Source organism: Bradyrhizobium sp. Ai1a-2, assembly GCF_000426245.1.
Lineage (GTDB): Bacteria > Pseudomonadota > Alphaproteobacteria > Rhizobiales > Xanthobacteraceae > Bradyrhizobium.
This window is the reverse complement of the sequence record NZ_AUEZ01000061.1, coordinates 1-53,030: the sequence shown is the minus strand read 5'-3', so window position 1 is coordinate 53,030 and position 53,030 is coordinate 1. Positions and strand designations below refer to the sequence as shown.

At 64.3% G+C, this 53,030-nt stretch carries 50 protein-coding genes and 1 tRNA gene; 32 read left to right on the top strand and 19 right to left on the bottom strand.

What is annotated here, in order from left to right:
* The 7 genes from K288_RS0130840 to K288_RS0130810 all read right to left on the bottom strand — a co-directional run.
* A partial coding sequence (locus K288_RS0130840) for a transposase family protein (RefSeq protein WP_027580939.1) occupies positions 1-222 on the bottom strand: 222 nt, incomplete at its 3' end.
* A gap of 178 nt (positions 223-400) precedes the next feature.
* Complete coding sequence (locus K288_RS54965; protein WP_244443321.1) at positions 401-997, bottom strand: transglycosylase SLT domain-containing protein; 597 nt, start codon at positions 995-997, stop codon at positions 401-403.
* 256 nt (positions 998-1,253) lie between these two features.
* Positions 1,254-1,715: a hypothetical protein gene (locus K288_RS47060; RefSeq protein ID WP_051334835.1), complete on the bottom strand. Its 462-nt coding sequence runs from the start codon at positions 1,713-1,715 to the stop codon at positions 1,254-1,256.
* 18 nt (positions 1,716-1,733) lie between these two features.
* Positions 1,734-2,318: a YbjN domain-containing protein gene (locus tag K288_RS47055; RefSeq protein WP_084799821.1), complete on the bottom strand. Its 585-nt coding sequence runs from the start codon at positions 2,316-2,318 to the stop codon at positions 1,734-1,736.
* Between the two features lie 72 nt (positions 2,319-2,390).
* The gene (locus K288_RS47050; RefSeq protein WP_244443318.1) at positions 2,391-3,413 is read right to left on the bottom strand and encodes a peptidylprolyl isomerase; all 1,023 of its coding nucleotides are present in this window, start codon (positions 3,411-3,413) and stop codon (positions 2,391-2,393) included.
* Positions 3,414-3,662: 249 nt separating this feature from the next.
* On the bottom strand, positions 3,663-4,973 hold the full coding sequence (locus tag K288_RS47045) for an amidohydrolase family protein (RefSeq protein WP_244443320.1): 1,311 nt from the start codon (positions 4,971-4,973) through the stop codon (positions 3,663-3,665).
* 199 nt (positions 4,974-5,172) lie between these two features.
* Positions 5,173-5,736 carry an HdeD family acid-resistance protein gene (locus K288_RS0130810; protein ID WP_027583017.1) on the bottom strand — a complete coding sequence of 188 codons (564 nt, stop codon included), beginning with the start codon at positions 5,734-5,736 and terminating at the stop codon, positions 5,173-5,175.
* A gap of 200 nt (positions 5,737-5,936) precedes the next feature.
* Here K288_RS0130810 and K288_RS0130805 point away from each other — a divergent pair, with 200 nt between their 5' ends.
* Positions 5,937-6,173, top strand: a complete 237-nt coding sequence (locus tag K288_RS0130805; protein WP_027583016.1) for a hypothetical protein — start codon at positions 5,937-5,939, stop codon at positions 6,171-6,173.
* 8 nt (positions 6,174-6,181) lie between these two features.
* Here K288_RS0130805 and K288_RS0130800 read toward each other — a convergent pair whose 3' ends face one another.
* The gene (locus K288_RS0130800; protein WP_244443317.1) at positions 6,182-7,828 is read right to left on the bottom strand and encodes an MFS transporter; all 1,647 of its coding nucleotides are present in this window, start codon (positions 7,826-7,828) and stop codon (positions 6,182-6,184) included.
* Positions 7,829-7,896: 68 nt separating this feature from the next.
* Positions 7,897-8,886 (bottom strand): glutaminase A, encoded by a 990-nt coding sequence (gene glsA / locus K288_RS0130795; RefSeq protein WP_027583014.1) that lies wholly within the window; start codon positions 8,884-8,886, stop codon positions 7,897-7,899.
* Between the two features lie 365 nt (positions 8,887-9,251).
* Here glsA and K288_RS0130790 point away from each other — a divergent pair, with 365 nt between their 5' ends.
* Positions 9,252-9,461 (top strand): hypothetical protein, encoded by a 210-nt coding sequence (locus K288_RS0130790; protein ID WP_027583013.1) that lies wholly within the window; start codon positions 9,252-9,254, stop codon positions 9,459-9,461.
* A gap of 326 nt (positions 9,462-9,787) precedes the next feature.
* On the opposite strand, the gene K288_RS54960 is transcribed toward K288_RS0130790, so the two are convergent.
* From K288_RS54960 to K288_RS0130770, 3 genes are all read right to left on the bottom strand, one after another.
* Positions 9,788-10,201, bottom strand: a complete 414-nt coding sequence (locus K288_RS54960; protein ID WP_244443316.1) for a hypothetical protein — start codon at positions 10,199-10,201, stop codon at positions 9,788-9,790.
* Between the two features lie 97 nt (positions 10,202-10,298).
* Positions 10,299-11,591 (bottom strand): threonine/serine exporter family protein, encoded by a 1,293-nt coding sequence (locus K288_RS0130775; RefSeq protein WP_027583011.1) that lies wholly within the window; start codon positions 11,589-11,591, stop codon positions 10,299-10,301.
* A gap of 14 nt (positions 11,592-11,605) precedes the next feature.
* Entirely contained in the window at positions 11,606-11,815 is a 210-nt protein-coding gene (locus K288_RS0130770) for a hypothetical protein (RefSeq protein WP_027583010.1), read from the bottom strand.
* Positions 11,816-11,861: 46 nt separating this feature from the next.
* Between K288_RS0130770 and K288_RS0130765 the strand changes: the two genes are divergently transcribed.
* The 4 genes from K288_RS0130765 to K288_RS47035 all read left to right on the top strand — a co-directional run bounded on the left by K288_RS0130765 (position 11,862) and on the right by K288_RS47035 (position 17,804).
* Complete coding sequence (locus K288_RS0130765) at positions 11,862-12,998, top strand: cupin domain-containing protein (RefSeq protein WP_027583009.1); 1,137 nt, start codon at positions 11,862-11,864, stop codon at positions 12,996-12,998.
* 296 nt (positions 12,999-13,294) lie between these two features.
* Complete coding sequence (locus tag K288_RS0130760) at positions 13,295-14,383, top strand: efflux RND transporter periplasmic adaptor subunit (protein WP_051334836.1); 1,089 nt, start codon at positions 13,295-13,297, stop codon at positions 14,381-14,383.
* Positions 14,384-14,385: 2 nt separating this feature from the next.
* The gene (locus tag K288_RS0130755; protein ID WP_027583007.1) at positions 14,386-17,463 is read left to right on the top strand and encodes a CusA/CzcA family heavy metal efflux RND transporter; all 3,078 of its coding nucleotides are present in this window, start codon (positions 14,386-14,388) and stop codon (positions 17,461-17,463) included.
* Positions 17,460-17,804, top strand: a complete 345-nt coding sequence (locus K288_RS47035) for a DUF3240 family protein (RefSeq protein ID WP_051334830.1) — start codon at positions 17,460-17,462, stop codon at positions 17,802-17,804. The genes K288_RS0130755 and K288_RS47035 overlap by 4 nt, the downstream gene beginning before the upstream one ends.
* Here the strand turns inward: K288_RS47035 and K288_RS0130745 are convergent.
* Together K288_RS0130745 and K288_RS0130740 are read right to left on the bottom strand one after the other, a co-directional pair.
* Positions 17,795-18,232, bottom strand: a complete 438-nt coding sequence (locus K288_RS0130745) for a thioesterase family protein (RefSeq protein ID WP_027583006.1) — start codon at positions 18,230-18,232, stop codon at positions 17,795-17,797. The genes K288_RS47035 and K288_RS0130745 overlap by 10 nt on opposite strands.
* A gap of 105 nt (positions 18,233-18,337) precedes the next feature.
* Entirely contained in the window at positions 18,338-19,174 is an 837-nt protein-coding gene (locus K288_RS0130740; RefSeq protein ID WP_027583005.1) for an alpha/beta hydrolase, read from the bottom strand.
* Here K288_RS0130740 and K288_RS54260 point away from each other — a divergent pair.
* Positions 19,158-19,418, top strand: coding sequence for a hypothetical protein (locus tag K288_RS54260; RefSeq protein ID WP_201449747.1), 261 nt, complete (start codon positions 19,158-19,160; stop codon positions 19,416-19,418). The two genes, K288_RS0130740 and K288_RS54260, sit on opposite strands and share 17 nt — an antisense overlap.
* Entirely contained in the window at positions 19,418-19,912 is a 495-nt protein-coding gene (locus K288_RS49800) for a MarR family winged helix-turn-helix transcriptional regulator (protein ID WP_051334829.1), read from the top strand. Before K288_RS54260 ends, K288_RS49800 begins: the two co-directional genes overlap by 1 nt.
* A gap of 156 nt (positions 19,913-20,068) precedes the next feature.
* Here the strand turns inward: K288_RS49800 and K288_RS0130725 are convergent, their stop codons facing one another.
* A complete protein-coding gene (locus K288_RS0130725; protein WP_027583003.1) occupies positions 20,069-21,652 on the bottom strand; it encodes a class I adenylate-forming enzyme family protein in 1,584 nt (527 codons plus the stop codon).
* A gap of 281 nt (positions 21,653-21,933) precedes the next feature.
* On the opposite strand from K288_RS0130725, the gene K288_RS0130720 reads away from it, so the two are divergent.
* The 6 genes from K288_RS0130720 (at position 21,934) to K288_RS0130695 (ending at position 33,931) form a co-directional block, all read left to right on the top strand.
* Positions 21,934-23,430 (top strand): AMP nucleosidase, encoded by a 1,497-nt coding sequence (locus K288_RS0130720; protein ID WP_043161168.1) that lies wholly within the window; start codon positions 21,934-21,936, stop codon positions 23,428-23,430.
* A gap of 302 nt (positions 23,431-23,732) precedes the next feature.
* The gene (locus tag K288_RS0130715; RefSeq protein WP_027583001.1) at positions 23,733-24,923 is read left to right on the top strand and encodes a cytochrome P450; all 1,191 of its coding nucleotides are present in this window, start codon (positions 23,733-23,735) and stop codon (positions 24,921-24,923) included.
* A gap of 294 nt (positions 24,924-25,217) precedes the next feature.
* Positions 25,218-29,159: an AAA and adenylate/guanylate cyclase domain-containing protein gene (locus tag K288_RS0130710; RefSeq protein WP_027583000.1), complete on the top strand. Its 3,942-nt coding sequence runs from the start codon at positions 25,218-25,220 to the stop codon at positions 29,157-29,159.
* Between the two features lie 229 nt (positions 29,160-29,388).
* Positions 29,389-31,188: a thiamine pyrophosphate-binding protein gene (locus tag K288_RS0130705; protein ID WP_084799819.1), complete on the top strand. Its 1,800-nt coding sequence runs from the start codon at positions 29,389-29,391 to the stop codon at positions 31,186-31,188.
* A 28-nt stretch (positions 31,189-31,216) separates the two neighbouring features.
* Positions 31,217-32,890, top strand: a complete 1,674-nt coding sequence (locus K288_RS0130700) for an FAD-dependent oxidoreductase (RefSeq protein ID WP_027582998.1) — start codon at positions 31,217-31,219, stop codon at positions 32,888-32,890.
* A gap of 15 nt (positions 32,891-32,905) precedes the next feature.
* Positions 32,906-33,931 (top strand): hypothetical protein, encoded by a 1,026-nt coding sequence (locus K288_RS0130695; RefSeq protein WP_027582997.1) that lies wholly within the window; start codon positions 32,906-32,908, stop codon positions 33,929-33,931.
* Positions 33,932-34,206: 275 nt separating this feature from the next.
* Here K288_RS0130695 and K288_RS0130690 read toward each other — a convergent pair.
* A tRNA-Pro gene (locus K288_RS0130690) sits at positions 34,207-34,283 on the bottom strand.
* A gap of 69 nt (positions 34,284-34,352) precedes the next feature.
* On the opposite strand from K288_RS0130690, the gene K288_RS0130685 reads away from it, so the two are divergent.
* Genes K288_RS0130685 through K288_RS0130670 form a run of 4 tightly spaced genes read left to right on the top strand, consistent with a single transcriptional unit; the run spans position 34,353 to position 37,869 of the window.
* The gene (locus tag K288_RS0130685; RefSeq protein WP_027582996.1) at positions 34,353-35,372 is read left to right on the top strand and encodes an L-threonylcarbamoyladenylate synthase; all 1,020 of its coding nucleotides are present in this window, start codon (positions 34,353-34,355) and stop codon (positions 35,370-35,372) included.
* Positions 35,373-35,398: 26 nt separating this feature from the next.
* On the top strand, positions 35,399-36,826 hold the full coding sequence (locus K288_RS0130680; RefSeq protein ID WP_027582995.1) for an FAD-binding oxidoreductase: 1,428 nt from the start codon (positions 35,399-35,401) through the stop codon (positions 36,824-36,826).
* Positions 36,823-37,275: a GNAT family acetyltransferase gene (locus K288_RS0130675; RefSeq protein WP_027582994.1), complete on the top strand. Its 453-nt coding sequence runs from the start codon at positions 36,823-36,825 to the stop codon at positions 37,273-37,275. The genes K288_RS0130680 and K288_RS0130675 overlap by 4 nt, the downstream gene beginning before the upstream one ends.
* A gap of 12 nt (positions 37,276-37,287) precedes the next feature.
* Positions 37,288-37,869: an NUDIX domain-containing protein gene (locus tag K288_RS0130670; RefSeq protein ID WP_027582993.1), complete on the top strand. Its 582-nt coding sequence runs from the start codon at positions 37,288-37,290 to the stop codon at positions 37,867-37,869.
* A gap of 43 nt (positions 37,870-37,912) precedes the next feature.
* On the opposite strand, the gene K288_RS0130665 is transcribed toward K288_RS0130670, so the two are convergent.
* Entirely contained in the window at positions 37,913-38,677 is a 765-nt protein-coding gene (locus tag K288_RS0130665) for an SOS response-associated peptidase (protein ID WP_027582992.1), read from the bottom strand.
* Positions 38,678-38,853: 176 nt separating this feature from the next.
* On the opposite strand from K288_RS0130665, the gene K288_RS0130660 reads away from it, so the two are divergent.
* From K288_RS0130660 to K288_RS0130645, 4 genes are all read left to right on the top strand, one after another.
* Positions 38,854-39,339 carry a hypothetical protein gene (locus K288_RS0130660; protein ID WP_027582991.1) on the top strand — a complete coding sequence of 162 codons (486 nt, stop codon included), beginning with the start codon at positions 38,854-38,856 and terminating at the stop codon, positions 39,337-39,339.
* Positions 39,340-39,440: 101 nt separating this feature from the next.
* Entirely contained in the window at positions 39,441-39,860 is a 420-nt protein-coding gene (locus K288_RS0130655) for an NUDIX hydrolase (RefSeq protein WP_027582990.1), read from the top strand.
* A 62-nt stretch (positions 39,861-39,922) separates the two neighbouring features.
* Positions 39,923-40,300 carry a TIGR02301 family protein gene (locus K288_RS0130650; protein WP_027582989.1) on the top strand — a complete coding sequence of 126 codons (378 nt, stop codon included), beginning with the start codon at positions 39,923-39,925 and terminating at the stop codon, positions 40,298-40,300.
* Between the two features lie 128 nt (positions 40,301-40,428).
* The gene (locus K288_RS0130645) at positions 40,429-40,692 is read left to right on the top strand and encodes a hypothetical protein (protein ID WP_027582988.1); all 264 of its coding nucleotides are present in this window, start codon (positions 40,429-40,431) and stop codon (positions 40,690-40,692) included.
* A 126-nt stretch (positions 40,693-40,818) separates the two neighbouring features.
* On the opposite strand, the gene K288_RS0130640 is transcribed toward K288_RS0130645, so the two are convergent.
* Positions 40,819-42,153 carry a dihydroorotase gene (locus tag K288_RS0130640; RefSeq protein ID WP_027582987.1) on the bottom strand — a complete coding sequence of 445 codons (1,335 nt, stop codon included), beginning with the start codon at positions 42,151-42,153 and terminating at the stop codon, positions 40,819-40,821.
* A 130-nt stretch (positions 42,154-42,283) separates the two neighbouring features.
* Here K288_RS0130640 and K288_RS0130635 point away from each other — a divergent pair, with 130 nt between their 5' ends.
* The 10 genes from K288_RS0130635 (at position 42,284) to K288_RS0130590 (ending at position 52,510) form a co-directional block, all read left to right on the top strand.
* Entirely contained in the window at positions 42,284-43,165 is an 882-nt protein-coding gene (locus K288_RS0130635) for a folate-binding protein YgfZ (protein WP_027582986.1), read from the top strand.
* On the top strand, positions 43,162-43,788 hold the full coding sequence (locus tag K288_RS0130630) for a DNA-3-methyladenine glycosylase I (RefSeq protein ID WP_027582985.1): 627 nt from the start codon (positions 43,162-43,164) through the stop codon (positions 43,786-43,788). Before K288_RS0130635 ends, K288_RS0130630 begins: the two co-directional genes overlap by 4 nt.
* Positions 43,785-44,402 carry an HD family hydrolase gene (locus tag K288_RS0130625; RefSeq protein ID WP_027582984.1) on the top strand — a complete coding sequence of 206 codons (618 nt, stop codon included), beginning with the start codon at positions 43,785-43,787 and terminating at the stop codon, positions 44,400-44,402. The genes K288_RS0130630 and K288_RS0130625 overlap by 4 nt, the downstream gene beginning before the upstream one ends.
* Before the next feature lie 206 nt (positions 44,403-44,608).
* Positions 44,609-44,773, top strand: coding sequence for a hypothetical protein (locus K288_RS54255; RefSeq protein WP_201449746.1), 165 nt, complete (start codon positions 44,609-44,611; stop codon positions 44,771-44,773).
* 141 nt (positions 44,774-44,914) lie between these two features.
* On the top strand, positions 44,915-45,421 hold the full coding sequence (locus K288_RS0130615) for a protein-tyrosine phosphatase family protein (RefSeq protein ID WP_027582983.1): 507 nt from the start codon (positions 44,915-44,917) through the stop codon (positions 45,419-45,421).
* 118 nt (positions 45,422-45,539) lie between these two features.
* Positions 45,540-48,230, top strand: coding sequence for a DUF2339 domain-containing protein (locus K288_RS0130610; RefSeq protein ID WP_027582982.1), 2,691 nt, complete (start codon positions 45,540-45,542; stop codon positions 48,228-48,230).
* A 37-nt stretch (positions 48,231-48,267) separates the two neighbouring features.
* Positions 48,268-48,840: a TetR/AcrR family transcriptional regulator gene (locus tag K288_RS0130605; RefSeq protein WP_027582981.1), complete on the top strand. Its 573-nt coding sequence runs from the start codon at positions 48,268-48,270 to the stop codon at positions 48,838-48,840.
* 50 nt (positions 48,841-48,890) lie between these two features.
* The gene (locus K288_RS0130600) at positions 48,891-49,865 is read left to right on the top strand and encodes a zinc-dependent alcohol dehydrogenase family protein (protein WP_027582980.1); all 975 of its coding nucleotides are present in this window, start codon (positions 48,891-48,893) and stop codon (positions 49,863-49,865) included.
* A 332-nt stretch (positions 49,866-50,197) separates the two neighbouring features.
* On the top strand, positions 50,198-50,638 hold the full coding sequence (locus K288_RS0130595) for a FecR family protein (RefSeq protein WP_084799825.1): 441 nt from the start codon (positions 50,198-50,200) through the stop codon (positions 50,636-50,638).
* A 3-nt stretch (positions 50,639-50,641) separates the two neighbouring features.
* Positions 50,642-52,510 (top strand): adenylate/guanylate cyclase domain-containing protein, encoded by a 1,869-nt coding sequence (locus K288_RS0130590; RefSeq protein ID WP_027582978.1) that lies wholly within the window; start codon positions 50,642-50,644, stop codon positions 52,508-52,510.
* 253 nt (positions 52,511-52,763) lie between these two features.
* Here K288_RS0130590 and K288_RS0130585 read toward each other — a convergent pair whose 3' ends face one another.
* Entirely contained in the window at positions 52,764-53,021 is a 258-nt protein-coding gene (locus tag K288_RS0130585; RefSeq protein WP_027582977.1) for a MarR family winged helix-turn-helix transcriptional regulator, read from the bottom strand.
* Between the last annotated feature and the right edge of the window lie 9 nt (positions 53,022-53,030).

Here is a 53,030-nt window from a genome sequence, read left to right as displayed (position 1 = left end):
CACCCGGCTGAACGTGTCGTGGCTCGGGATGCCGTGCTCCAGGCGCAGCAGGAGCCGCAACAGCTCTTCCTTCGACCGGCCAAACTCTTCCATCTCCGCGCAACTGCTCGCTCCGCACAGCACCGCCGCCAACGCGATGAACAACACCTCCAACAGCTCGTGCTTCGCATTGGTTGCGCGCGGGTCCGGCAATCGCCCAAACGCCTTCCTGAACTTCTGCATCCGACCCCCTCCATGATCCGGGAGCCGTCTTCAGAATCCTTCTTGCATTCCAATGCAATAGCCGCCGCAAATCCATATGCGATTCCCCTGCCCGCAAGCGGGAGAGGGAGCACAGTCTCCATCGCGCATGCAATTCGACCCGATCTCATCGCGGGCTGGCAGCGAAACGACCGCCGGCTTATTTTCCGCCGCGCACCTGGATCACCAGCGCGCTCAGGCGGGCGTTCAGCTTGGCGTAATCGACATTCGCACCGCCCAGGCCGGCCATGCATCTGCGCTTGCATCCGCCGCCACCGCCACCGCCGCCACGGACCGGATCGCCGAAGGTGGCGACAGGAACGGTGCCGGTGACCTGGAAGCCGCGCGCCATCAGCCGCGAGCGCACCGCAAGGCAATAGCTCACCGATAGATGGGAGAAGCGCGTCTCGCCATGGCCGGCGCGGTATTTCATCACGGCGGTGCAGAGATCGCCGCGGGCCAGCCGCCACGCCTGGGCGAGGTAGGTCACCCCATAATGGACGTTGTTCTCGGGCACGGCGAGTTCGGCATTGGTGCCGGTGAAGCCGAGCATCCGCGCGGTCGAGGGCAGGACCTGCATCAATCCGATTTCACCGACGCCACCGATTGCGCCCGCATTGTAGCCGCTCTCCACACCCATCACGGCTTCCGCGATCTCGGGCGCAAGGCCCGTGCCGGCGGTTTCCTTCTCGATCAGGTCGCGGTAGCGGGAGCGCGGCTGCGAGCTCGAGCCCGCAACTCCTCGCGTCGGAGGCAATCCGACCTTGGCATTCTCGCGCCACCGCCGCTCGATCGCCGCCGGTGGTTCGGCGGGCGCGGCTTCCTTGGCCGGCGCGGCTTCCTTTGCTGGCTCGCTTGCCGCATCGGCAGCGGGGGATTCCTCAGGCACCGCGGGTGACGTATCGGCGAACGCGAGAACACTTGTCAGCACTAGGCCGACGCCGGTCGCCAGCGCAAGCAACCACCCGCGTAACAGCCTGGTCTGACGATGCCCCCGCACGCCCCCGCCTCGCTCACTCTGTGGATCGAAGCCGCAGGCGAAGGCGCAGCGGCTGAAGCATGTCGGGAGGCGGCACGCCCGCATTGGCGGCGGCGAGCAGCGGGCGCAGCCGGCCACCAAGCTCGGGATCCATGCTGCCGTCGAATGTGATGCGATCCATCCTGCCGTCCGGCAAGATCGAGGCGCTCACCACGAATGTCAGCGGCTTGTTCTCCTTCTCGCGTCCCGCCGCGAAGCCAACGAGCCACTGCGACATGTCGCCGTCGGCCTCGATCTGCTGCTGAAAGGCACCCTGCAGCCGGGACGCATAGTCGCGCCAGGCCGCGGGCGCCTCGGATGCGGCCTTGAAGTCCGTGCTTTGCGCCGCAGCCGGCGCGCGCCCGGCGGAAAGGCCAAGCGCCACGAGACCGAACGAGCGCAGCAGACGCCGCAGCCTGCCGGGATGCCCGTTCACGATCGGAGATTTCGACGCCATCGTTGCGATGCTGCCCGATCAGCTATTGAGGGCCGGCCGCGGCGGCGCGAGATTCGCGTCCGGCTTGGTCGCTTGCTTGGCAGTTTCCTTGGTGATTTCCTTGGCCGTTTCGAGGCTCGCGGCCAACCTGCCGAGCTCCTCGCGCAACCAGGGGATGAGCTGCTGGATCAAACTGTCCCAGATCTGAAGCTGGGTGCGGACATAGTTCGGCGAGACCGCGCCGGCGATGGAAAGATCGAGCGTCAGCACCAGAAATTCATCGGTGCCCTGCGGCTTGTCTACGAATAGTCGGCAGAACCTGTGCATGCGATTCCACTTGTTCACGAGATCGAGCGGCATCGATCCCTGCACGGTCAGGACCGCGACGAAGGCGACATCCGCGAAATGATCGGGCTTGCCGGGAAACGAATTACCAGGGCGGACGTCGAAGCCGAGGCCGTTGCTCGCCGACCGCAACAGCGAAATATTGCCATCGGTCACGAGCTCGGCGCGATAGCCGGCGGTTTGGAGCGCCGTGCGCAGCTCCTCGAGCGTGACAAAGGACTGCATCCCAGCGTTGGACAAATCTGCGGATGCTTGCGCGGCGTTAGTGCTCGTGGACATGACAGTCTCCTCTGTCCAACAACTTAGTTGAGTTTGCAACAGCCATTTCGGATCCGGGGACGACGAGCGCAGCTAGCGGCCAGCGCCCGCCGACTGCGTCAGCTCGCTGGCAATGCGGGACAGAGCGATTTCGTTGATCGCGGGCGGATTCTGCTCGAGCACGCGCGAAACATAGGCGCGGCGGTTGAGTTCGGCGCGCTGCGCGCGCAGGCGCTGGACCAGGGTGTCCCGCACGTCGGCAAGCGGCATGGTTTCGGACGGCTTGGTCTCGATCAGCTTGACGATGTGATATCCGTCGGCAAGCTTGATCGGCTCGCTCACGGCATTGACGCTCATTCCCATCACGCGGCTCTTGATTTCGGGAACGAGCTGCGTCTCTGGCAGCCAACCGAGATCGCCGCCCTTGTCCGCGAGCTCGCGCTGGTCGCTGGCGTCCTTGGCGATCAGGGCAAAGTCCGCCTTCGGCTGCTTCAGCTTTGCCTGGATGTCCGCAACCTTCGCCTTGGCTTTCTCTTCGGCCGCGGCGTCCGCTCCTTCCGCGAGCGCGACATAGATCTGGGCGAGATGAAAGCGGCGCGGCATGATCAGCGCGCCCTTGTTGGCGTCATAGGTCTTCTGGATTTCAGCCTCATCCGGATAGTTCTCCGGCGGCATCGACACCGACTGCAGATAGGTCTCAAAGATGGCCTCCTCGCGCAGCTTGGCGAGTTGAGCGACGACGGCCGGCTGCTCCTGCCACTTCTTGTCCCCTGCTTCCTTGAGGACGAGCTGCTTCGCAAACATCAGGCGGAGCGTCTGGTTGAGAAGTGCGGGATCGCGGGCGAGCGCGGCACGCTGATCGGGCCCGACGGCGGCCAGGAAGGCGCGGATTTCCGACGAGGTGACGTCACGTCCGCCAACGCGCGCGACCGGCTCGTTGCCCGACGCCGCCGTCTCGGCAAGCGGCGCCGGAGCGGCCGGCTGGGCCGCCGCGACAGGCGCTGGTGCTGCGGCGGGCGCCTTCGGCTTCACCACTCGCTGCGGTGCCGCCGGAGGCGGGTTCTGGGCAAAGGCGGGTTCAAATCCGCCGGCCAGTCCGATGATCGCCAAAGCCACGAGGTGACGGCCGATACGATCGCGACGGTATCGCGGTGTTGGGCCTTCAAACGCAGAACGATGGACAATCATAGTGACCTCAGGGTTCGATCTTCTGGTTCAGGATCCGGTCGCCGCAATCCCGCAACAGGTTCAGGATCGCGACGCGAACGGAATCCGAGTAGCGCTTCTACATCACCAAATGTCACACTTTCATAACGGCCATCAGCTCATAGCCAGTTGCTGGTATCTCTGTATGCACTGGGCTGATCAGCGCCGAGAAGGTTCCTGGGCGAGAAGATTCTTGTAGACCTTTCCGCCTTTCATGATGACCAGGAAATTCCTGGCCGGATCTTCCACGAGCCTGATGTTGTCGATTGGATTGCCCTCGACCAGCAGGAGGTCGGCCAGCGCGCCCTCCTCCACCACGCCGAGCTTGCCGGGATACGGATTTCGGGGGCCGGACAGGCTCAGCAATTCGGCATTCGTCGATGTCGCCATTGTCAGCGCTTCGGCCGCCGTGTACCAGCGCGTGAGGTCGGCCAGCATGGCTCCCTGTCGCTCAGCCAGCGCCTGCGAGAACAGGATGTCGGTGCCGAAGGCTGTCTTGATTCTGTATTTCTTTGCCAGCGCATAGACTCTATCGGTCCCGGCAACCACCTGCCGCATCTTCGCCTGCTCCGACGGCCCCAACGCACTTGCGGCCTCCAGATTGAGGAAAGGTTGCGTGCTCAACCAGATTCCCTTCTCGGCCATGAGGCGCGCCGTAGCCTCGTCCATCAGATGGCCGTGTTCTACGCACTTTGCTCCGGCCGCAATCGAGCGCTGGATCGAAACCGGAGTATAGGCGTGCACGGCCACGTAGGTGCCCCAGTTCTCGGCAGCTTCGACGGCGGCGCGCAGCTCGAGCTCGGTGAAGGTGGATACATCGAGCGGGCTGAACGGCGATGCGACGCCGCCGCCCGCGGTGAGCTTGACCTGTGAGGCCCCCTGCATGAGCTGCTCGCGGGCGCGGACGCGAACCTCATCCGGACTGTCCGCGACCATGCTGCCGCCAATTCTTTCCATGCGGCTGAGCATGCCGCCGATCGTTCTCGGCAGATCGGTGAGCTGCCGGAAGTCGCCGTGACCGCCGGTGATGGTGATTACGGCGCCAGACGGGTAGATACGAGGGCCGGGCACGAGATCGTCGTCAATGGCGCGTTTGAGCCCAAAGCTCGGGCCGCCCATGTCGCGGACGGTGGTGAAGCCGCGCATGAGTGTTGCAGTGGCTTCCGCGGCCGCAAGGAGATTGTTGTAGCCGACGTCGTCAGCCATGGCAGAAACCGGCGTTGGGCGTACCAGCATCGCGTGCCAGTGCGCATCGATCAGCCCGGGCATCAGCACGCGTTCGCCGCCGGCGATCACCTGAGCGTCAGCCTGGATCGGTGCAACCGAAATCTTCTCGATCTTGTTGTTGCGGATCAGGACATTGGACGGCGCGGAGAGCGTGGCGCTCTTTCCATCGAAGATGCGAACGTTCTGGAACAGTACGGCGGAAGCCTGTTGAGCCTGCGCCGCCGGCAAGGCCGCGAAGTTCATTCCAATCGAGGCCAGGAATGCAGCAACGAATGCAGCGATCTTGAATGTTCGAGCTGGCTTCCTCAAAACTGACATATCTGATCTCCGCCAATTGCGCGTGGCGCAAGGCTCGTATTGATCTTGCTGTGCGGGAGGGAACGCCCGACGCGATCGCGGGCGTTTAGCGAGAATACTTCCGGTCCTCGTCAGTCGATGGCCGCTAGCCCGTTCTGGTAGCCGGCAGCCACGCGAGGGTCAGCCATCCGATGCCGTGAGACAAGAGGTCGATGCCCAGCAGCAATCCGAGCACCCATGTCCCGGTGGCCGGGAATCCCGTCAGGATGATGAGACCCGCCACGGCGCCGAACAGCCCGGACACCAGTATGATCCAGCCGAACTGCTGCCAATGGCTGATGCCGACCAGGACACGGACGATCCCCGAGATCAGAAGCAGCAGACCGAGGACATAGGTGAGGATCAGTGCACTGGTCAGCGGCTGGGTCACCAGCACGATGCCGAATGCGAGATAGAGCGCGCCGAGCAGCAATTGCCACACGAACCCTCCCCACCCCTTGGTCCAGAAAGCGTGGATGATCTCGAATCCACCGGCGATGATGGCCATCCAGCCGATGAAGATGGTGCTGATCACGGTGAACAGCGCGAGATCGCCGAGGACCAGCAGGCCCGCGATGATCATCACGATTCCGAGCAGGATGCATATCCATAAAGGCGGTGTCGGCAGCCCGGTGAGGCGCATCGCCGGACCGTTGTCATAGGTGGTCATGTCATTCTCCTCTATTCCAGATCAGTCGAGCCCCGTTGCTGACGTGTCGACGTGACGCGCTCCGGGCCGAGCTTTCGTCACGCCTGCGGTCACTAGCGCCATCCGCAGCGGCGACGGCCTCGGTGCCACCAGCAGTGCCAGCGCCGGCCACGATGGCGAGGATGAGGTAGAGGTCGCGGCGGCGGACGAGTGGCGACGGCGTGAACGTTGGGCCGGACATCATCCCCCTGTGGGCCGAGTTCCTTTTGAAGCGCGAGCGGCGCCGCCTCGGCCGTATGCGGCAACAGGCTTGCCCCCAGGCCCGCGGCAACGACACCGCCGACTATGCTCCGCAGCACGCCGCGGCGATCGATTTCATTCACAGCTTGCTCCTTTTTGCTTTTGCCAAGTTTGTTTTTGTAAAGGTTTTACCTCTCAGCACGGTCGAGCGTGCCTGACGCGACGGTCAGGTCGATCGTCCGCGTTCGCCCGCCGTCTCGCTCGGAATCTCACCTGGCCGATAGTTCGGCAGCCGCCCGGCTGGAAAGATCGCAAGCAACGCAAGGCCGGCCATGATCAAGAGCCCGATCTTCAACGCGCGCAGCCGCGCCTCGGTGTTTACCCGCACCGCCTCCTCGACCTGCTGCGGCGTGGCGCTCGTCCCTTCCAGCGCGGTCCGCAGGCGGTCATTGCTGACGAAATTGATGTTGTCGAGATCGACCTGCGCCTGGAGTTCGGGCGTGAGCTTGGGGCTCGCGGCGATGCTGCCCAGCGCGATCGCACTCAGGAGACCGACAAGGAGCGCGCCGGCCACCGCCGTTCCGACGGCGGCGGCGAGGTTGTTGGTGGTGCCGCGCAGCGATCCGACATCCCCTGCGAGCTCCTTGGGCGAGGCCGTGACCAGCACGTTGAACAGCAGCGTGACAAGCGCGCCCTGCCCGACACCAAACACAACGAGCCCGAGCAGCACAGGCACCTCGCTCCAGTCGTTGCGCACGACGAATGCGAGCCACAACAGTGCGACGGTGCAAAGGATGAAGCCGGCTCGCCCGATCTGCCGCGGCGTCAGCCTGTCGTAGACGTGGACGATCAGCATCGCGGCAAAGAATACAGTCAGGTTGAACGGCATCATCGCCACCGCAGTGGCGATCGGGCTGCGACCCTGCACGATCTGGATGTAGAGCGGGACGGAGAAGTTGAGCGCGGCCTCCAGCGCAACGACGGTGAACATCGCGTAGACGGCCGCGCGTTCCTCAGGTGAATCGATCACCTGTAGCGCGAGGAGAGGCGTCTTGCCTGCCTCCGCGCGTCTGTGTGTCCACATCAGGAATGCCTGGCCCAACACGATGCCCGCCACGATCAGGATCGGCGCCGGAGACAGGCCGAGAAGGCTGAACGGCGCGTTTGGGCTCGCCAACACGAGCCCCCATCTGTTCAGATTATTGAAGCCGAAGCTGATGAGAATGATCGCGGCTGCTGCGAGTATGACGCCGACGAGGTCAATCTCCACATCCGGCCGGCCATGGTCGCGCTTGAGGCGGAAGCTCAACAGGAAAACGATGGCGGAAACAGCGATGAGAATTCCGAACACCGGCCGCCAGCCGATATAGGTACCGAGTACACCGCCGATGATGAACGCAAGCACGCCGGCCGCCGCGCGGGCAGAACCAAGCGCACCGACCGCGGTTGCCTGCTGGCGTCCGGTGTAGTTCTCGGCAATGAGGGCGACCAGCGAGGGCACGATCACCGCGCCGGCGGCGCCGCAGAGCGCCTGAGCCGTGATCATCACGACAGCCGTGGGGCTGAACGTCATCATGACCTGGGATATGAAGAACAGCACGACGGCTGCGCGGAACACCTGCAGCGCGCCGTATCGCTGCGCGAGCTTTGCGCCCAGCATGACGAATCCGGCGACCAGCATGGAATAGGCCACGATGCCGGTCGCGACCGTGGTCGGCGGAACGCCGAAGCTGTTGACCATTCCCCCCATCGCCACCGGCAGCGAAGCGACGTTGAACGACATGATCATCTGGCCGAGCGCGATGGCGATCATGGGAATCCATGATGCGCGTTCCTCCTGATGGATGCCGCCGATTGAGATCGTCTGTGTCACTTGGCGCCCTCCGATTTGCTCCGGCTTTTCATGATCGACCAGGTGGACGCCGATCCGGCCAACATTGGTCAGTCTTCCGGTTGCGAGACGAACAGATCCATGCCCAATCGCTGCGACAGGAATTTCGCGGCGAGTTGCCCCCTCACGCTGTTGCCGGCTGCATCCAACGGCGGAGCGAAAGTGCCGAAGCCGCCTTTTCCGGGAGAGACCGCGACAATGCCGCCGCCGATCCCGCTCTTTCCCGGCAGGCCGATGTCGTAAAGCCAATCGCCCGACGTCTCATACAGGCCGGCCGTGATCATCACAGCCAAGGCGTAATGGCAGACCTCAGCGTCGACCACGCGTTGCTTCGTGATAGGGTTCACCCCACCATCCGCCAGCGTCGCGCCCATCACGGCGAGGTCTCTGGCGGTCACGTTCAGCGAACACTGTCTCGTGTAGAGATCGGTCGCCTGTTTGGCGTCGCAATAGATCCGGTCGTAGCTCTCCAACAATCGCGCGATGCTGCGATTGCGAAAATTGGTCTGCGACGCGGAGGCGTAGACCTCTTCGTTGAGTGGAAGTTTGTGGCCTGCGAAGTGCGACAGCCCATCGTGGATGAACTCCCACTGCGCCGCGGCGGACGAGCCCGGCGCCAGGCTCGTCGTCGCGATCGCCCCCGCATTCACCATCGGATTGGTGCGTCCGGCTCCATTCTCGATCGCGGCAAGCGAGTTGAACGGAAGTCCGGTGGCGTTCGCGCCGAGCTTTGCGCGCGCCTCTTGCGGGCCAATCGTCTCGCAGATCAGCGCGAACACGAATGGCTTCGACACGCTCATGATGGAGAATGCGTAGTCGATGTCTCCCGCGCCGTAGACGTGCCCGTCGGTTCCAACGACACAAACGCCGAACAGTTCGCTCGGGACTCGGGCGAGCGCCGGGTAGACCTGCGAATTCTTGCCGTCGGCGTTCGATTTGAGGCGCCGGTGCGCGTCTTCCACCAGCGACTGCACCAACTCGGGATTAGGTAGATGACCGGTCGAAACGTAAGGCCGTTCATCGATCGCCGGTGAGGCCATCGCACCACTCCGCCCAACGGGGGCTATGTCATTGATCTAACGCCTACGTTTAGAACGAGTCAATCTGCAACCCGTGCAACAATTTGCTGACAGACCGGCAAAATGTGCCAACGGCCATCGCGTTCTCTTCTCGCGACGGCGCGGGTGTCCAACGCGTTAGGTAAGGCACACTGTCGCAATTGCGGTCGCATGCAATTGAATCAAAGCGCAGCCATTGACCGCAGAATTCGAGCGCCGAGAAATTTGCAACGTGGGCGGTCGAGTGTACGATTGCGTTTGCTCACGCGAGCCTGCCACTTACTTAAAAAAACGGACGCGACGAGAACTGGAGAAGGCGGGACATCATCTGAACAGCGAGGCTGATCATGGTGGCGGATACGAGTGACGGACACTTTCTGCTGGTGAAGAAGCTTGGTGGGTTGGTCGCGATTATCATCGGATGCCTGCTGACGGCGGTTGGCGTGACGTTCGAGTCCACCAGCACAACAACTGTCGGCGTTCTGTTTCTTGTGCTTGGCGCCGTCCTGCTCACGCTCAAGATCATCAGACGAAATCAAGGAAGCCCGCTCGGATAGCTGGGCTCACCATAGCCTCCGCATCGGCGCGATCGCTTCGCTTCCTTTAGCTCAGAAGGGTAATGCCGCCGGACAATTCCCGCGCGGCCGCGCCGAACAGCTGCTGACCCGTGTCCACGTGTCTATCAAATGGCGGTTCGGTTGCGAGCGAGGCTTTCTCGGCCGGACTGCCATTGCTTGGCGAACGATTGCATTCGCGCGAGATGCAGGAACGAGGGGCGCGCGAGAACCGCGTCAACCGCAAGTTCGTCCATCAGGACGCCCTCGATCGAGCCTGAGCGGCACGTCAGCAACCAGTGCCGCTCAGGCGCGTTCTGCCTGAGCGCTTAATGCCGCCCCAAAGGGGCGGAGTACACAAGCGGCGGCGGCCGGTACGGCCGGGCCGAAATACCGAAGTTCTGCCCGTACTGCTGTTGGACAGCCGGTAAATTGATAACGCCAACGCGGATGTCCGGCGATCGCGCGTCGATCGGCGCCTGATTCGTGGTCGGTGGATTGACACGGTCGACCTCGCCCCTCAAACGCCGGTTGAGATCGTCATAACCGCTTTTGGCATTGCCGGCATTGCCGCCGGCGACGCTGTTGTTTCCTGATCCCTGCTGCCCGAGGCCGAGAGCCGGCGGTAGATTATTCCGCTGCGGATCGATGCTTACGGGCGGAAGGGAAATCGGCGGCTCCTGAGCCACGGCGACTCCCGCCACGGCAACGGCCGTCAAATTGATAAGCAATAATAGGCGCATCCCAATCACCTGCTCGACAGTTACGATAGCGGCACCCCGTCAATATAATGCACAGATTGTAAAAGCGTATGTCTTGCGCAGGGATGCAATTCAAATTCTACGCGCTTCCGCCGCTCCCGGTAAACCGTTTGTTCAAACGATACCCAATCAACATCTTCGGAAGGATCAACCCCAGCGTAATCGCAAGGGTGATCAGGAAGGCGTTGATTCCATCCGCAAGCGTTGCCTCGAGCAAATCAGAGGAAATACTACCGCCGCTTGCGACGAGCTCGAGCAGCCCATCCGCCATTCGAAACAGGAACACGCCCGGGATCAGCGAAACCACGGATGCGAAGGCAAGCCCCGCATAAGGTAGCCTGAGGCGTTCTGCCACAGGCGTGGTGATCACGCCGACGATGAGACAGGCGATGAAGGCACCGCCTGACAGGCTCGCGCCGGCCTTGGCCAGAAGAGCCCAACGCACGCCATGGGCGAACATACCGATCAAGATCGGGACTGGCAGCATCCGCCATGGCATGGAGAAAAAGGTACCATAGGCAGCAACCGCCGCACCCGCAGCGATCACGTCATAGATCAACGGGACCGGCGGCGACGGCGCCGATGCCGGCAGATTGGTCCCGCCGAACGACAGTCCGGCGAGCAGGCCAATGCAGATCGCGAAGATGATCAGGCTGGCATAGACCACGCGGCAAATCCCGAGCGCCAGCCGTCCACGGGCAAGGTCAATCGTGCCGTTGAGGACATGCGGGCCCGGCACCAGCACCATGCAGGGACAGACGGCGACGAGCCGTTGCAGGCTGGAGGAGAACTGTAGATCAACCACCAGCGCACCGATCGCGCCGGCGAGCAGCGCAGCGGCAAGCGGCTGGGCGAACGGATTACGGCTCCATCCTGCAATCCAGCGGCGCAGACAAGCGCCGAGGCCGGCGCTGACAGCAATGATGATCAGGCTGGCTATATGGGCGGCGCCGAAGATGATGCCGAGCGCGACGGCGCCGATGGCAGCGAAGGATGCGAAGCGAATGAGAGAGACGGGCGGATGCGCCTGCACCTCCGCAAGTGCGGAACGCAGCAGTTCTGGCGACGAAGCGTGATCGCAGAAGTCGTCAATCAACTTGGTTGCGGCCGCGACCTTTCCCATCTCGATCCCGAGCGGCCTCGCCTCGACGGTCGTGCTCGCCGCGCCGCCGCCATTCTCGATCGCGACTGTGACTTCGTCCCAGCGCAGAAAGACCCGCGCAGAAAAGCCGAGCGCTTTCGCTAGCCGCTCGACATACTCGGTCGTGCGCTCGGTCGTCTGGCCATTCGTGAACAGCAATGTCGCAACCGTCACCAGCAGATCGAGCGCGCGCGCCGGATCGAGATCCGGGCTGCGAGCTGTCGCTGCCATGTCAAGCGGCTGGCTCATCGCATCAACGAAACCTGGATATCCGATCGAACGCGCATCGCGAGAGCGATACCGCCCGCCTCGCACCCGATCTTTCCGATTTCCATAACCGTTTTTCCGAATGGCCCGATGATTGCCGCAAGGCCGGCGGCGTCACGATTATGGCATTCCGGCAAAAGGCGTGCATGGCGGAAATATTTTCCCGCGTCCTCGGCGTAGCTTGCCACACTCGCAACGAAGCGAGTTCTTGTTCATCATATCCGGGAGTAGCTCATGTCCGACAGCCAACCGAGGCAGCCTATCCGCGGCACCAAAGGCGCGACCGATCCGGGTCCCCGCAACGCCCTGCTCGACAACCAGAACCCCGACATCCTCACGCCGCCGGAAACCGACAACGGCTCGCTCCCGAACCTCAAATTCTCCTTCGGCATGGCCCACAACCGCCTCGAGGACGGCGGCTGGGCGCGCGAGGTGACAGTGCGCGAACTGCCGGTCGCCAAATCGATGGCCGGCGTCAACATGCGGCTTGATTCCGGCGTGGTGCGCGAATTGCATTGGCACAAGGAAGCGGAGTGGGCCTACATCCTGCAAGGCAATGTCCGGCTGACCGTCGTCGACGAGGACCGCAACGTCGCGGTCGATGATCTCAAGCCGGGCGACGTCTGGCTGGTGCCGGCCGGAATCCCCCACTCGATCCAGGGCCTCGAAGGTGGCTGCGAATTCCTGCTAGTGTTCGACGACGGCAATTTCTCCGAGAACGAGACATTGCTGATCACCGAATTCATGGCACATACGCCGCCCGGCATCCTCGCCAAGAATTTCGGCATCGGCGTCGAGCACTTCGCCAACATTCCAAAATCCGAGAAGTACATCTTCCGCCTCCCGGTGCCGGCAGCGCTGGAGACCGTGCGCAAGCAGCTTCCCGACAGCCCGCCGAAACTCCCCTATGTCTGGCACGCGTCCGAACATCCGGCGACCCCGTACAAGGGTGGATCGGTGAAAATGATCGATGTCACCAACTTCCCTGAAACCACGCTGTCGGCGCTGATCATGGAGATCGAGCCGGGCGCGCTGCGCGAACTGCACTGGCATCCCGACGCCGACGAGTGGCAATATTATCTCGAAGGACAGGCCCGGATGACGGTGTTCGATGCCACCTCGAAAGCGCGGACATTCAACTACACCTCCGGAGACGTCGGGTTCGTGCCGCGAACCATGGGCCACTACATCGAGAACATCGGCCCCACCACGCTGCGGCTGATCAACGTCTTCAACAAGCCGCGCTACAAGGACATCTCGCTCAACAACTGGATGGCGCTAACTCCGCCCGACCTCGTCAAGGGACATCTCAACCTCGACGACACCGCGATGAAAGCGCTGAAGCGCGAACGCTGCGCGGTCGTGCGCTGATTTGCGATCAGCTTGCGCCTGGACCAGGCGCGACACTGGCCGGCTGGCGCGTATGCCAGCCGGATCGAATTTGCTCTTGCGACGTATTATCAAGAACAGCGCGCCCCCCTCATCCAGATCACAACAGCTTTAGCGATGCGTCATGAATGATTCCTGCTTGAGATAGGTCAATACCTTGCAAGCCCGGTCGCAATATGCAATCGGGAAAAAGATGCAAGGCTCGATTGATGGCGCTCGACATGAGCAATGGTGATGTATTTGGCCAGACGATCTGCGATCGACGGTTGTTGCGGGCCATGGCCCGGATCATCCTCGCCTTGGCATGCATCGGGCTCGCAGCGATGGCGCGTGCCGAGGACTATGTGAAGTTGAGTCCGACGCAGGCCCAGAGCCTGGGAGTCCGCGTCACCCATCCGATATCGAGCCGTATCGACCAGACGCTGCCCTATCCTGCCCAGATCGTCATCCCCATCCCGCAATTGTGGGTCGTGAGCGCGCCCGTCGCCGGCATGGTCACCAATCTTGCCGTGGCCCGCGGCGATCGCGTGAAGGCCGGTCAGGCGCTCGTCACGATGGAGAGCCCGAGCTTTGTCTCGCTTCAACGCGACTATCTGAATGCGGTCTCGCAGGACCTGCTAGCCGCGCAACAGCTGAAACGGAATACCGAACTGTTCGAAGGCAGGGCGGTGCCGCAACGCGTCCTCGAGACCAGCCAGACCGAAGCCCGGCAGGCCAGCACCGTGCTCGCGGAACGGCGCCAAATGCTTCGGCTGAGCGGTCTCTCGAACGCGGCCCTTTCGAAGCTGACAAGCGAGGCCGCAATCTCGGCAACTCTCTCGGTCGCCGCGCCCGAGCCGGCAACAGTCGTTGACATTGCCGTTGCTCCCGGCCAGCGGGTCGAGCAATCAGCCTCGCTCGTCAAGCTCGCGCGGCTGTCGCCGCTGTGGGCCGAGATCGCCATTCCCCTCTCGAATATCCGTGCCATCCGACCCGGCGCGAGGGTTGAGATCGACGGCTATGCCACCCCAGGTCAGGTCATTCTCATTTCGGAGACGACCGATGCCACCACACAAACGGTGCTGGTGCGCGCGGAAGTGCCGAACGGCGGTGAACTGCGTCCCGGACAGACTGCGACCGCCCGGATCAACTTTCTGTCGGCAGGTGAAAGCGCCTGGGAGATTCCCTACGCGGCGCTGATCCGCCGCGGCGAACAGGCCTCGGTGTTCGTCGCGACCGAGGGCGGATTCCGTCACGTGCCCGTCACGCTGCTGGCCGAGGACCAGGATCATGTCGTGGTGTCGGGTCCCATCAGCGACAAGGACGAAGTGGTCGTCAGCGGCATCTCCGCACTGCGCGGAATCCTGCTGCGGCTTGGGGCGGGCTAGCCATGCTTGGCCGTCTTGTCGCTTTTGCGCTATCCCAGCGCCTGTTCGTTGCCCTCGGCGTCGTCCTGCTGATCGGCGCTGCTCTCGTATTCCTGCCGAGCTTGCCGATCGACGCCTTTCCGGATGTCTCGCCGGTCCAGGTGAAGGTCATCATGAAGGCGCCGGGTCTTACGCCGGAGGAAGTCGAACAGCGGATCACGGTTCCGATCGAGCTCGAACTGCTTGGCCTGCCGAACAAGAAGATCCTGCGATCCACGACAAAATATGCGCTGGCAGACATCACCGTCGACTTCGAAGACGGCACCGACATCTACTGGGCACGCAACCAGGTTTCCGAGCGCCTCTCCAACGTTGCACGCGATCTGCCGGATGGGGTGAGCGGCGGTCTCGCTCCGATCACGAGTCCGCTCGGCGAAATGTTCATGTTCACGATCGACAGTCCCGATCTGTCGCTGGCGGAACGTCGCAGCCTGCTTGATTGGGTTATCCGGCCGGCGCTACGCACCGTGCCCGGGGTAGCCGACGTCAACGCGCTCGGCGGCTATGTCCGCGCCTTCGAGATCGTGCCGCTCAGCGACGCAATTGCAGCGCGCGGCATTTCCTCCGAGCTGTTGCGGCGCGCCATCGAAGCGAACAGCCGCAATGACGGGGCCGGACGGGTCAACCAGGGCGAAGACAGCGCGCTGATCCGGATCGAAGGCAGCATCCGATCGGTCGACGACATCAAGGCCATCGTCGTCGATACCAAGGACGGAGTCCCCATTCGGGTCAGCGACGTCGCGCGTGTCCAGGTGGGCGCATTGACGCGCTACGGCGCCGTGACCGCCGACGGTCGCGGCGAGACGGTCGAGGGATTAGTGCTCGGCTTGCGCGGCGCCAATGCGGGCCAGCTCGTGCGTGACGTCAGCCGGCGACTGGAAGAACTCAAGCCTTCGCTGCCGAAGACCGTCTCCATCAACGTGTTCTATGACCGCAGCCGCCTGGTTGGCCGCGCGGTCGGCACCGTGGTCCGTGCGCTTGGTGAAGCCACCGTGCTGGTGATCGTGCTGCTGTTGCTGTTCCTCGGCAACTGGCGGGCGCCGCTGGTGATCGCCCTCAGCCTGCCGATCGCGATCGCCATCGCGCTGATCGTGATGCGCGCAATCGGCATGTCGGCCAATCTGATGAGTCTCGGCGGGCTTGCGATCGCCATCGGCATGCTGATCGACGCGCTCGTGGTCGTCGTCGAGAATATCGTGGGAAACCTGAGCAAGGATCAGAACGGGAGCGCGACGCCACTCGTGCATGTCGTGTTCCGTTCGGTGCGCGAAGTGCTGCAGCCGGTCGCTTCGGGCGTGTTGATCATCATTATCGTGTTCGTGCCGCTGCTGACGCTGCAGGGTCTCGAAGGCAAGCTGTTCATTCCTGTCGCGTTTGCGATCATCTTCGCGCTGGCCGGCTCGCTGCTGCTGGCGCTCACCGTTGTTCCCGTCACCACCTCTTTTCTGCTCAAGGCTGGTTCGCATCGCGAACCATGGCTGATCCGCCTCGCCTCCCGCCTCTACGCACCCGCGCTTGCCTGGTCGCTGCGAAACGAACGCAAGGTGATGGCAGTCGCACTGACGGCACTTGTCGCCGCAGGCTACGCCTATACCCAGCTCGGCAAGACCTTCATGCCGACGATGGACGAAGGCGATATCATCGTCAGTGTCGAGGCACTGCCATCGATCAATCTCGACGAAATGATCGCGATCAATACCAGGCTTCAGTCCGCCATCCTCGCGAACGTGCCCGATGTCGCGGGGATCGTGGCCCGGACCGGATCGGACGAACTCGGTCTCGATCCGATGGGTCCTAACCAGACCGACACGTTTCTCGTGCTGAAGCCGGTGGCGGAAAGAAAGACCGCCGACAAGCCCGCTTTGCTACAGGAGCTGCGTCACGTGCTCGCCGACTTTCCGGGGCTGTCGCTCAGCTTCACCCAGCCGATCGACATGCGGGTGCAGGAGATGATCAGCGGCGTGCGCGGCGACGTCGCTGTCAAGATTTTCGGTCCCGATATTGCCCGGCTCAACGAGATCGCAAGCAAGCTGTCGGCTATCCTGTCCGGCATCGACGGGGCCGAGGACGTCTACACGACCCTCAACGAGGGCGCACAATATTACACGGTCACGGTGAACCGGATGGAGGCCGGACGTCTCGGCCTGACTGTTGATGCGATCGCCAACGCGCTGCGCACCCAGATCGAAGGCCGCACCATCGGCACGGCGCTGGAACAAGGCCGCCGCACGCCGATACTGGTTCGCGGCAGCGAGACGACGCGCGAAGCACCGACGCTGCTCGCGAGCCTGCCGCTGACGCTTGCCTCCGGGCAGCACGTGGCACTGTCTCAGGTCGCCCACATTCATCGCGTCGACGGCCCCGTCAAGATCGACCGCGAGGATGGCAGCCGGATGAGCGTGGTCCGGGCCAATGTTCGTGGCCGCGACATGGTCGGCTTCGTCGACGACGCGCGGCAGAAGGTGGCCGCGGAGCTGCCGCTGCCGCAAGGCTATTCGCTGACCTGGGGCGGCCAGTTCGAAAACCAGCAGCGCGCCGCCGCGCGCCTTGCCGTCGTCGTGCCGGTGGCCATCGGGCTGATCTTCGTGCTGCTGTTCACCACCTTCGGCTCGATCCGTCAGGCACTGATGGTGTTGGTCAACATCCCGTTTGCGCTGATCGGCGGCGTCTTCGCTCTGGTCCTGACCGGCGAGTACCTGTCCGTACCGGCATCGGTCGGGTTCATCGCACTGCTGGGTATCGCCGTGCTGAACGGCGTTGTGCTGGTCTCCTACTTCAACCATCTGCGCGCCGGTGGCGTGCCGGAACAGCATATCGTCGTGGAGGGCGCCAAACGCCGGCTGCGCCCGGTGCTGATGACCGCGAGCATCACCGCGCTCGGTTTGATTCCATTGTTATTCGCCACCGGCCCCGGATCGGAGATCCAGCGGCCGCTCGCCATCGTGGTGATCGGTGGCCTGCTCTCCTCGACCGCGCTCACACTCTTCCTCCTGCCGATCCTCTATCGCCGCTTTGGCGGCATCGCAAAGGCGACGACATGACGGACGGACCGGTGTGCCTGACGCTGATCGCCGCCCGTTCGCTGCGCGACGAATTGTTCGACTACCTGACCGAACGTAGCGATCTCGTGCCCGGCTTCACAGCCTCCGAGGCCGCCGGCCACGGTCCGAATGTCGAGCTGCACAGCGCGGCCGAACGGGTCAAGGGATACGCCGACCAGGTGCTGGTCCGAATGATCCTGAAGCAGGCGGATGCGACGCAACTGCTTGCGGACATGAAGACGGCATTCGCCGGATCGCGGCTCACTTACTGGATTATGCCCGTCACGGAATTCGGGTTGATCGACGATCGCGCGCAGTCAGCCACCATGGGTCAGGCCTGAGCGAGAGCCTTTTCGCGGCTTGCAATCAGCGCCCGCAATGGCTCCGCCACGGCGACCGGGCTATGGGTCCGCTGGTCCGTGCATACCCAGACGATTTCGCCGGTGGAGCGCAGATCGTCGCTGCCTTTGGCGAGGATTGCGAGCGCAAGGGTGATCGAGGATCGGCCGATCTTCGCGACCCGCACGCACACATCGATCTCCTCGTCGAACCGGATCGGCGCCCTGTATTCGACGACCGACCTCACGAGATGGAAATCGACACCGGTCCTCGCGACCTCGCCGAGATAGTCGTAGCCGAGCGCGCGAAAATACTCGGTGATCGCCGTATCGAAATAAGTCAGGTAGTGCGCGTTGAACACCACGGCCTGCGCATCGACCTCGGAATAGCGCACCCGAAACGGGTGATGGAACCAGAACTCCTGGCGCATGCTGTTTACCTCCCACGTTTCGGCCCGCCGCGCGAACGAACCGAAGGGTCGGTCGTTCGCGCCACGCGACGACGGAGGACACCATAATCACTTGCGCGAAGGCCGTCACTCTCGCAGGAACGCCAGCGCCTGCTGCACGAATGTCTCGTGATACTGGAAGATTCCTCCATGCCCGGCATCGGGAAAGATGCTGAGCCGGGAGTTCGGCAGCCTTCGCAGCAACTCGAAGGAGTTGATCGAGGGCACCATCACGTCCCTGTCGCCATTGGCGATGAAAACCGGCTGCTTGACCTTGGCCAGCGCGCTGGCATCGCCCTGGCCCCAGGCGCGGATCGCGGTGAGCTGGGCCTGAACGGTCGCGTCGCCGACCGGCGTATCGAGCGCCTCGCTGCGCTCCTTCAGCCGCTGCAGAAAATCGTCGGCAGCCGCCTGGCCACTCGGCGTCGGCGTGAAGAAGAGAAAGTGTTTCGGGTGCTTGTTGGCAGCGGCGGCCCTGGCAAAGGCATCCGGCAGCAGGCCGTCGACCTTGACGATGCCTTCGCCTCCCGCGGGGCCGGTGCCCGTCAACATGATCTTGCGCACGAGATCAGGGCGCTGCAGGGCAAGCGATTGCGACACGAAGCCGCCGAGCGAAAAGCCGAGCAGGTCGACCTTGGCAAATCCCAGCGCGGCGATGAATGCCGCGGCATCGCGCGCCATCTCCTCCACGCTATTGGGCGTGACGCCTTTCGAGGCGCCAACGCCGCGGTTGTCGAAGGCCACGACGTGGTGTTGCTTTGCCAAGCCGTCGACGACCCGCGGGTCCCAGTCATCGAGCACTGCCGTCAAATGGTGAAGGAAGACCAGGGGCACGCCGCCCTTGGGTCCGAGTTCGCGGAAGGCGAAGCCGACGCCGTCCACATCAACCGTCTGGTTGGCGGCGGTCTTGAAGGTTGCAGTCACGTTGTATCTCCAGGATGCAGAGGCCCCTTCCATTTACTGGCATATGCCACTATTTTGTCAATATCAAGACCGCCTGAAAGAGGATCGCTCGCAGGAAGCCGACCTGGATGGTGGAAAGTTCGACATGGGGTCGATCTTTCTTTTGCGCAAGCGCCGGCTGCACGATGATAGCATGGCCGCGGCGGGACCGATTCCGCGGTCCCGCTCGGCGCGTCCGCCGGCCGAACTGAAAGAAAGCGATTGATGAGACCGCAGAGCGCTTCGTTCGACAACTGCTGCAACACGGCCGTACGCCGCGCCGCCCGACAACTCGGACAGCTTTATGACGACGTGATCGAATCAAGCGGCCTGCGCTCGACCCAGGGAACGCTGATGGCCGTCGTGAGTAATGCCGGCGCCGCGACAGCGAGTGAACTGGCGGAGTGGCTGGTCATGGACCTTTCGGCGCTGGGACATACCTTGAAGCCACTCATTCGGGACGGCTTTCTGCGGTCCACCCCCGACCCGCGCGATCGCCGCGCAAGACGCATCACGCTCACCGCCAAGGGAACAAAGAAGCTCGAGCAAATCCATGCGGATTGGCTGATCGCCCAGCGCGCGCTACTGGCCACATTCGGCGAGCCCGAGGCTTTTGCACTGGTCAAAGCCCTCGATCGCATCTCAGACCCCGCGTTCGCCGACAAGTTCCGCTCGACCGTGCAGAAGCTCCGCGAGCAACCGCAACGGAAATCGGGCTGAGCAGACCGGCCGGGCTGCATCGAGCCTCGATCCTGATTCAAGCAGAACCGAGAATGTGCTCGCGCTCTCGCGCAAGGCATGACCGCCCTCTAGGCGCAGAAAAGGGCGGGTCGCCTCAGCCAACCCGCCCTTTCCTTACATCACGCGGCGCGCTGTCTAGCTCGCCCGTCGCGATGCTTGTTCGTCGTTCCGCTGCGCCGACGCTGCTGCGCGGGAACGGGACACCTTGTCGCCCTCGATCGCCATCGCCTGCAACCTCGCCCGGTCGACCTTGCTCAGCGCGTTGCGCGGCAATGCGTCGAGCACGATGAGATGCTCGGGCACCTTGTAGGCGGCAAGCCGGGTCGCCAGGTCGCTGAGGATGCCGGGAACGACTCGCTCGCTCTTTCCCTTTACCAGCGTGACGAAGCCGACCACGCGCTGTCCGAGCACAGCGTCCGGCACACCGACCACGGCCGCGTCCTCGACGGAAGGATGAGCGGCGACCGCCTGCTCGACTTCGACGGGCGAGATGTTGGTCCCGCCGCGGATGATGATGTCCTTCTTGCGCGCAACGAACAGGAGTTCGCCCTGTGCCTCTCGCCGCGCCAGATCGCCGGTGTGATACCAGCCATCCTTCAGGCTCTCCGTCGTCGCCCTCAAATCATTCCAATAGCCGGCGAACAGATTCGGACCGCGGACCAGAAGCTCGCCGAGCTCGCCGTCAGCGACATCCTTGCCATCGTCGTCGACCAGCCGGACTTCCTCCGGCCTCGTGATCCGCAATACCGGACCGGGTCGCAGAGCGTAGCCGAGATTGCCGACGGCTTCCGTCGCGCCCCAGGCGTTATAGAGCGGAACGCCGAAAGCGGCCGTGAACTGTCGCTGCAGTTCCACCGGACAGACGTCGCCTCCGGTCAAGCAGTAGCGCAGCGACGTCAGGTCGCGCGGCCGGGCGCGCTGGTGCTCGAGCAACGCGGCATATTGAGCGGGAAAGCCAAGCTGCATGCTGCAACGGTACTTCTCGATCGTATCGAGGACGGTGTCAGCGTCGAAGCTTTCGATCAGTATGAACGGAGTGCCGCTATAGATACACGCGAAGAAAACGGCAACGCCGCTCATATGCGCCAGGGGCAAAGGCATGGCGATGCCATCCTGTCCGGCAAGCTCCCAATTGTTGCTGATGCGTTCAGCCGATTCGGTGACGCTGGACGCGGTGTGAATGACAAACTTCGGTTCGCCGGTCGTGCCTGACGTGGTGATGAGCACGGCAGGCTGATCCGCCGCGGGTGAGAACGGCAAGTCGCCGCGGCCGGCGTCATCGAACAATTGCTGCAGTGGCAACCCATCATTCACTCCTGATCCTGTCTCGACCAGGAAGCGTCTGTCGCGCGGCAGGAGCTCGCCGTCGATGGCGGCCACATTGCCGTAGAGCGCGGTCTCGCCGATATAGAGGGCGGGCCTCAACCGCCGCAGAAGCGGCTCGAGCTCGGCCTGTTTGAAGGCCGTCCGCAACGGAGAGACGATCGCGCCTACGAGAAAGCAGGCATAATAGGCCACGATGAATTCGGGGCGGTTCATCATGTGCACGGCCACGCGATCGCCCGGCTTCAGACCGTGCGCGACCATTCCCCGCGCCAGACGTTCGGCCTCGACCAGAATCCGCTCGTAGGTCCACACGTTCTCGTGAAACACAAAGGCTGCGCTTCTTTGCCGGACCTTCGCCTGCTCCCTCAACGTCTCGATCGGCGTGGGCTTCATCGGCTGCTCTCCTTGTAGTGAATGAGGCAGCGAAACTGCGCGGGCGGCGCTACCGCACTGTTTCAGGCGCCGGCGAAAACGGTTTCGATTGTAAACATTTGGCGGAACAGGCCGGCAACACGCTCAATTGCGCGTGACCCTTTCGCGATCACAGACAGGTTCGCGATCACAGACAAGCAAGAGGAAGGCGGCAACCGTTCCGCCGGGCGACCGAGGCGCTTGCACAAAACGCGCCGGCGATCCCCCTTTTTTGCTCCTGAAAATCTGCCATAGTAACGACAATGTGCTCCGCCCTCACCATCCTGACCCCACCGCGGATTGCGACCGAAGCATTCACTGACGTCGCTGCGGCGGTTGCCCGCCTGGAAGAGATTTACGAACGTAATACCGCCTTCCTGCGGGACCACTTCGAGGCCTACGCCAATGGCGGGCCGCTCACGGCGCGCGTGCGCGCCAACTATCCGTTTGTGCGCATTGCAACCTCGACCCATGTGCGGGTCGATTCGCGCCTTGCCTACGGCTTCGTCGCGAGGCCGGGCGTGTATGAAACCACGGTGACGAGACCGGACCTGTTCCGCACCTACCTCACCGAGCAGATCGGACGATTGATCGACAACCATGGCGTACCGGTGGAAGTCGGCGAGTCGACCGAGCCGATCCCGATACATTTCGCGTATCGTCGCGACATCAACATCGAAGCCGCGCTCACTCCCGGCGACAAATCGAATGTGATGCGATCGCTGCGCGATCTCTTCGATGTGCCCGACCTGGCCGCCATCGACGACGCGATCGCCAATAACACGCTCGAGCTTGCGCCCGGCGCCGCCGAGCCGCTGGCGTTGTTCCGCGCAGCGCGCGTCGACTATTCGTTGCGCCGGCTTTATCACTACACCGGCACCGATCCGGAGTACTTCCAGAACTTCGTGATCTTCACCAACTACCAGTTCTACATCGATGCGTTCGCCGAGCTGAGCCAGAAGCGTCTGGCGGCGGGCGAAGCCGGCCCGGACGCCTTCGTCGGCCCGGGGAATGTGATCACGCGCAATGCGCGGCTTGGCGGCGGCACGACCGGGATCGCTCCGGGGCGCATGCCGCAAATGCCGGCCTATCATTCGGTCGAGGCCGGCTATCGGGGCATTACCCTGATCAACATCGGGACCGGTCCGTCAAATGCACGGAACATCACCGACCATGTCGCGGTGCTGCGGCCGCATGCCTGGTTGATGCTTGGACACTGCGCCGGCCTCAGGAACACGCAGCGGCTTGGAGACTACGTGCTCGCGCATGGTTACGTGCGCGAGGACCATGTGCTCGACCATGAGCTGCCGCTCTGGGTCCCGATACCTGCGCTGGCCGAGATGCAGGTCGCGCTTGAGGAGGCGGTGGGTGAAGTGACCGGGCTCGAAGGCTTCGAGCTGAAGCGGTTGATGCGCACGGGAACGGTCGCGAGCGTGGACAATCGCAACTGGGAGATCGGCGATCGCTCGGTCATTCGGCGTCTGTCGCAATCGCGCGCGATCGCCCTCGACATGGAATCGGCGGCGATCGCCGCCAACGGCTTTCGTTTCCGTGTTCCCTACGGCACGCTGCTATGTGTCTCGGACAAGCCTTTGCATGGCGAGATCAAACTCGCGGGCATGGCAAGCGAGTTCTATCGGCAGCGCGTCGGCCAGCATCTCGAGATCGGCCTGAAGGCGCTCGAGAGACTGCGAGAGCAGCAATTGGAACGCCTGCATTCGCGCAAGCTCCGGAGTTTCGCCGAAGTCGCGTTTCAGTAACGCGGCGGGCTTGGCGCCGCCTCACATTCCCTACAAGGCCGAGATGACCGAAGCGTGCATCGCCATGCTCATTAAAGCGTAACGGCTTTTCGCGGCAACTTCGCCTGCACTGAGGCGGGATCTGCTCGCCCCCGATTGGCCGCTACAGACGTAGCGTGATTTGCCCTGGTGAAATCGCATCGTAACGCAGCCGGGCCCACGCTGCCTGCTCCGATGCGGAACCAGGGAGTTGAAGCTTGAATATCTCTGGCCGCAGCCAATTGTCCCGAGTTCGCCATCGACATCGTGGAAGGAGAACAGACATGAGCCAGCGTGCCCCCGTTGCCGATTGGACCAGCGATTTCGACCCTCTCGATTCCCGCTGGATCGAAGATCCCTATCCGATCTGGCGTGAACTCAGGCAGGAATGTCCCGTTGCTCACACCGATCGCTTCCTGGGCGTCTACCTTCCCTCGCGCTATAAAGACATCCGCGCGATCGCCTATGACCCCGTGCATTTTTCGTCGCGCCGCGTTTTCATCCGCGAGGGCAAACGTCCACCGTTGAAATCCCCGCCGATCACCTCCGATCCGCCGTCCCATCGCGCGGAGCGAAAGATCCTGCTGCCGCCGTTCACGCCGGCCGCCATTCAGAAGCTCGAGCCGCGGGCGCGGGCGCTGTGTCGCGAGCTGCTCGAGCCGCTTTCCGGCAAGAACGCCTGTGACGGCGCCGTCGATTATGCGCAGGAAATCCCGGCGCGCCTCATCGCCCACATGCTCGGCATCTCCGAAGACGCCGGCGACCAGTTCCGGAAGTGGGTTTGCGACTCCTTCGAACACTCCCTGACCGACGTCTCGATCGTCCCGCGGGTCTTCGCCGAGGTAAGCGCATTCTTTGACGAGGAAATCGCCAGGCGTCGAGGCGCACGTGGCGACGACCTCATCAGCTATCTGCTCGACGCCCGCATCGACGGGAAGCTCTTGAGCAAGGAGCACATCAACGGCACACTGCGGCTTCTGCTGTTCGCAGGCGTCGATACGACCTGGAGCGCCATCGGTGTCAGCCTGTGGCACCTCGCAACCCATCCCGACGATCGAAAGCGGCTGGCGGCCGAGCCGCAGATGATCCCGAGCGCAGTCGAGGAGTTCCTGCGCGCCTACGCGCCCGTGACGGTGGGGCGCGAGATTGTCAAGGAGACCGAGATCGCCGGCTGTCCGCTCAAGGTGGGCGAGATGGTGCTCTTGCCGTTTGGCGCCGCCAACCGCGACCCCGACATCTTTCCCGATGCCGAGCGCGTCGTCATCGACCGTGCCCAAAATCCCCACGCCGCGTTCGGCCTCGGCATCCATCGCTGCATCGGCGCGACGCTGGCGCGCATGGAAATGCGGGTCGCGCTCGAAGAGTGGCTCGGCAAATTTCCCGACTTTGCCTTGGCGCCAGGGGCGGCTGTCGAATGGTCGGCGGGACCAGTCCGGGGGCCGCGGCAACTTCCGCTGACGCTCAGGTCTCGCTGAGAGCCACGCCGTGATGTGCGCTCAGTCGAACCCGTAGTTTACCCCGGGCGTCGCCGGGACAGCCGAACGCATTGGAGACGGAGCCGAGGTCGACATGGAGATACTCGGCTCCAGCGGACGTCCTGAACGCGGTGAACATCTTTCTAAGCTATTGATATCTATTGATCTGGCAGTCATTTCCATCCCGTTTTGTTCACGCTCGATTCGCCCAATTCGTTGCGATTTCGTTGCAGCGCTCGCCTTCAGGCAACGACCGAGGTAGGATTAGATGCTGGGGGCTGGGGGACGGCAACGATGTTGGAGGAAGTCGCCTACGAGGCGCGGCTTGTCGAAAGCTTTACGCCGCCGCCGCTACGCCTCGCCGCGTCTGGCGCCGCGACAGGCGCGGACGGCGACATGGCGTTGCTGTGGCTGGACGTCGTCGGCTTCACCCGCATTACCGGCCATCTCGTGGAAACCGGACCGGCCGGCATCGAACAGATGGCTGTCGTGCTGGAGCGGCATTTCCATACGCTGCTCGGCAACATTGTCGCCCATGGCGGCGAGCCATTCATGTTTGCGGGTGATGGCCTGCTCTCGGGCTGGCGATGCAGCGAAGGTACGCCACGCGAGGCCGTGTTACGCGCCGCCGCCTGCGGCCAGGCAATCCTGTCCTCTCCAGGCGCCACATTGCCTTCGGGCGACACGCTGCAATTACATGCGGTCCTTGCGCTCGGCCCCTCGCGCACGACCGAGGTCGGCCGCGCCACGGACCGCTTTCACGTGACGGTGGGGGGCGGGCTCGCCGATCTTCAGGCGACGAGCGTCAGGCGTGCCGCCGGCCGTTTGTTGCTGTCGCCGGCCGCGCGCGCGGCGCTAGGAGATGCGGCCGAAACAGTGGAGGACGAGACCGGCGCCGTCATCCTCGCCGCATTGAACAGCGCGCCGGCACCGGTGCCGCTGGTCATACCGCCGCTCTCGCCTTCGAACCGTGAACATTTCGCACCGCTCGTCCCGCTGCCGATCCGCAGTCACCTGGGGCGGCGCTATCTCGATTGGGCGGCCGAGCTTCGCCGCGTCACGGCCGTATTCATCGCCCTCTCCGACTTCGACCAGGCTTCCCCCGACAGCTTGCAACAGCTCGAGTCGGTCGCAGCGACGGTCGGCCCGGTCGTGCGCCGGCACGACGGCTTCATGCATCAACTCCGGGTCGATGAGAGCGGCGCGAACCTTTTCGTGCTGTTCGGCATCCCTCCCGTCGCCCATCCCGACGATCCCGTCCGCGCCGTGCGCTGCGCCATCGATCTCAGGGACGCTCTGCGCGGAATGGGCCACCGCTGCAGTCTCGGCGTCGCCACAGGGCGCGTTTTCTGCGGCCTGATCGGCAACGACATATTCCGGGCGTGGACGACCTATGGCGAGGCGATCAACCTCGCGGCGCGGCTGAAAGGTTCTGACGTCATCCAGTGCGATCATGCCACCTATCGGGCCGCGCACGAAGCCATCGCCTTCGACCCGGTCGGCCTGCGCGGCCTTCGCGGTCTGAAGCCTGCCGTTCAGGTGTGGACGCCGCAGCGCTCGGATCGCGCCGAGGCGCGTGTCCCCATGCAAGGCAGGGAGCGGGAGCTCACCGAGCTGCTGGCTGCAATCGATGCCGCCGGTGAAGGCGCCGCGCGGCTTGTGACGCTCGAAGCGGAAAGCGGCATGGGCAAATCCCGCCTTCTCGCCGAATTCCACCAGCGCACGCTCGCCTCGGGCGTCGTCCTGCTGAACGGGTACGCCGATCGGATCGAGCGCGACGTGCCCTATCGAGGCTGGCGCGATGTTCTGGCGCGTCTTTTGGACGTTGATCTGGCCGCGTCGGATACGGCGCAGCGTGAAGCCGTGCTGTCCAATCTCGGGCCGGAGTTCGCGGCACAAGCCGCGCTCCTCAACGTCGTTTTCCCGCTCAGCCTGCCTGAGACGAGCGATCTGCAGGCGGTCCCGCTTCCACAGCGGGCTCAGTTGCGCCTCGCTTTGCTGGTCGATCTCCTGCGTCGCGCCAGCGCCGGGCGGCCGCTCCTGATCTCGATCGATGATGCGCACTGGCTGGACGAGGAGAGCTGGCTATTGGTCGAGGCCGCGATCCGCGACGTGCGCGGGCTTTGCCTGGTGCTGGCCATGCAGCCGCTCGAGGACGACAGCCGGTTGGAGCGGCTTGCTGATGAGGGAGCGCAGCGGCTTCGCCTGGGCGAACTGTCGGACGAGGATCAGGAGCGCCTCGTGCTGGCCCGGCTCGGCGCGGAACGGCTCACCAAGGAACTTTCAGCGCAGGTACGCAGCCGCGCCCGCGGCCATCCGTTCTTTTGCCTGGAGCTGGCACAGGCACTGCGCGACGATGGGCTGATCGAGGTGGTGGAAGGCATTTGCCACATCGTGCCCAGCAGCAACGCTACCGACCTGCCCATGCCGGACTCGGTCCAGGGCACCGTGATGCGTCGTATCGATCGCCTCACCCCCGAAAGCCAGGTCACGCTAAAGGTGGCAAGCGCGGCAGGCCTTCGCTTCCCGACCCTGCTCGTCTCCGAAGTCCATCCGACCGCGCGTGGCGAACAGATGACGGTCGCGCGTCATCTCGCGCTGCACGACCGCGTCGGTTTCTTGCTGCCCGACGAGGTTGACGAGCGGGAGGGCTACGCCTTTCGTCACGGCATCATCCGCGACGTCGCCTACGAGTCGATGCTCTATGCCCAGCGTCGGCAATTGCATCGCGAGATCGCGCTTTGGAACGAGGATGCCTCCGCCTCCAACAGGTCCCGCATCTATGCGCTGCTGGCCTATCATTGGGAGGCCGCTGGCGAGACCGCACGCGCCACGGATTATCTGCGGCTCGAAGCGGAGCGCGTATTCGGCGCGGGCCTCGTCGGCCAGTCGATCGAGATCGGCTTGCGGGGCGCGCGTCTGCTCGGCAGCGACCTGCCCACCGACAGAGCGGCGCTGCACGCGGCCATCGGCCAGGAATTGGAAACAATCGGAAGGTTGCTGGACGGCCGGCGGCCCGATGAGCTGGCTGGACTGCCGCCGCTCACCGATCAGCGGGCTGGTCAGCTCATTCACCTCCTGCTCGTCCTTGCGCCCTTCGCCCATCAAAGCGAGCAGGTCGAGCTGTTTGCGTTGATGGGATGCAGGTGTCTTCGCCTCACCCTCGAATACGGCAACGGCCCGCTCGCGCCCGACGTCTACTCCATGTACTCGGTCGTCTATGGTGCGTTGATCGGAGACCGCGATACCGCCGCCGTCTGGAGCCGTGTCGGCCTTGCCTTGTTGAACGGCGAGCGGGGCGCCGGCTTCGCCCGGTGCAGCTTCATTCATGCCTGGTTCCACAACCACTGGGTCGCGCCGCTCGGTGAGGGCATCGCACTGGCAGACGCCGGCAGCGAGGCAGGGCTCGGCGACAACGAGGTGATCTACGGCTGCTTCAACCTGTCGGCGTCCCTCGTGCTGCTGGCTGCCGCCGGCCGGCCGCTCGCCGAGATCATGGAGCAGGCGCGAATCCGCATCGAGCGCAACGGGCGGCGTGTCCTCAATGCGCATTATCATCTGGTATTCGAGCTGCAATTCGCAAAAGCACTGGCCGGCTCGACTTCCGCGCTGCTCGCGCTCGGTGATGGCGAATTCGATGAAGTCCGCGATATCGACTCTGTCGTCCACACCAATCTCAGCAATCAGATCGGCTACTATTTCGTCACAAGGTTGAAGCTGCACCTGCATGCCTGCGACTGGTCGGGCGCCCTGGAATGGGCGGCGCGCGCGCATCCGATGCTTCCCTATTTCGGCGGACAGGCGGCAGAGTTCGAGCTCTCGCAATATCGCGGCCTCGCCGCGGTGGCCGCCGCCGCATTTGGCGCCGCAAAGGAAGGGCCAACGCTCCTCCAGGAGGGACGCGATTGTCTCGAGCAGCTCCGCGGATGGGAAGCGCGCAATCCCGCCCTGTTTCGTCACAAGGCCGATCTGCTCGATGGCCTGGTGCAGGCCGCGACGGGCCGGGAGGACGATGCGGCGCGCCTGCTCGGCCGTGCGGGCGAAGGCGCTGCCGCCGGAGGCTTTCTTCAGGATGCCGGCCTCGCGCACGAATATCTCGCCCGCTGCCGGCGCCTGGTCGCCGACAGGGCCGGCGCTACCGCGTCGGCGCTTGCGGCGCGCGAGACGTTTCGCTCCTGGGGCGCGGATGCGAAGGTCCGCCTTCTCGAAAAGGAATTCGAACTGCCGCCCACCTAGCTTCACCGATTTTTCGCACTTGATCTTTGCACTCAATTTTCACGCCTGGCACCCGACCTGTGTCATCGACCTGTCTGGATAAGAAAATATTTGATTGTCGGAACGAACAGGGCTGGTTTCCATAGCGATTTACATAGTAAACTCCACGTAGCTTGAATCGGAAACACAATTAATAGTTGTTGGGGTCGCAGCTGAACCGCAGAAGCGGGCTCTGCGAACGGGGGAAACGATGCCGGCATCAACGAAGCCTAGTGTTGCGGATCAGTTGCTGGACTATCTGGCGCTCGAGGATGCCACGACCATTTTTGGCGTTCCCGGCGCCGGCGTCATGCATCTGCTCAAGCGCATCCATGACCGCGACGAATTCAGATACATCATCACCCGGCACGAGACCGGCGCCGCCTATATGGCGGACGGATATTATCGAGCGACCGGAAAACCCGGCGTGGTGCTGGTCACCAGCGGCCCGGGCGCGACCAACGCGCTGACCGGTACCATGAACGCGCAATTCGACGGCTCGGCCGTGCTGACGCTCACCGGCGAAGTGCCGGAGCAGTTCTTCGGCCGCGGCTATCTGCAGGAAGGCACCGATTGTGGGCTCAATGTGCGTGACATCTATGCCGCCGCCACGCGCTACAGCGCCGATATCCCCGATGCCTCGAGCATGCCGATCCTGGTCGAGCAAGCGCTGCGATCCATGCTGTCGATCCCCCGTCGTGCCGTGCACCTTGGTATCGCCGACAACATTGCCGCCGCGGACGCTCAAACGGGTCTCTACGTCTCCGCGCGGCCGCCGAAGAGCCCGGAAGCCTATCGTTGCCTGCCGGTAGGCGCGCCCCAGCATGGGGTCCGCCGTGCGCTCGAGGTGCTGAGCTCGGCCAAGCGCCCGCTCATTCTGCTCGGCAATGGCTGCTGGGAGGCGCTGCGCGATCCGGCGACCGCGCGGGCGTTGCGGTGCCTGGTCGAATGGTGGAACATCCCGGTCATCACCACCTCGGACGGCAAGGGCGCATTTCCAGAGACGCATCGACTTTCGCTGCGTGCCTACGGCTTCGCCGGCTGCCTCTGGCCGCAATACTGGATGATCGACCCGGCAACCAACGCCGCGGCGCATGACGCCCTGCTGGTGATCGGCTCCTCCCTTGGCGAGCTCGCTACCTACAAATGGAATCCGATGCTGGTGCCCAAGGGGCCGTTCCTGCAGGTCGACCTCGACCAGTCGGTGATCGGCCGGGGCTTTCCGGTCACCGATGGCATCGTTGCGGAAGCAGGCGCCTTCATTCGCGCGCTGTGGGATCAGGCGCCGGCCTTCCCGCACGATCCCGCCGCCGTTGCGGCGCGCGGCAAGGAGATCGCGGAGATCAGGGAAAACCATTCGCCGGTCGTTTCACCCCCGGACGACGCACGGACGTCGGGAACGCTCCATCCGGCGGCGCTCTGTCAGCTGCTGAACGACCATCTGCTGCAGAACGAAGATCTTCCCGGTGCGATGGTATTCATCGACAGCGGCAACTGTGTCGGTTGGTCGATGCACTACATGATCGTGCCTGAGGGGCGCGAAATGCATAGCGCACTCGCCATGGGCCCAATGGGCTTTGCGGTCTGCGCCGTGGTCGGTGCGCGCTGTGGCAGACCTGATCGGCTCTGTGTCGCGCTGGTCGGCGATGGCGCGCTGCTCATGCATCTTGGTGAAATCAGCACAGCCGCTCAGAACAAGATCGGCGCCATCTGGGTCGTGCTCAACGACAATGACCTGAACATGGTTTCCCAGGGCATGAACGCATTTCTTCCTGATCCCGTTCCGTTTTCGTATCCCCTGGGCAACCCCGACCTGCGCAAGGTTGCGGAAGGTCTTGGCGCCGCAGCGTATGACGTCGAACAGCCGGCCGATTTTGCCCCGGCCTGGGAAGCGGCGCTGCGCGGTGCTGCTGCCGGACGGCCACAGGTGATCGTCGCGAAAGTGGATCCGAAGGCGGCGCCGCCGTATTGGAGCAAGCCTTATTGGCCCACGACGGCGATCGCCGATTGAATTTTACGGCTTCGAGGGGGCGAACCAAATGCAGCAACAACCGGATCTCGATATTGCGATCGTCGGCGGCGGCGTCGGCGGCATCTATACCGGCTGGCGATTGATGACGTCGGCGCTCGGCGACGGCCTGGCGGCGAACTGGGCCAGCGCGCGCGGTGGCCCTCTCAGGGTGAAGCTGTTCGAGGGCAGTGATCGCATCGGTGGCCGGCTGCTCTCTGCCCGCTCACCGCATATGCCCGACACCACCGCCGAGATCGGCGGCATGCGCTACGTCAGCCCCGCGCAAACGCGGATGAAAGACCTGGTCGAGAACGTACTCAAGCTGCCGATCCATAAGCAGATCGTGGACGTCTCAAACAACATTGCGTTCCTGCGCGGCCAGCTTCTGCGCACGTCACAGCTTGGCGACCCGGACGTGCTCCCCTACTGGTTCGACCCGGCCGAGGCCGAGTGGCTCGCGGCCCAAACGGGTGCCAGTCCGGCGGAGCTGATCACGCGGGAATTGATCAAGCTCATGCCGGAGATCCCCGACAAGCTCAAAAGCGGCCAGCTCCGGCAATACCTGCTGGACCAGAAGATCGACGGCCTGCCGCTGTGGCAGCACGCATTCTGGAACCTGCTGGCCAAGTATATCAGTCCGGACGGCTACAACGCTGCGCGCACGACCGTCGGCTATGACTGCCTGGGCGGCAACACCAACGCGCTCGACCTCATCACCGAATTTTTCGATTTTGCGGAGGGTGTCGAGTACCGGATGGTGAACGAGGGCTACGAGGCGGTGCCCTGGCAATTGCAGCAGAGATTCCGCGACGCCGGAGGCGAAATCGAATTCAACTGCTGGCTGGATGGCTTTGTTGGCGTTGAGCTCGCCGACGGATCGAAGGGCGTACAGCTTGATTTGCGCGATGGCCGCAAGATTACCGCTCGCGCCATCGTGCTTGCGATGCCCCGTCGCGCGATCGAATTGTTGCGGCCGGAGGGCGAGGTACTTGACTCAAGGAACACTCAATTCCGACACGACCTCGCCTCGGTCCGCGCGATTCCGCTCTTCAAGTGTTTTCTGCTGTATCCCGAGAGCTGGTGGCAGGCGGCAGGGGTTTCCAGCGGCCGATCACTCACGGACCTGCCGTTGCGGCAGTGCTATTATTGGCCTGCCGGTTCGGACGGTGGTGGCGTGCCCAAGCCCGGCGAGCGCGGCCTCGTGATGGCTTATGACGACCTCCTGAACGTCGACTTCTGGGCTGGTCTCGACACCATCGCGGACGTGCAGAGGGCCGGCCTGCAATTGGGCGCGCCAGTGCTGCGCGCGCTGCCGACATTCAACCGAGCCCCAAGTCCGCTTGCGTCGTCACTTCAGACGGACGAGTTCTCCAAGCGGTTGCAGGCAAATTGGGACGCGCACAAGGCCACGCAGCCGATGGTGGACGAACTGCACCGCCAGCTGTTGCAGATGCACGGCATTGAGAGCGCGCCGAAGCCGACCGATGCCGCCTATATGGACTGGTCGCGCGATCCGTATGGCGGCGGCGTGCATCTCTGGAACGTCAACTACAACTCGGCAGAGATGCTCGAGCACATGACCCAGCCCGTCGCGAACTTTCCCTGTTATATCTGCGGTGAAGCGTACTCGACCAACCAGACATGGGCCGAGGGCGCGCTGGAGACTGCCGATATCGTCCTGCATCGTCTCGGCTTAGCCTGATCCGGAGTGGCCCGCATGACTGAAAGCCGCATCGGCATTATCGGCATGGCCCAAAATCTGCCGGCTGACATCCGCACCAACGACGACAGGATCTTCGATTGGCTCCGTGAGCACCATCCTGACGGACAGGGTCTATTCACGGGCTATGACAAGCGCCATGTGCTGGCCGAGGGCCAGACCGTGCTCGATATCCTCGTGCCGGCTGCACGCGCAGCGATTGCCGATGCTGGCCTGGACATCAGCCAGATCGACATCGTCATGGGCAGCCTCTCTCCGAATACCTATTTCGTACCGCCGGATTTGTTCGCGCTGACGCGAGATCTGAAGCTCTCGGACAGGACGCTGACGATTCCGCTGGCAAATGATTTCAGCAATTTCAATGTCGGCGTGGCACTGGCCGACGCCATGATCCGCGCCGGACGTGCGCGCAACATCCTGGTCGCGATCGGCGGCGGCTGGACAACCATCATGGATTACCACACGCCGCAGTCGGTGAGCGCGGCCGACGGCGCGGCCGCTGCGGTGGTAGGCGTGGCAGCGCCGGAGCAGCAACCGCGCTGGCGTCTGGTGGATACCGAGGTGATCGCCCAGGAGCAGAATTTCGGCGATATGTTTCTGATCGGCGACCGTCGCCAGGTACGGTTTGAACCCGGGGTCTCGGACCCGAATCCGCAGGCCCAGAACTGGACCGGTCCCTACTACCACGTCACCGAATCGGGTCTGAAGCATTTTGGCACCTTCGGTGGCCAAACGGCGCCGCAGGCCGTGAGCCGCCTCCTGCAACGCCAGGGCATCTCTTCCAAGGACGTTACCCTGACCGGCCACCAGGCCTCGCAGACATTGCTGGATGTCTGGCAAAAGACGCTGGAGCCCGGCGCGACGTTCTTTACGCTCGCCGAAAACGCCAACATGACCGTCGCAAATATTCCCGTGAATCTGTGCCTGATGCACGGCAAGGTGAGCACACCATGGGTCGTGGCGCTTAGCCTCGCCGGCGACATGCACGCCCACGCCATACTGCTGCGGGCGCCGGAAAAGTAACCGGTTTCAGAGGGCGGTCGATTGCGGTGGCCTGCGGACCCGGGAAGCCCGCGGCTCATCGGGACGCTGGCCCCGCCAGATGCGATTAGGCAACCTGATTCCCGAGCGCCCCTTCGAAATCCCATCAATCTCAACTTGCCCAGACCGCGGCCCGCACGGGGTCTCCGAGGCTGGAAAATCGTCCGAAATCTGCGGTGGAGATGCCGCTAAGAGGCCATTTGGTTGCGCATTTCGTTGCGCCGCCGGAATGCCGAAATTATAAGTCATTGAAATAATGGTCGGAGTGGCAGGATTCGAACCTGCGACCCCTGCGTCCCGAACGCAGTGCTCTACCGGGCTGAGCCACACTCCGACTGAGAACGCGGCTTATAGCGTCGGGCTTGAGCGACCGCAAGCAGCGCATTCGAGGATTTTAGTCACAGTGAAAACCAGCCTGAAAACCCGGATCTTGCCGGCCGGAACAGCCACGACTGCCGCGGCGGCCGGCGTACTCGCCGAAGGCGGCCTGGTGGCGTTCCCGACCGAGACCGTCTACGGGCTCGGCGCCGACGCCACCAACGCGACCGCGATTGCCCACCTCTACCAGGCCAAGGGGCGGCCGGCGTTCAATCCCCTGATCGCGCATGTCAGCGATCTCGCCGCCGCACGCCGAATCGCCCGATTCGACGCGGTGGCGACCGCGCTCGCGGAAGTGTTCTGGCCGGGGCCGCTGACGCTGGTGCTGCCGAAAACGGAAGACTGCCCGGTGGCGGAGCTTGCGACCGCGGGGCTCGATACGGTCGCGGTGCGCGTGCCCGCCCACGCCATTGCCCGCGACATCCTGCGCGCCCTCGGCCGGCCGGTGGTGGCGCCTTCCGCCAACCTCTCCGGCCATGTCTCGCCGACCACGGCGGAGCATGTCGTAAGCGACCTGTCGGGGCGCATCGACCTGATCGTCGATGGCGGCCCGGTCGAGGTCGGGGTCGAATCCACCATCGTCGGCTGCTTCGACCGCGCCACGCTGCTGCGGCCGGGCGGCCTGCCGCGCGCCGAGATCGAGCGCGTGCTCGGCCACAGGCTCGATCAATTGCCGGCGGACGCCGAAAGCGACAACGGCCAGCCGCTCGCGCCGGGCGACGGCGGCAAGCCGCTCGCGCCGGGCATGCTTGCCTCCCACTACGCCCCGCGCACGCGCGTGCGACTCAACGCCGACAGGATCGAGCCGGGAGAGGCGCTCCTGGCGTTTGGGCCCCTGAACATATCGGGGGTTGATTCGGCGGCCGCCGTGATGAATCTGTCGGCGGAAGGCGATCTTGCCGAGGCCGCCGCCAATCTGTTCGGCTATCTCCGCGCGCTCGACACCAGGGCCGCGCGTGCGATCGCGGTAATGCCCATTCCGGGTGAAGGCCTGGGCGAAGCCATCAACGACCGGCTGCGCCGCGCAGCCGTTGGCCGCGAATGAAGGCGGCCGGAGTGAAAGAGACCGGGATGAACATCGCAGAGCCGCCAGCGCCGCAGCTTCCGCCGGAACTGATCGACAAGTTCCGCGCCATCGTCGGCGACAAATATGCGGTGACTGACGCCACCGACATCGCGCCCTACCTCGTCGAGGAGCGCAACCTGTTCCAGGGTCGCTCGCCGCTGGTGCTGCGGCCGGGCTCGACCGCGGAGGTCGCCGCGATCTGCAGGCTTGCCTCGGCGCATCGCATCGCGCTGGTGCCGCAGGGCGGCAATACCGGCCTGGTCGGCGGACAGACGCCGCATCATGGCGAGGTGGTGATTTCGCTGCGGCGGATGGACAAGATCCGCGAGATCGATACCGCCTCCAACACCATGACCTGCGAGGCCGGCGTGGTGCTGCAGGTGGCGCAGCAGCGCGCCAGCGATGTCGACCGGCTGTTTCCGCTCTCGCTCGGCGCCGAGGGAAGCTGCACCATCGGCGGCAACCTCTCGACCAATGCCGGCGGCACCGCTGCATTGGCGTATGGCGTGGCGCGCGAGATGGCGCTCGGGCTCGAAGTGGTGCTCGCCGACGGGCGCGTGCTCAACGCGCTGTCGAAACTGAAAAAGGACAATACCGGCTACGACCTGCGCAATCTCTTCATCGGCGCGGAGGGCACGCTCGGCATCATCACCGCGGCGACGCTCAGACTGTTTCCGAAGCCGCGCGCGATCGAGACCGCCTTTGTCGGGCTGAAATCGCCGGCGGATGCCTTGAAGCTGCTGTCGATCTCGCAAACCGAAGCCGCCGGCAGCCTGACCAGCTTCGAGCTGCTCGCCGACATCGCGGTAGATTTCTCGATCCGCCATGGCATCGACATCCGCGATCCGCTTACGAGCAAGCACCCCTGGTATGTGCTGATGGAGCTTTCCTCGCCGCGCGACGATGCGCGCGATACGCTGGAAGTCATCCTCGCCGAGGGCATGGAAGACGGCATCGTCGACGACGCCGTGATCGCCGCGAACTTGAGCCAGCGCCAGGCGTTCTGGAAATTGCGCGACGAGATGTCAGCGGCGCAGAAGCCGGAAGGCGGCTCGATCAAGCATGACATCTCGGTGCCGGTCGCCGCGGTCCCGGCCTTCATCGAGGAGGCCAACGCGGCGGTGGTCAAGCTGATCCCGGGCGCGCGGCCGGTGCCGTTCGGCCATCTCGGCGACGGCAACATCCACTACAATGTCAGCCAGCCGATCGGCGGTGACAGCGCGGACTTCCTCGACCGCTGGCACGAGGTCAACGCTGTCGTGTTCGACATCGTGCTGCGGATGGGCGGCTCGATCTCGGCGGAGCACGGCATCGGCGTGCTCAAGCGCGATGAACTGCCCGACGTCAAGGACAAGGTCGCGATCGAACTGATGCGCAGCATCAAGGCAATGCTCGATCCGCTCGGCATCATGAATCCTGGAAAAGTGCTGTGAACGCTTCAACCCACGAGACGCTGACGATCAAGCCAATTGAAGACGCTGACGTCGGCGACGTCGTCGCGCTGTGGCAACGTTGCGGCACGGCGCGGCCATGGAACGATCCGGCCGCAGACATCGCGCTCGCGCGCAAGGAAAGTAATTCGACGGTGCTGCTGGGCCGGCACGACGGCGATATCGTCGCGTCGGTGCTGGTTGGCCATGACGGCCATCGCGGCTGGGTTTATTACGTCGCGTCCGATCCCGATCACCGCTTCAAGGGTTTTGGCAAGGCGATGATGACAGCGGCTGAAGACTGGCTTCGTGCCCGCGGCATCGAAAAAATCCAGCTAATGGTGCGACCCGACAACAGCAAGGTTCAAGCCTTCTATGAATCGCTCGGCTATTTCGAGCAGAAGCGTATCTTCTACGCCAAATGGCTCGATGGCCGCGAACCGACACCGTAGCCCGAGGCACCCGTGAGCATCTCCGACCGTATCCGCGTCAAGGACGTCCGCATCCTTTCGGACGCGCACTACGTGCTGAAGTCGGTGACCTTCGACTACCGCCGCAGCGACGGTGCCTGGCAGACGCTGAGCCGCGAGGTGTTCGACCGCGGCAATGCCGCGACGCTGCTGCCCTACAATCTCGCCGCGCGCAGCGTGGTGCTGGTGCGGCAATTCCGCCTGCCTCCCTTCATCAACGGCCATGACGATTTCATGATCGAAGCGGCCGCGGGCATGCTGGACGACGAAACCCCGGAGAACCGGATCCGCGCCGAAGCGGAAGAAGAGACCGGCTACCGGCTTCATCACGTCCACAAGGTGTTCGAGGCCTATATGAGCCCGGGCTCGGTGACGGAGAAACTGCATTTCTTCGTCGCCGAATATGATTCCTCGATGCGGGTCGGCGACGGCGGCGGACTTGCACACGAAGGCGAGGACATCGAGGTGCTAGAACTGTCGATCGATGAAGCGCTCGCGATGATCGCAGACGGCCGCATCGTCGACGCCAAGACCATCATGCTCGTGCAATACGCGGCGCTGAATATTTTTCGGTGAGTCGTACGGTGGCCAAAGCGCAGCGTGCCCATCCTACGATCCCCTAAAACAAACTCCCCTGCCCGTCATCGTCTTCCGCCATCGGCGGCGCCTTGCGCGGTGTCGTCCGCTTCGGCTTCGGCGCTTCGGCCGGGCGCTCCTCGTCCGTGATCGGCAGCACCAATTGCGCATCGTCATTGGCGGCGTGGTTGACCCGCGTCGAAACTTCATGCCAGGCGAATTCGCCGACCGCTGGGCCCTTCAAGAGCGGCATCGCCAGCGACACCTCGTCGTTGCGGCAATCGAGCCAGCGCTCGAAAGCTTCAGGCGAGATCGTCACGGGCACGCGGTGATGCAACCTCGCCAGGTCGGCGCTCGCCGGTGCGGTGATGATCGCAACCGTATCGATCTCCTCGCCGTTCGGGCCCATCCAGGTCTCCGCCAGCGCGGCGAAGCCGACCGGCTGCCTGTCGCGGCGATAGATGAAATAGGGCCGCTTGCGGCTGCCCTCGTCGTGCCATTCATAATAGCCGTCGGCCGGGATCAGCGAGCGACGACGCCGGATCGCGTTCTTGAAGGCGGGCTTCTGCAGCACCGTCTCCGAGCGGGCGTTGAACAGGAGGCCGACCTGACGGGGATCCTTGACCCAGGCGGGCACCAGGCCCCAGCGCATCAGCCGGAAATGCCGGCCGCCGTTCTCGAGGATCACCACGGGAACGGGTTGGGTCGGCGCAATGTTGTGCCGCGGCGGGAAATTGGGCTGCTCAGCGTAGCCAAAGAGCAGCCTGATTGCCTCAGGCGGCGAGGTGATGACGAAGCGTCCGCACATAATCCGGGAGAACTAAGTACTCGTTCAGGACCTTTTAACCGCCGCTGTCAAACATTGGAGCGTTTTCAAGCGAAGTGGACACCGGTTCGCGTGAAGAAAACGCGTCGAAACAAGAATCCCGAGCATTTCGGTTCTGATTCAATCAGAACCGAAATGCTCGGGGCGGGATGACTTCCATGTCCGATCGCCAGACCCCGCGACCGGCGGGCCCGGACGAGGCCCGGGCGGCGGCATTGCGTGCCGCCAACATCAATCCGCGCACCGGGCTTGCCACCGATTACCTGAATCACTTCAACGAAGCCATCATGCTGCTCGAGATGATTCCGGATATGCCGGAATGTGCCGAGGATTTCATGAGCTGGCGCCCGATGTCCTATGCCGAACATTTTACGGCCTCCAACTTCAGGGCGCGCGACCTCGCGATCGAGGCCTATGAAGCGGCCGATCCCACGACCCGCGCCGAGTTCGACAACATTACGACAACCATGACCTCGATCCTGACGGCGGTGAGCACCGCGATGGGCAAGGTGCACCAGGACAAGACCCGTGCCAAGCTGGCCGAGCAGGCCACGATCTGGGTCAAGCCGCTGGTCGCACTCGCCGGCGGCATCATCAATGGCGGCACGGAGGCCGACATCGAACGGATCATGGCGAGCGAGTAGCTGAAACATGGTCTTAGCCGGGCTTGACGAACCTGGCGGTTAGACCTTTCGCCGCCAATCGGGCATGATCGGTACCGGTTTCCCCGGTTTTGGATCGCCTCTTGACCTCCCCCGCCCTGCCTGCCCGTCCTCAGCTTGCCGTTTCCGGCGCGATCTTTCGCGACGGCAAGGTGCTTCTGGTCCGCCGTGCACGATCGCCCGGCAAGGGGTTCTATTCGCTGCCGGGCGGCCGGGTCGAATTCGGCGAATCCCTGCATACGGCGCTGCACCGGGAGGTCGACGAGGAGACCGGACTCCGGATCGACATTGTCGCTCTGGCCGGCTGGCGCGAGGTGCTGCCCGGGCCGACCGGCGGCGGGCACTATCTGATCTTGTCGTTTGCGGCGCGATGGGTGGCGCAGGACCCCCACCTGAACGACGAACACGACGATTTCAAATGGCTTGAGCCGGAGGCGATCGGCGATCTCAAGGTCACCGGCGGACTGCAGGAGGTGATCCAGGCCGCCCGGCGGCTGATTTGAAGCCCTATGGGCAGGTCCCGGCGCCTTGCCTGCAGCACAATCCACAGGCATATGACGCTGCCATGTCGAAAGTTCTCCTGGCCGCCCTCATCCTCGTCACGGCGTGCAATCTCTCGCCCGCGCGGGCGGAGGATGCCGCGGCGCCGTTTGACGGCGACCTGCAGCGGCTCGCCGAAATTCTCGGCACCCTGCACTATCTGCGCGGCATCTGCGGCAGCAACGAAGGCGCCAAATGGCGCAACGAGATGCAGGCGCTGATCGACGCCGAAACCCCCTCCGGCGACCGCCGCGCCCGCATGATCGCGGGCTTCAACCGCGGCTATAACGGATTCCAGCAGACCTACCGCAGCTGTACGCCGGCGGCCGTCGTGGCAATCCGCCGCTACGTCGAGGAAGGTTCGAAGATCTCGCGCGACCTGACCGCGCGCTATGCCAATTGAGCGATTTACCCTACACGCCGGCATTAACCCTTCCTAAAGAAGTGGCCTAGGCGTGCCCAATCTGCATGCTACAGCTTTGTGCATGACGTGATTCGCCGTGAATCGCGCCAACATGCCCTGTGAGTTTCATGCGCATTCCAGCGTTTTCGATTGCCCGCGACCCCCTGCCTGACCACGAGCAGAAGCAGGCCGCGCTCAGCTACCTCAACGAGGCCTGGGCCGAAGCGCGCCATGACGGCATCGATGGCGACTGCCTCGCGCAGGCGAGCCTGTTCGCCGCGCTTGCCGAACTGGTCGGCACCTATGGGGAAGAGGCGGTGGCGAAGTTCGTCGAGGGGCTGCCGGCGCGCGTGCGCAACGGCGAGTTCTCGCTGACGCTGGCGCGGCAGTAATCGTTTCCGCATAATCCGCCGTCATCACCCGCGAAGGCGGGTGATCCAGTATTCCAGAGACAGTCGCGATCAAGCCGAGAGGCCGCGGCGTACTGGATGCCCGCCTGCGCGGGCATGACGCCGGGGCTACGCCTTCAACGTCTCCAAAAACCGCACCGGCTCGCCCAGCGATGGCGTCACCACTTCGCCCTGCCACATCACCCGCTTGCCGCGGATGAACGTGCCGACCGGCCAGCCGATGACGCGCATCCCGTCATAGGGCGTCCAGCCTGCGCGCGAGGCGATCCACTGGTTGGTGATGGTCTCGCTGCGCTTCAGATCGACGATGGTAAAATCGGCGTCATAGCCGGCCGCGATGCGGCCCTTGCAGGCGATGTTGAAGAGCCGCGCCGGGCCGGCGCTGGTGAGGTCGACGAAGCGCGCCAGCGACAGGCGGCCGGCGTTGACGTGATCGAGCATCAGGGGCACCAGCGTCTGCACGCCGGTCATGCCCGAGGGCGAAGCCGGATAGGTCTTCGCCTTCTCTTCCAGCGTATGCGGGGCGTGATCGGAGCCGAGCACGTCGATGATGCCCTGCTCGATGCCGTACCAGATCCTCTCGCGATGGTCGGCCGAGCGCACCGGCGGATTCATCTGCGCATGGGTGCCGAGCCGCTCGTAGCATTCCGGCGCCGCCATGGTGAGGTGATGCGGCGTCGCCTCGCAGGACGCGACATCCTTGTGGTCGCGCAGGAAATCGATCTCCTGCTTGGTCGAGATGTGCAGCACGTGGATGCGCTTGCCGGTCTCATCCGCGAGCTTGACCAGCCGCTGCGTCGCCATCAGCGCGGCGACCTCGTCGCGCCAGACCGGATGCGAGCGCGGATCGCCCTCGACCCTGAGCGGCTTGCGGTCGTTGAGGCGGTATTCGTCCTCGGCGTGGAACGCGGCGCGGCGGCGGATCACGTTGAAGATGCGGCGCAGACTATCGTCGTCCTCGACCAGCAGCGTGCCGGTCGAGGAGCCGATGAACACCTTGACGCCGGCGCAGCCCGGCGCGCGTTCGAGTTCCGGCAGGTCCTGCACGTTCTCGCGGGTACCGCCGATGAAGAAGGCGAAATCGCAATGCATGCGGTGATGGGCGCGCTTCACCTTGTCGATGAAGGCGGATTCCGTCACCGTCAGCGGATCGGTGTTGGGCATCTCGAATACGGCCGTGACGCCGCCGAGCACCGCGCTGCGCGATCCGGTCTCGAGATCTTCCTTGTGGGTCGGGCCGGGCTCGCGGAAGTGCACCTGGGTATCCATCACCCCGGGCAGGACGTGCAGGCCCTTGCAGTCGATCACCTCGTCGGCGGAATCACAGTTCAGGCCGCCGATCTCGGCGATGCGGCCGCTCCTGATGCCGATGTCGCGGACACCCTCGCCGTCCTGATTGACCACGGTGCCGGATTTTAGAATGGTGTCAAAATGCTGATTCATCGCTCCTCGCGCCCGTGTTCAAGGTGCCTGCCGGGCCTTGTTCGGCGCAGTTTAGCGCCTTAACTTCGCAGGGGATATCGGCTAGCTCCGTTTCCCAAAGGAACCTTGGAAAAGGGCCGAATAAAGCCGCATGACAGCAGCATTTCTACCCGATCGGGGCGTGGTCAAGGTGACGGGCGAGGACGCCCGCAACTTTCTCAACGGCCTCGTCACGTCAGACCTGACCGACCTCAAGCCGGGCGCGGGCCGGTTCGGCGCGCTGCTGACCCCGCAGGGCAAGATCATCGTCGATTTCCTGATCACGGAGGCGCCGGCGGGGCATGGCGGCGGCTTCCTGATCGACGTGCCGCGCGCGCTCGCGCAAGCGCTGACCGACAAGCTGCGCTTCTACAAGCTGCGCGCAAAGGTCGCGGTCGAGAATCTGTCCGACGGGCTGGGTGTGCTGGCGGCCTGGGACGGCGAGCCGGCGACGAAGCCCGACCTCTGCTTCGCCGATCCCCGCAACGACGCGCTGGGCTTCCGGATCCTGGTGCCCGAAGACTTGAAAGCCAGGGTCGCGGGTCTCATCGGCGCCGACCTCGTCGACAGTGCCGCCTATGAGGCGCACCGCATTGCGAATGGTGTCCCGCGCGGCGGGCTCGATTTCAGCTATGGCGATGCTTTCCCGCACGAGACCAACATGGACCGCCTTGGCGGTGTCGATTTCGACAAGGGCTGCTATGTCGGCCAGGAAGTCGTGTCGCGGATGCAGCATCGCGGCACCGCGCGCACGCGCACTGTCAAGATCATCCTGGACGATCTCTCGCCCGAGCCGGGCGCCACGATCCTGGCCGGCGACAAGCAGGTTGGCACCATGGGCTCGTCCGCCGGACAGAACGGACTGGCGCTGATCCGCACCGACCGCGTCGCTGACGCGCTCGATGCCGGGCTTTCGCTTTCCGCCGGCGGCCTCGGTCTGAGGCTCGCCGAGCCTGACGTCGTGCGCGCCGCGCCGAAAAAGACCGTCGCATGAGCCGCACTGCGCAACTGCATCCCGACGGCAAGATTCGCTGCCCGTGGCCGGGCGAAGATCCGTTCTACGTCGCCTATCACGACGAGGAGTGGGGCGTGCCGGAATATGACGACCGCGCGCTTTACGAGAAGCTGATCCTCGACGGTTTCCAGGCCGGCCTCTCCTGGATCACGATCCTGCGCAAGCGCGAGAATTTCCGCAAAGCCTTTGACGACTTCCAGCCCGAGAAGATCGCGCGCTACAACGCCAAGAAGGTCCACGCGCTGATGAACGATGTCGGCATCGTGCGCAACCGCGCCAAGATCGAGGGCACGATTGCGAGCGCGAAGTCCTATCTGAAGATCATGGAAGAAGGTCCGGGCTTCTCGAAATTCCTGTGGGATTTCGTCGACGGCCGGCCCAAGGTCAACGAGTTCAAGACCACGGCGAGCGTGCCGGCCTCGACGCCGCTGTCGATCAAGGTCTCGAAGGAGCTGGCCTCGCGCGGCTTCAAGTTCGTCGGCCCGACCATCGTCTACGCCTTCATGCAGGCGACCGGCATCGTCAACGACCATCTCGTCACCTGCTTCTGCCACGAGAGCTGCGGCGGCAAGCATCGCAGCCTCCGTTTCAAAGTGAAATGACCGGCAAAAGATCGCAGGCCGCGAAAGCTGACACGCGCGCCTGGCAGCGCATGCTTTCCGGGCGAAGGCTCGATCTGCTCGATCCTTCGCCGCTCGACATCGAGATCGCCGACATCGCCCACGGGCTCGCCCGCGTCGCCCGCTGGAACGGCCAGACCAGCGGCGCGCATATTTTCTCGGTCGCGCAGCATACGCTCCTGGTCGAGGCGGTGATGCGGCAACAGACCCCGCGCATCGATGTCGGCGTGCGGCGCGCGGCGCTGCTGCACGATGCGCCGGAATATGTCATCGGCGACATGATCTCGCCGTTCAAGGCGGTGCTCGGCGGCGACTACAAGACAGTGGAGAAGCGCCTGCTCTCCGCAATCCACATCCGCTTCGGCCTGCCGGCGATGCTGGCCGACGAGATCACGCAGCAGATCAAGGCCGCCGACCGCGGCGCCGCCTTTCTCGAAGCAACCCGCCTTGCGGGATTCTCGGAAGCCGAAGCCAGGCGCCTGTTCGGCCGCGATCCCACACTGCCCGAGGCGACCGAGCGCGACTACCTGACACCCTGGACCGCGGCAAAAGCCGAGAAGCGGTTCCTCGAACGCTTCAACGCGGTGGCGGCGTAATCTGGTAAGGTAGGCAAAAGCGGCCGCGCGTCCCCTTATCGAACAGATGTGCGCCGACCCGGCGAATCAGCGGTTGCACTGACGGCAGGGCTGAAGGGTTCCTTCACCTTGATCCAGGGTTACACCCGAATTGGCTATAGCTCCGCGAGCGCTTCGCGTTGATAGAGTCAGACCGCCGCTGCTGGGGGCCAAACGGAGTTGTCCGAATGGGTGTGGCAGGCTGGCGCTTTGCGCATATGAAGAGAACTCCTGGCGGGCGAACGGCAGTTGTCGCTGTGCTGGAACAATTGCCGTTTGTCTGCGCGCTGGTGGTCGCAGTCGGCTCGATGATCATGATCGGAATCACCCTCTACAAGGATTGGCCGCAGTGAGGGGGGAATAGTCGGTGGGCAAAGCGCAGTGTGCCCACCGTTCCAGAAGCGAAATCGTGGAAGCATGGTGGGCACGCTGCGCTTTGCCCACCCTACGGCAGCGGCTATAATTGGGCGTGACCACGTTGCCCAAGGACCATGATGCTTCACGTCTGCTCGCTCGCCCTGCTTCCTGAAACCGTAAGACTGACCGGCGCCAGCCACATCCTCACCGTGATGGCCAACGTCGCCCAGGTGCAGCGGCCGCTCTCCGTGCTCGAGGCCAACCATCTGCGCGTGCAGGTTGACGACATCACCGAAGTGATGGACGGCTTCATCGCGCCGTCGGAAATGCACATCGAGCAAGTCCTGAACTTCGTGCGGAGTTGGGACCGCAGCGCCCCGATGGTGGTGCACTGCTATGCCGGCATCAGCCGCTCGACGGCGAGCGCATTCGCCGCCGCCTGCGCGCTCAATCCGCACCGCGACGAGGTCGCGATCGCACGCCAAATCCGCGCCGCCTCCCCGATCGCGTCGCCGAACCGGCTGATGGTGAGCCTCGCCGACAAGGCGCTCGGGCGGCAGGGCCGGATGGTCCGCGCGCTCGACGAGATCGGGCCGGGCGCGATGAGCGTCGAAAACCAGCCGTTCCGGGTCGACCTGGAGTGAGCCGCGCGGAATTGCCGCTTTGATGATTGAACTTTTTGCGGCTCAACCTCCACTCAATGGATTGCGACGACCGCGGACGTGATTGGCTACGCCCCTCGCGCGCCCGCCTGGAGGCCTGATGCTGGAGTTCATTGTTTTCGTCATTGCGATCGTCGCATTTGCGTTTGCGCTGAAGTCAATGAACGAGGTGGCCGCACTGCGCACGCGGCTCGACGCCCTCGAGACTGCGACTGCCACGGCGGCACGGCCGGCATCGCCGCCGCCACTCGCCCCGGAGCACGAGCCCACGCCTGCGACCTCGCCGCCGTCTGCGGCCATGCCTCCGCCGTTACCGCCCGAGGCCATCCAGGCCGCACCCGGGATGGCCGAGCAAGCTGCAGAACCTGACGCGCCATCCGGCACTCCGCCCGCGCCACCCCCGCTGCCGCCGTCACAACCCGGCTTCGAGGAAACCATCGGCACCCGATGGGTGGTGTGGCTCGGCGGCCTGACGCTGGCGCTCGGCGGCTTCTTCATGGTGCGCTATTCGATCGAGGCCGGCCTGCTCGGGCCCGGCGTGCGCACCATGCTCGGCGGCCTGTTCGCGCTGGCGCTGCTCGGCGCCGGTGAATGGACGCGGCGCAAGGAAAGCATTTCCACGATCGCACCGCTGCTCTCAGCCAATATCCCGGCGATCCTCACCGCCGCCGGAACGTCCGTGGCATTCGCGACCGTCTATGCGGCCTACGCGCTCTACGACTTCCTCGCGCCCGCTACCGCTTTCGTGTTGCTCGGACTGGTCGCGCTCGGCACGCTCGCCGCAGCGCTGCTGCATGGGCCGGCGCTGGCCGGACTCGGCGTCGTCGGCGCCTTCGCCACGCCGATCCTCGTTTCATCCGAAAAGCCGGATTTCTGGGCGCTCTACATCTATCTTGCGATCGTCACCGCGGCGTCGTTCGGCCTCGCCCGAATCCGGCTGTGGCGCTGGCTTGCCGTCACCACGGTCGTGTTCGCGCTGCTCTGGACCTTTCCGTGCCTGCAATGCGGGCCGTCGATGATCGGACCGCACGCCTTCCATGTCATCGCCGGATTCATCCTCGCGGCGCTGTTGGTCGTCTGCGGCTTCATGTTCGGACCGGAGGCGGAGGGCGAACAGGTCGAGCCGATCTCATCGGGCTCGCTGATCGTCTATCTGTTCGGCGCGCTGCTGATCGTGCTGAACAGCTTTCACGCCGACCCGGCGCTGATCAGCTTCGGCCTCCTGGTCGCCGGCAGTCTGTTCGTTGCCTGGCGCACGCCGGCGGCCACCGCGGCCATCTGCGCAGCCGCGCTGTTCGTGTTCATCGTGTTCGCGGAATGGGCGGTGCGCGGCAATCCGGACATGCTGGTTTTGCCCGGCGGCCCCCTGCCCGGCATCGGTCCGAACGCCACCGACGGCTCGGTCTCGCTGCACCTGACCACGGCGGCGATCTTCGCCGGCATGTTCGGCGTGAGCGGCTTCCTCGCGCAGCGCCGCTTCACCGAGGCTGCGATCACCGTGCAGTGGGCTGCGGCCGCCACCTTCACACCGCTGGCGGTATTGGTCGCGCTCTACGCCCGGATCGCGCAGCTCGACCGCTCGATCCCGTTCGCGATCCTCGCGGTATTGCTCGCCGCGGCCTTCGCCGCCGCGACCGAATTCCTGACCAGGCGCGAGGATCGGCCCGGACATTCGGCCTCGATCGCGCTGTTTGCGACAGGCACGCTCGCCGCGCTGGCGCTTGCGCTCACTTTCGCGCTGGAAAAGGGTTGGCTCACGATTGCGCTGGCGCTGATGTCGCTCGGCACCGCCTGGATCTCGCTGCAGCGGCCAATTCCATTCCTGCGCCAGTTGGCCGCGATCCTCGCCGGCATCGTGGTGCTGCGCATCGGCTACGAGCCGCGGATTGTCGGCGATGCCGTCGGCACCACGCCGATCTTCAACTGGCTGTTGTGGGGCTACGGCATTCCCGCCGCCTCGTTCTGGGCAGCCAGCATCTTCCTGCGCCGCAACGGCGACGATGCGTCGCTCCGCGCGGTGGAATCGGCTGCGATCCTGTTCACGGTCCTGCTCGCCTTCATGGAGATCCGCCACGCCGTCAACCAGGGCGACGTCTACCGCAACAGCGCCGGCCTCACCGAGGTCGCGCTGCAGGTCTGCACGGCGCTGGCGATGGCGATCGGGCTGGAACGGCTGCGCATTCGCACGGCCAGCATCGTGCACAACATCAGCGCGGTGCTGCTGACGGTGTTCGCCGGTCTTGCCGCGGTCTTCGGCCTGATGCTGCTGGAGACGCCGATCCTGTGGCCGATCAATGTCGGCGGCAGCTTCATCAACCTGCTTCTGCTCGGCTATGCCCTGCCCGCGGTGCTGGCGCTGCTGTTGTCCTATGCGGTCGCCGGACGGCGCCCGGCCGCCTACGGCAACACGCTCGCGGCCGGCGCGCTGATCCTCGCGCTCACCTATGTCAGCTTCGAAATCCGCCGGCTCTACCACGGCCCGGTGCTGTCGCATGGCCCGACCACGGGCGCCGAGCAATACACCTATTCGATCGCCTGGCTGGCATTCGGCGTCGTGCTGCTCGGGATCGGCATCGTCGTTGGCTCGCAGCGCGCGCGGATGGCCTCGGCCGCCGTCATCGCGCTGACCATCGTGAAGGCGTTCGTGATCGACATGTCGCAGCTCACGGGCGTCTACCGCGCGCTGTCCTTCATGTGCCTCGGCGTTGTGCTGGTCGCGATCGGCTGGTTCTACCAACGCATCCTGTTCCGCCGACAGGCGGCGGCGCCGCCGGTCGCTGGCGCAGGCTGAGCTTGGCGAAGCCCGTGCCAACGCGTAGATAGACGGCATGGCAAGACCGCGCAGTTTCGATCCCGACGAAGTGCTCGACCTCGCGCGCGACGTGTTCTGGCAGAACGGCTTTCAGGGCACATCGCTCGACGACATCACCGCAGCGACAGGCCTCACCAAGCCGAGCCTCTATGCCGCCTTCGGCGACAAGAACGCGCTGTTCCTGAAGGTGCTCGACCGCTACCACGCCTATATCGTCGAAAAGGCCGAGCACATCATCAATGACGGGCCCTCCGCGCGCGAGGCCATCCAGCGCTGGCTGACCGGCTTCGTGCCTCGTTGTTCGGGCGTGAAGGGCAGCCGCGGCTGCCTCTCCGTCAATACCTCCGTCGACGGCGTGGCCGAACAGGAGGTGCGGAAGCGGATCCAGGCCTTCAACCGCAAGCTCGAGCAATTGCTGCGCGACCGCCTGCGGGCCGACCGTGCCCAGTTCGCCGACGACTTCGATCCCGATGCGGTCGCGCATACGATCATGGCGATCTATCAGGGGCTCATGGTGCTGGCAAAGGACGCCCCGGACGCGGCGCGCGTCCGCGCCACGCTCGACCAGGCGATGAAGCTGCTTTCTTGACAGCGCCTCCCCGTTATATACTATGTAGTATATAATTTGGAGGCACTCCCATGAAGGCGATCCAGATCGAGGCGTTCGGCAACCCGGCCGAGGTGATGAAACTCGTCGACGTTCCGGATGTCGGCGCCCCCGGCGACGGCGAAGTCGTGCTCGCGCTGGAGGCCTCGCCCATCAACATGAGCGACCTCCTGATGATCTCGGGCCGCTATGGCTACCGGCCGAAACTGCCGAGCGTTGTGGGAACGGAGGGTGTCGGGCGCGTCGTGGCGGTGGGTCGTGGCGTCACGCATCTCAAACAAGGCGACCGTACGCTGATCCCCTATCCCTCGCCGGCCTGGGCGGAACGCATCAAGGCGGATGCCAGTTGGTTGCGGGCGCTCCCCGACGGCGATCCGTTGCAACTGGCGATGCTCGGCATCAATCCGGCAACGGCTTACCTGTTGCTGACCGATTTCGTCACATTGGCTCCCGGCGCCTGGGTGATCCAGAACGCGGCCAATTCCGGCGTCGGTCGCGCAGTGATCGGAATCGCGAAGTCGCTTGGATTGAAGACGGTCAATGTCGTTAGGCGCGAGGAGGTCGTGGCGGATCTCAAGGCGAGCGGCGGCGACGTCGTGCTGGTCGACGGTCCCGATCTGAACAAGCGCGTCGCTGCCGAGACCGGCGGCGCGCCGATCGCGCTCGCCATCGATGGCGTCGCCGATACCGCGACGATGAACCTGATTACGTGCCTGGCGCCGAAGGGCATACTCGTGTTTTACAGCGCAATTAGCGGCAAGCCCTTCGTCGGCCCTGCCCAGCCCTTCATCTTCCGCGACATCGCGATACGCGGTTTCTGGCTCGCCAACTGGTTCAACAGCGCCACCGCCGAGCACGTCACCGCGATGTATGACCACCTCGCGCCGCTGGTGGCCTCGGGCGCGATCAGCGCGCCGGTCGCGGGCACCTACCGTTTTTCGCAAATCCCCGAAGCGGTGGCGGTCGCGCAGAAGAACCGCGGCAAGGCGCTGTTCACGCCGGACTGAGCGAGCCGGCGGGACAAATCGGCAGGTTCCCATCGCGCCCAAGCGCCCCCGCGAGCCCGCCTCAGCGCGCCCCTGACATCACGCCCCTGTGACGCGACTTTGGGCATGACTTTGTGCATGACGAAGCGCCGCGTCGGCTCGTGCCATTGGCACCGGACCCGGGCAGACATTTTCTGGACATAGTGTAAGTTTCAAAGAGCGACATTGCAGCGACCGACTATTTTGGCGAGGGGAGCGTTTTGCACCGGGACATTGCGGGAGCGCTCGCGCGGCTTGCGAGCCTGGCGATCATCTGCACAACATTTGCGATCCAGCCTGCGGCAGCGCAGACGATGGCCTCGACATGCCCGTCGGAGGCGGGCCCGCGAGCAACGCAGATTTTGCGCTGCCATGACGGCCTGATCATCGTCGCCGAAGATGGCGCCAGGTTCACGCTGCAAGGCCACGATGGCAGCGCCACGTCCGTCGATCTGCAGAGCAAGGCACTCCTCCTCGACGCGCCCAAGCAGCCCGGCAAGAATCGTTTTCGCGTCAACACGCCACAAGCGATTGCCGCCGTGCGCGGGACCAAATGGGCGGTCGATGTACAGGAGGCCAGGACATCGGTGCTCGTGCTGCAGGGCCGGGTCGCCGTGCGCCGGCCGCGCGGCGGCAACCAGGTGGTGCTTGGTCCGGGCGAAGGCGTCGATGTCGATCCGGGAAACGAGCCGCTGGCAGTCAAGCGCTGGGGCCAGGCGCGCGTCGATGCGCTGCTCGCGCGCCTCGGGCAATGATCCTTGGTAAGCGGCCGGATTCCTCAAACATCAATCGCGCTTCTGCTCTCACTCGTCTGGGCAGCCGCGCTGGGAATAGGCCACTGGAACGGCGGCGTTCAATTCCTCGATCGCGCCGAAGGCGCGCTGACCGACCTGCGCCTGCTCGCACGCGGTGAGCGCGCGGCGCCCGATTTCGTCACGATCGTCGCCATCGACGATGAGACGGTCGCCAAGCGAGGCGGCTATCCGCTGCCGCGCGCCGATCTCGCCGCGATCATCGAGACGATTGCCCGTAACGCACCGCGCGCGATCGCAGTCGACCTCTTGCTGCTCGACCAGGGCAAGGATGGCGGCGACGCCGCGCTCGCACAAGCGCTCGGAAAGCGCCCCTCCGCTATTGCCGCTGCCGCCGTGTTTCCCGATGCGATCCAGATCCTGGAGGCGGACGACAAGAGCCCGCTCGCGCGCCTGCCGCGGGCGGAGAAATTCCTGCGCCCGCTTCCTGCGTTCGCGGAACATGCTGATGTCGGCGTGGTCAACCTGACCACCGACAAATCGGGCACGCCACGCGGCATTCCGTTGCTGGTCCGCACCAGAGACAAGGTCGAGTTGTCGTTTCCGCTGCGCGTCGCGGCGCTGGCTTCAGGCCGCGATCCGGTGATCGAGGCGGACAGCGTTCGCCTCGCCGGTCAGAACATCCCGACCGACATCGATCATGTGCTGCCTCTCGCCTATTACGGCCCGCGCGGCACGGTGCCGACGGTAAGCGCCGCGTCGGTGCTGGATGGTGACGTCGCGCCAGCGGCTATCCGCGACCGCATCGTCGTCATCGGTGCGACGGTGACGGGCGGCGGCGACGTGTTTCCGACGCCGTTCGATCCCGTGATGCCTGGTGTCGAGATCGTCGCGACTGCGATCGATCACCTGATGACCGGCGGCGGTATCCTGCGCGATCGTTCGACACGCCTGGCCGACGCGATCCTCGCAGTAGTGCTGACGCTGGCGGTGGTCGGCCTGCTGGCATGGCGGCGCAGCGCGGCCGGCCTGCTCTCGATCGCGGCGCTGGTTGCGATCTGGGCTGTCGCCAATGACGTCGCATTTTCGCACGGCATCTGGCTCAGCGCAGCATTGCCGATTGCCGCCGCCGCGCCGCCGGCGATCCTGTTCGGGTCGATCCAGCTTTGGCTCAACCGGCGGCAGGCGCAATATTTCGCCGTCAAGAGCGAGCTGTTGCAGCAGTTCCAGGCGCCGGCGCTCAACAAATGGCTGACCGGCAATCCGGCGTTCCTGCTCGAGCCGCAGCACCAGGATGCGGCGGTCATCTTCATCGATCTCTCGGGCTTCACGGCATTGAGCGAGACGCTCGATATCGACGCGGGGCTCGCACTGCTGAAGGATTTTCACACCCTCGTCGACGACGAGGTCGAGGCGCATGGCGGAATCATCACGAGCTTCCTCGGCGACGGCGCCATGATCCTGTTCGGCCTGCCGGGAGCCGCCCCGGACGACGCGCGCAAGGCCGCACACTGCGCGGTCACGCTCTGCAATCGGGTGGCGCAATGGATCAATTCGTTGTCGCCCTCGATCGCGACGCGAACCGGCTTCAAGGTGGGCGCGCATTTCGGGCCGATCGTCGCCTCGCGGCTCGGCGGCAGCTATCAGCACATCACCGCGACCGGCGATACCGTGAACGTGGCGAGCCGTCTGATGGAGGTTGCGGCCAACTTTGGCGTGGCGCTCGCGCTCAGCGATGACCTGCTGCAACGGGCCGGACCAGCATCGGCATTGTTCGAGAGCGGCACGCTCACCGGTCCCAGCGAGACGCTGATCCGAGGACGCACCCGCCCGCTCACAGTCTGGCTATGGCACAACGATGGGCGTCCGGGCTAAAGCGAAGAGATCAGGTTGAATTGCATCCGCGATCGCTGCTGGGCTCCCTCTCCCGCTTGCGGGGGAGGGCTGGGGTGGGGGTCTCTCCGCGATTCACGCTGTTCGAGCGTGGGGAGAGAGCCCTCACCCGGCGCTAACGCGCCGACCTCTCCCGCAAGCGGGGGAGGTGAACGCGTGGACGGGCCGATTCAACCAAAACGCATCACGACCTAGTGGCTCCGCACAGTGATTTTGACGGATTGGATTGAGGTGGTCAGATAAGTTCCGGCAGACACTTGGGATCGACGAGGACCTCGATACTGCGAGCTGTCCTTTGCTGCCTTTTAATGAGTCCAACTCGTTCCAGCGTCAGCACCATTTGATGAACCGAAGGCGGGCTGACGCGGAAATATTCCCTAATGTCGGCTTCTGCCGGAGGCCTGCGGTGCAGCTTCGTATAGAGGTGGATAAAAGCGAGGTATTGCCCCTGTTTGGTCGTGAAGGTTTTTGCCGAAGGACTCACGCCGGCCATCCGATTCAG

What these genes read in the sequence shown, in the direction of transcription:
- K288_RS47060 (WP_051334835.1), bottom strand. Translation starts at nt 1,715, where the DNA reads ATGGCGTCGAAATCTCCGATCGTGAACGGGCATCCCGGCAGGCTGCGG.
- K288_RS47055 (WP_084799821.1), bottom strand. Translation starts at nt 2,318, where the DNA reads ATGTCCACGAGCACTAACGCCGCGCAAGCATCCGCAGATTTGTCCAAC.
- K288_RS47045 (WP_244443320.1), bottom strand. Translation starts at nt 4,973, where the DNA reads ATGAACTTCGCGGCCTTGCCGGCGGCGCAGGCTCAACAGGCTTCCGCC.
- K288_RS0130810 (WP_027583017.1), bottom strand. Translation starts at nt 5,736, where the DNA reads ATGACCACCTATGACAACGGTCCGGCGATGCGCCTCACCGGGCTGCCG.
- glsA (WP_027583014.1), bottom strand. Translation starts at nt 8,886, where the DNA reads ATGGCCTCACCGGCGATCGATGAACGGCCTTACGTTTCGACCGGTCAT.
- K288_RS0130790 (WP_027583013.1), top strand. Translation starts at nt 9,252, where the DNA reads ATGGTGGCGGATACGAGTGACGGACACTTTCTGCTGGTGAAGAAGCTT.
- K288_RS54960 (WP_244443316.1), bottom strand. Translation starts at nt 10,201, where the DNA reads ATGCGCCTATTATTGCTTATCAATTTGACGGCCGTTGCCGTGGCGGGA.
- K288_RS0130775 (WP_027583011.1), bottom strand. Translation starts at nt 11,591, where the DNA reads ATGGCAGCGACAGCTCGCAGCCCGGATCTCGATCCGGCGCGCGCGCTC.
- K288_RS0130765 (WP_027583009.1), top strand. Translation starts at nt 11,862, where the DNA reads ATGTCCGACAGCCAACCGAGGCAGCCTATCCGCGGCACCAAAGGCGCG.
- K288_RS0130760 (WP_051334836.1), top strand. Translation starts at nt 13,295, where the DNA reads ATGGCCCGGATCATCCTCGCCTTGGCATGCATCGGGCTCGCAGCGATG.
- K288_RS0130755 (WP_027583007.1), top strand. Translation starts at nt 14,386, where the DNA reads ATGCTTGGCCGTCTTGTCGCTTTTGCGCTATCCCAGCGCCTGTTCGTT.
- K288_RS47035 (WP_051334830.1), top strand. Translation starts at nt 17,460, where the DNA reads ATGACGGACGGACCGGTGTGCCTGACGCTGATCGCCGCCCGTTCGCTG.
- K288_RS0130745 (WP_027583006.1), bottom strand. Translation starts at nt 18,232, where the DNA reads ATGCGCCAGGAGTTCTGGTTCCATCACCCGTTTCGGGTGCGCTATTCC.
- K288_RS49800 (WP_051334829.1), top strand. Translation starts at nt 19,418, where the DNA reads ATGAGACCGCAGAGCGCTTCGTTCGACAACTGCTGCAACACGGCCGTA.
- K288_RS0130725 (WP_027583003.1), bottom strand. Translation starts at nt 21,652, where the DNA reads ATGAAGCCCACGCCGATCGAGACGTTGAGGGAGCAGGCGAAGGTCCGG.
- K288_RS0130720 (WP_043161168.1), top strand. Translation starts at nt 21,934, where the DNA reads ATGTGCTCCGCCCTCACCATCCTGACCCCACCGCGGATTGCGACCGAA.
- K288_RS0130715 (WP_027583001.1), top strand. Translation starts at nt 23,733, where the DNA reads ATGAGCCAGCGTGCCCCCGTTGCCGATTGGACCAGCGATTTCGACCCT.
- K288_RS0130710 (WP_027583000.1), top strand. Translation starts at nt 25,218, where the DNA reads ATGTTGGAGGAAGTCGCCTACGAGGCGCGGCTTGTCGAAAGCTTTACG.
- K288_RS0130705 (WP_084799819.1), top strand. Translation starts at nt 29,389, where the DNA reads ATGCCGGCATCAACGAAGCCTAGTGTTGCGGATCAGTTGCTGGACTAT.
- K288_RS0130700 (WP_027582998.1), top strand. Translation starts at nt 31,217, where the DNA reads ATGCAGCAACAACCGGATCTCGATATTGCGATCGTCGGCGGCGGCGTC.
- K288_RS0130695 (WP_027582997.1), top strand. Translation starts at nt 32,906, where the DNA reads ATGACTGAAAGCCGCATCGGCATTATCGGCATGGCCCAAAATCTGCCG.
- K288_RS0130680 (WP_027582995.1), top strand. Translation starts at nt 35,399, where the DNA reads ATGAACATCGCAGAGCCGCCAGCGCCGCAGCTTCCGCCGGAACTGATC.
- K288_RS0130665 (WP_027582992.1), bottom strand. Translation starts at nt 38,677, where the DNA reads ATGTGCGGACGCTTCGTCATCACCTCGCCGCCTGAGGCAATCAGGCTG.
- K288_RS0130660 (WP_027582991.1), top strand. Translation starts at nt 38,854, where the DNA reads ATGTCCGATCGCCAGACCCCGCGACCGGCGGGCCCGGACGAGGCCCGG.
- K288_RS0130650 (WP_027582989.1), top strand. Translation starts at nt 39,923, where the DNA reads ATGTCGAAAGTTCTCCTGGCCGCCCTCATCCTCGTCACGGCGTGCAAT.
- K288_RS0130645 (WP_027582988.1), top strand. Translation starts at nt 40,429, where the DNA reads ATGCGCATTCCAGCGTTTTCGATTGCCCGCGACCCCCTGCCTGACCAC.
- K288_RS0130640 (WP_027582987.1), bottom strand. Translation starts at nt 42,153, where the DNA reads ATGAATCAGCATTTTGACACCATTCTAAAATCCGGCACCGTGGTCAAT.
- K288_RS0130635 (WP_027582986.1), top strand. Translation starts at nt 42,284, where the DNA reads ATGACAGCAGCATTTCTACCCGATCGGGGCGTGGTCAAGGTGACGGGC.
- K288_RS0130630 (WP_027582985.1), top strand. Translation starts at nt 43,162, where the DNA reads ATGAGCCGCACTGCGCAACTGCATCCCGACGGCAAGATTCGCTGCCCG.
- K288_RS0130625 (WP_027582984.1), top strand. Translation starts at nt 43,785, where the DNA reads ATGACCGGCAAAAGATCGCAGGCCGCGAAAGCTGACACGCGCGCCTGG.
- K288_RS54255 (WP_201449746.1), top strand. Translation starts at nt 44,609, where the DNA reads ATGGGTGTGGCAGGCTGGCGCTTTGCGCATATGAAGAGAACTCCTGGC.
- K288_RS0130615 (WP_027582983.1), top strand. Translation starts at nt 44,915, where the DNA reads ATGCTTCACGTCTGCTCGCTCGCCCTGCTTCCTGAAACCGTAAGACTG.
- K288_RS0130610 (WP_027582982.1), top strand. Translation starts at nt 45,540, where the DNA reads ATGCTGGAGTTCATTGTTTTCGTCATTGCGATCGTCGCATTTGCGTTT.
- K288_RS0130605 (WP_027582981.1), top strand. Translation starts at nt 48,268, where the DNA reads ATGGCAAGACCGCGCAGTTTCGATCCCGACGAAGTGCTCGACCTCGCG.
- K288_RS0130600 (WP_027582980.1), top strand. Translation starts at nt 48,891, where the DNA reads ATGAAGGCGATCCAGATCGAGGCGTTCGGCAACCCGGCCGAGGTGATG.
- K288_RS0130595 (WP_084799825.1), top strand. Translation starts at nt 50,198, where the DNA reads ATGGCCTCGACATGCCCGTCGGAGGCGGGCCCGCGAGCAACGCAGATT.
- K288_RS0130585 (WP_027582977.1), bottom strand. Translation starts at nt 53,021, where the DNA reads ATGGCCGGCGTGAGTCCTTCGGCAAAAACCTTCACGACCAAACAGGGG.